A 45,477-nucleotide genomic window follows, 5' to 3' on the forward strand; every position below is an offset into this window, starting at 1 on the left:
CCCGCCGGCGGCCGCTGCCGCCCATGCCCCCGCTGCGCTGACGGGTCACCCGCGCGGCGCGCGGCGGCGGGTCAGCCAGGTCGGCACGAACAGCGCGAGGGCGCCCGCGAGCACCGCCAGCGTGGTCGCGAGCGGTGGCGCGATGGTGGCGGCCGTGGCCTGCCAGAGCAGGCCGCTGCCCAGCCAGCCGAGCGCGCCGCCGAACAACGCCGCCGCCGCGAGCTCCGACCAGCGGTAGGGCTCGGTCCTGGGCACCAGCCGGCTCCACCTGGCCACGAGCAGCGGCAGGCAGCAGGCCGCGGCGGCCAGGGCGCAGATCACCGGGGCCTTCAGCGGCGCGGTGATCGTGGTCGTGTACTGGAACGACTGGATGGCGGCGAGCGCCATCAGCAACGCGCCGATGAAGGAGGTCTGCAACAGGGTCAGGCGGTCGCGCCTGCGGGCGGTCTCCGCGCCGATGACCGCGGTCGCGGTCGCGTGCACGGCCTCGGTGCGCTGTACCAGGCCGTCCAAATAGGACGCTTCGCGGTCGAGCTGGTCGGCCAGCCAGGTCAACGCCGTGTCGTCGTGGTCGAACATCGCGCCGGGGACGGTCGACTCCGGCCGGTGCCGGCGGAGGTTGACCCGCAGTGCGTGCACGCCCGTCGCCATCTCCCGCACCTTGGACAGCCGCCACAGCACGCCGGTGGCGCCGAGGCGGACCCGTTGCAGTCGTTGGTCCGCGGCGATCAGCTCGGTGGCCGGCTGGTCGGCGGTGACCAGGTGGGCGGCCAGCGCGGTGACCGCTGTGTCGGTCTCGGTGACGAGCTCCGAGAGCGGGCGCAGCGACTCGTAGAGCTGTCGCTGGTGGTCGGCCCGGAACACGGTGAGGCAGTACCGGGTCAACGGGGTCAGTCCCTGCCGGCCGTCGACCGCCCAGGCCCATTCGTCCACGGCGGACTCCGCCGATTCCTCGGCGGCGAGCACCAGCACCCGGGCACGGTCGGACTCGTCGAGGTTCCACAGCAGCGCGCCGGCCGGGCCGTGGTCGGCGGTGGGCAGGTCGACGCGCGCGCCGTAGCCGGTCGCCAGGCCGGCGGCGACCTCGGGCAGCGCGGTCGCGGTGGCGGCCAGGCCGAGCAGCACGGTGACCTTGCCGATCAGGGCGCCGCCTGCCGGGTCGACCGAACGCCAGTCGGCGACCAGCTCGGCGAACCCGTCGACGCCGTCGCGATCGGCGGAGATCGCGGCCACCAGCCCTGCGATGCCGTGCTCGGTGAACACGAACATCGAGCGCGTCCGGCCGGGGGTGGCCCGGCTGCCGGAGGCGACGATCCGGAACGGGCCGGTGCCGGCGGGCCGGTCGGGCAGGTACTCGGGCGCGGACACCCCCAGCAGGGGTGCGGTACTCGGCCCGATCGTCCGGCACGCGCGCCACAGGTCGGCCAGCCGCGCCCAGCCCGCGCTCGCGAGCTCGGGTCCGCCGTCGAGCGCGGCGAACGCGTAGACCAGCAGTGCCGGCCTACTGATCGTCGGCGGGGTCATCGGGTGTGTCGGTCAGTCGTCGCGTCACGGCCAGTTCGACCTCGTGGACCAGGTGGGTGACCTCGTCCGGTGGACCGTCGGTGGCCAGCCCACCCGGCTGCGCGCTCACCCGGACGCCGACGAGATCGTCGAAGACACCGGCTGCCCGCACCACCTCGCGGTTCGATCCGGTGCGCAGCGCCGTGGTCAACGCGGCCAGAGCGGCGCTGATCCCGCGCCATTCCGCCGGGGTCAGCCGGGCCGACCGAATGCGGCCCGGCAGCGCGCGCAACTCGTCGGCATCGTCGTGTAACAACCGGTCCCTGGTCACGATTGACCACCGTACAACCGCCCGATCGCATGGCGGACACCACAATTGGGGGAGTTGCGGAAATGGGTCTGTTCAGCCGGGGAAAGACGCTCGACGACCGTTATCTGGAAGTGCTCGCGCTGGCCAAGACCGCGCACGAACGACCGCACCCCAACCCGTGGCCGCAGATCCAGGAACTGTGTTGGCGGCTGCTCAAGGACTGCGAGCCACGGATCATCGACGACCCGCGCGCACCCATCGTCACCCTGGCGACGGGAAAAATCGCCTTTCTGACCGAGCTGTCCGCCAAGAACTGGCACCGAGTGGTCGCCATCGGCTGGATGATGGCCACCGCGATCGCCCAACTGGATGCCCAACACGAGATCACTCCTCAGCCCGGATTACTCGCGGCGTTCGCCAAGGACCTGTTTCGCAAAGCGGAGCTGACCTGTTACGCCGCCCACCGTGCCGGCCTGCCGACCCCGGCGGCCATGATCGCCGAACAGCTCACCTCGATCCGCCTCGGCGACCGCACGTTGAAGCGCTCGGTCGGGTCCTGGGCGACGACCAGCACCGCCGCCGACCACGAGGCGATGCTCGGCACCGTGGCCGGCCGGATCGACAGCGCTCGCCGCCCGGTGGTCTACGACGGCGACCCCGGCGGGCTGGATGCCTTCTACCAGACCAAACTCCGGGAGGACTTCGCCGACGTCGACCGCGCCCGGTCGGGTGCGCGGGTCGCGATGTCCTACGGCCTCAGCCTGCCGCTGGAGGCGATGCGGGTCACCGGCCGTTCCCTGCTGTACGTCGGTGGCGGGCTGACCGACGGGGTCGCGGTGCTGTTCGACGCCGCCGCCATCGACGACCCGGCCCGGTCCATCGCCAGCAGCGTCGAACTGCCCGGCGTGGACATCACCGCGGTGGAACGGAAGATCAGCGAGCTGCACGCCGTGGCCGCCGCCCGCCGGGCAAGGGAGGTGACCGGAACCGCGCTGTCCAGCCATGTCGAGGACCTGCTTGGCTGGCTCGGCGAGTCCCTGTGGCAGCCGGTGCTCGCCCGCTGGCCACACCTGCGCGACCGGCCGCTCGCGGTCGTCCCGCTCGGCGAGCTGGCACAGCTGCCGCTGTACACCGCGCTGATCGACGACGAGCCCGCCTGCGCCGCGCTCGACCTCACGATCGCGCCGTCGGCCCGCTCGCTCGTGCTCGCCGGCGAACACCCGGCCGCCACCGGCGCCGCGTTCGTCGCCGCCGATCCGGCCACCGGCGACGACGAGCTGCCGTTCGTGGTGCCCGAGGCGAACGCGGTGGCGGCCGTGCACGGCGTCACGCCGGTGATCATCGGGCAGCCCGTCGGCCAGCAGGACGAGGACCGGCTGCGCGCCGCCCCGGCCGCCATGCCACCGCACGAGTCCGCCGGCGAGCTGCTGGCGCGGCTGCGGGCGAGCGCGACGATCCACCTGGCCTGCCACGGGGTGATCCGGCCGAGCGAGCCGCTGGACTCCGCGCTGGTGCTCGGCGGGTCGCTGACGCTGTCGACCATGCTCAGCGAGGACCTGCTCCCCGGCACGACCATGGTGCTGTCGGCCTGCGACCTGGCGGGCATCGGGAAGCACACGCCGGGCGAACAGTTGGGCTTCCCGGCCGTGCTGCTCGCCGCCGGCGCGCGGTCGGTCATCGCCGCGCTGTGGCCCGTGCCCGACGCCAACCGGACCGTCCGCCTGATGACCCGCCTGCACGAGGAACTCGCCACCGCGCCGGCCACCCGCGCGCTGGGCAGGGCGGTGGCCGGCGCCCGCGACGCCGGCGCACCGGCCTCACTGTGGGCCTCGTTCACCCACTTCGGCGCGTAGCGTCAGAGATCGTCCACGCCGATCAGCCCGTCCTGGATGGCGCGCGCGGCGAGGGCGACCTTGCTCGACGCCTCCCGGCCGATCTGGGCGTACTTGATCCGGATCCGTTCGAGGTGCGAGTTGACCGTGCTGGGCGAGATCCCGAGCCGGTGGGCGACGAACTCCTTGGACTCGGACTGGAACCACTCGACCAGCACCTCGATCTCGCGTGAGGACAACGTGGGCCGCCGCTCGGAGCGGTCGCCGGCCAGCGCCCCGGCCAGCGCCGGCGGGGTGTATGGCCGGTCGTCGGCCGCGGCCCGCACCGCCTCGACCAGGTGCACCGCGCCCTCGGCCTTCGTCAGGTAGCACAGCGCGCCCAACTCAAGGCACTGCAGGGCGATGCCGTCGTCGGGGCGCATGGAATAGACCACCACCCGCCGGCCGGCCTCAACCAGCCGCCGCAGGTCGCCGAGCGCGGGGGTCGGGCCGCCGAGGTGGAGGTCGAGGATCACCACGTCGGCGTCCGCGCCGTCGGCCAGCCACGCGACCCGCGCGTCCTCGCCCTCGGCCACCACCGTGATCGGTGGCGTGCCCCTGGACAGCCAGTGCGTGACCCCGGCGCGCACCGCCGGGTGATCATCGACGATGACCGCGGTCAGTCCGGCGGGGTCGGTGCCGATCGCCATCTGGCCTCCATCCGCGTGTGTTCCTCGTGTGCATACCAGGCCACGTCGATCTCGGCGGCGTCCGAGGTGATCGCGTCGGTGATGCCGGCGTCGGCGACCACCGCGACGCGGACCTGCTCGCCGGTGCGCAGCAGGCTGACCCTGGCCCTGGACCGCGCCGCCGCCAGCGCGGTGATCACCGGCCCGGTCAGCGCCCGGCGCACGGTCGTTGGCACCGGCAGCGGCGCGCCACTGACGGCCAGCGAGACCGCCAGGCCCCGGCGTTCGGCCACGTCGACGCACGCGGACAGCTCGTGCACGAGCGGGTCCGGCACGTCGTCGTGCTCGGCGAACAGCCTGCGCAGCTGGGTGGCGGCGAGCACGATCCGCCGTTGGGTGTCCGGGGTGCGGGGGTCGACAGTACCGTCGGCCATGCCCGCCAGCAGCGGCAGCGTCGCGCCGAGTTGGCCGGCGAACCGGCGCCGGTGGTCGAGCGCGCCCTGTTCGCCGAGTACCTGGCGGGTGGCGATCCGGTCCCGCTCGACGGCCAGGTCACCGGCCTGGCGCGACCCCCGGTGCAACGCCCGGACGACCAGCACCACGGCGACCTGGAAGCTGGTCACGCTGAGCAGGACGATCGCCGCGGCGCTGATCCCGGCCCGGTCGGGCAGACCGGCGACCGCGAACTGGACGACGTTGTTGGCGGCGAGCACGCACAGCGCGGCGACGAGGATGGCGACCCGTTCGACCAGCAGCAGGAGCAGCAGCCAGCCGACCACGCCGAAGGACCAGTCGAGTTCGGTGAAGTACTTGCCGACCGGCACGGCCGAGGCGGCCACGCCCGAGGCGACCAGCGACACCACCGCCCCCGGCACCACCACGGCCAGCGGCAGCGGCCGGCCGCGCAGCACCCAGGCCGCGCTCAGCACGCTCACCATGGTCAGCGCGACGAACGCGAGATCGGCGGCCAGCGCGGGCCGGTAGCGGTCCTGGTGGCCGAACAGCTGCGGGCCGCCCAACGTGGCCTGCTGCAACAACACCACGGTCAGCAGCACGATCCGCATCACCGGGAACACCCGGTCGGCGAACTGGTACGGCTCGTGGTCGCGCTCAGGCATCTGGCCACGCCAACCGAACTGTGGTGCCGCGGCCGGGGGCCGAGGTGACGACCGCGCTGCCGTCCACCGCGGCCATCCGCGCGATCAGCGAGCCGCGGATGCCGTGCCGCTGGCCGGTCACCGCGTCGGGGTCGAACCCGCATCCGCTGTCGGTCACCGTCACCATCACGCCGGCGCCCGCGCCGGCGACCCGTAACGCCACCACGGCCACCCCGGCGTGCCGCTCCACGTTGAGCAGTGCCTCGCGCACCGCGCGCACCAGCGCCAGCGCGACCGCGACCGGGACGAACGGCGTCGGATCCCAGCGCGCGTCCACGTCGAGGGAACTGCCGTCGACCAGCGGCCGCAGCGAGGACTCGACGGCGACGAGTCCGTCCCGGGCGTCCGAGGCGGCCAGGACGGCGAGGTCGCGCCGGGCGTACTCGGCGACCCTGGCCGGATCGACGTCGACGCCGTGGGAGGCGACCATGAGGAAGGTCGCCGACGCGGTGTCGTGCAACAGCGCGAGGTACTCCCGATCCTGGCGACGGCGCGCCGACGCGACCGCCTCGGCGCGTTCCAGCCCGACCTGCCGCTCGCGCAACCGGTCGACCCGTCTGGCCGACCGGAGCAACAGCAGGAACGCCAGCCGCGCGAGCACGCTCTCGATGACCACCCGCAGCGCCACCGTGACGCTCTGGTCCAGGTCCAGCGCCGGCAGGGTCACCGCCAGCAGACCGGCCAGCACGGGCACGGTCACCGAGGGCGGGCTCTCCCACTGCAGGGTGATCGCGGTGATCGTGAGCGTGTTGAGCACCCACTGGTTCAGCTCGCCGGGCACCGGCGCGGTCCACTGGTAGGCCGCGCAGATGGCCCCGGCGCGGATCACCGCCAACACGAGCGCCGCGCGTCTGCCCCGGCCGGTGTGCCCGGAGTGGATGTCCACCACGCCGCTGACCACGACGAGGACGAGCAGCGCGTACCCGAGCGGCCGCGCCCCGGCCGGCGCCGCCAGCACCCCGAGGGCGCTGATCAGTATCAGGCCGATCCCCCGGGCCGGCCCGACGAACCGGCGCACGACGAGGAGGAGAACGGACTCCGCCTGGGCTGGCATCGCGCGATGTTAACGCCTCACTCCACTTGTCAATAATAGTTTCATCTGAAACAGTTCCACATGAACCTACTTGTCGAAAGGGCGTGGACATGGCGAAGTTGAACGCGATCGGTGGCACGGCGTTGCGGGTGGCCGCACTGCGCGCGGCCGAGACCCGTCGACCGGACCACCTGGTGGCCGACCCGCACGCGGAGCGGTTCCTCGCCGCGGCCGGCGACTCCACCGGCGGCAGCGGCCAGCACGGACTCGGCGACGAGTTCGTCGCCGTCATGAGCCAGCAGGTCGCGGTCCGCACCAGGTTCCTCGACGACGCCCTGCTCGCCGCCACCGCGGCCGGCTGCCGCCAGGTCGTCCTCGTGGCGTCCGGAGTGGACAGTCGGGCGCACCGGCTGGCCTGGCCGGCGGGCGTCGAGCTGTTCGACCTCGACCAGCCGGCCGTGCTCGAGTTCAAGGACCAGGTGCTCGACCCGGCCTCGGCCAGGTGCACCAGGCACCCGGTCGGCGTCGACCTGCGCACCGACTGGCCCGTTCCGTTGCGGGCAGCGGGTTTCCGGCCGGAGCGACCCACCGCGTGGCTGACCGAGGGCCTGCTCTACGCACTGGACCCGGCCGCCGCCGACGGGCTGCTGACCACCATCGGCGGGCTGAGCGCGGCCGGCAGCATCATCGCCTTCGACCACATCCAGACCAGCCAGCGCCTGCGGGAGATGTTGCGGGCGACCGATCCCGCGCTGGTCCAGCTGTGGCGGGGCGGCCCGGCCGACCCGGCGGAGTGGCTCACCCGCCACGGGTGGACCGCCGAGATCACCGAGCTGGCCGACCTGGCGCGCCACCACGGCCGCACCGTGCACCCGGCCTACGACCCGGCCGCCGGCGGCGCGCACAGCTGGCTCGCCACCGGGACCTGGCAGGTACCGTCACCGACATGACCAGCGGCCGTGCGACGAACCAGCCGGGCGACCCGTCGCCGTTCGCCGTCGGCCTGCTGCTCAGACGAGCCCATGACCGGGCGGCCTCGGCACTGGCCGAGGCCGTCCGGCCGCTGGGCATCGAACTCCGGCACTTCGCGGTGCTCATCGAACTCGCCACGCACGGCCCGAAGAACCAGCGCGACCTGACCTCGGCCGTCGGCACCGACAAGGCCTCCATGGTCCGGCTCATCGACGACCTGGAGGCCGCCGGCTACGCCGTCCGCCAGGCCAGCCCGACCGACCGCCGGGTGCGCACCGTCGCCCTGACCGAGCAGGGCCTGCGGGCCTTCGACGCCGCGCACGTCCCCGCCAGGGACATCGCGACCGCACTACACGCCCACCTCGCCCCCGGCGAGGACAAGCAACTCCTGGACCTACTGACCCGCTTCACCCACCCAACGCCCTGAATGCCTCATTCGGGACGCTCAACGTCCACAATGAGGCATTCAGGGCGTTCGGCTAGCCGGTGGTGAAGTCGTACTGGCCGGAGCCGACTTCCAGGGTCAGCACGCCGTCGGCGTAGGACGACGCGCGTACGCCGGCCGCCGTGCTCGCCGGGCCTCGGGACTCGGTGACCGCGTCGGCCGAGGTCGCCGGGACCGCCACCCGCGCGGTGGTGTTGACCGGGACGTCGACCGTGAGGCGCAGCCGGGAACCGGTCAGCGTCCAGGACGAGCTGATCGTGCCGTAGGCGGACTCCAAGCTCCCGGAGCCGCTGGTGAGCCCGCCACCAGGGCGCGGCGCGACCAGGAAGGAGCCGTACCCGGCCGACAACGGGGTGATGCCGGCGATGTTCTCGTACATCCACTTGCCGACCGCGCCGTAGGCGTAGTGGTTGAACGAGTTCATGCCGGGATCGTTGAAGCTGCCGTCCGGGTTGATCGAGTTCCACCGCTCCCACATGGTGGTGGCGCCCATGGCGACCTCGTAACCCCACGACGGATACTCCTGGCGCAGCAACAGCTCGTAGGCCTTGTCCAGGTGCCCGCTGCCGCTCAGCGCCGGCAACAGCCATGGGGTGCCGAGGAACCCGGTGGTCAACGCGTTCCCGCTGGCGGCGATCTTCGCCACGAACCGGTCGGCCACCGCGGCCCGCTGCCCGGCCGGCACCAGGTCCATGCCCAGCGCCAGCGCGTAGCCGGTCTGGCTGTTGCCCGACACCGTGCCGTCCGCGGCGACGTAGGCCGAGGCGAACGCCGAACGGACCTCAGTGGACAGTGCGGCGTAGGTCCGCGCGTCGGTGGTCTCGCCGATCGCGGCCGCCATCTCCGCGAGCATCCTGGTGTCCTGCGCGAAGTACGCGGTGCCCAGGACGCCGGACGGGGTCGGGTCCTCCAGGTTGAGCCAGTCCTCGAACCGGCCCCGGCCGTCGTCGAGCAGGTCGGCACCCGCGCCGGCACGGACGAACTCGACGAACCGGCGCATCGACGCGTAGTGCTCGCGGACGATCGTGGTGTCCCCGTAGGCCTGCCACACCGCGTGGGGCACGGTCACACCCGCGTCGGCCCAGCCGACACCGCCCGGGCCGTTGTCGGTCGGCTCGGGCGCGATCGGCGGGTAGTCGCCGTTGGCCCGCTGGGTGGCGCGCAGGTCGGCCAGCCACTTGCCGAGGAACGCGCGGGTGTCCTGGTTGTAGGACGCGGTCGGCGCGAACACGTTGATGTCGCCGGTCCAGCCGAGCCGTTCGTCCCGCGCGGGCGTATCCGTTGGGATGGACAGGAAGTTGCCCCGCTGACCCCAGACGATGTTGCTCTGCAACTGGTTCAGCATCGGGTCCGAGGTGCTGAACGACCCGGTGTTGGGCAGGTCCGAACCCCAGACCACGCCCCGCACGTCGGCCGCGGCCGGCGGGCTGATCCCGGTGATCTCGACGTAGCGGAACCCGTGCTGGGTGAACGTCGGCTCGTAGGTGACGGTCCCGTCGGCGGCGAAGGTGTAGCGGTCGGTCGCCTTGGCTGCCCGCAGGTTCTCGGTGTAGAGCGTGCCGTCCCGGTTGAGCACCTCGCCGTGGCGGATGGTCGCGGTCTGGCCGGCGGTGCCGGTCAGCCGCAGCCGGGTCACGCCGACCATGTTCTGCCCGAGGTCGTAGACGAAGGCGCCGGGGGTCGGCTCGGTGCGCTCCCGCGCGGTCAGCACCTCGAGCGCCCGGACCGGCTCGTCCGGTTGGGGCGCCAGCAGGGTGGTCGCGGACTCGGCGGTCTCGGCTGGCGTCCAGCCGGTGTCGTCGAAGCCGGGCTCGGCCCAGCCCGCATGCGCCAGCCGCGCGTCGTAGGTCTCGCCGGATTGCAGGTCCCCCAGGACGAACGGACCGTTCGCCGAGGTCCACGAACTGTCCGAGCGCACCCACTGGTGGCTGCCGTCGGTGTGGTCGACGCGCACCTGGGCCACCGCGGACGGCGTCCGGCCGTACAGGCCGGGACTCGGGTAGTAGCCGACCCTGCCGGCATACCAGCCGGGTGCCAGTGCGATGCCGAACGCGTTGGCGCCCTGGCGAACCTGGTCGGTCACGTCGTAGGTCTGGTGCTGGATGACGGTGCGGTAGTCGGTCCAGCCGGGGGCGAGCTCGTGGTCGCCGACCTTGTTCCCGTTGAGCGTCAGCTCGTAGATCCCGCGGGCCGCGCCGTAGGCCGTCGCGGCGGCCACCTGCTTGCCGTCCGGGACGGTGAACTCCGTGCGGAACAGGGGAAGGCTGGAGTTGGCGGAGTAGTAGGCCTCCACTGAGGACAGCAGGGCCAGCCCGTCCGGCCCGACGGTGCCGCCGCTGAACGGGTTGTGCCCGTCGGCGAAGTCGACGTCGGCCAGGGTCGCGCCGTCCGCGCCGGTGACCGTCGCGTGGTGCACGACCGCCTGTTCGGGGGCGCCGTTGGAGACGTTGACCCGGTAGCCGAAGGTGCCGGCGGTGAAGTTGGTCATCGCGCGCTGGTCGGCCCGCGCGCCGTCGATCGCCGTGGTGATGGTGTTCCCGGCGACCGAGATCGTCAGGTGGTGGCGGCCGGTGAGCAGGTCCTGCTCGGAGATCACCGCCGAGACGTCGACCTCCTCGACCAGTTCGTAGGCGCCGTCGGTAAGCCGGTGTACCCGCAGTTTCGGCCTGCCGGTGCCGTCGGCGACGTTGAGCTGCCACAGGTAGCCGTCGTTGTCGGCGGCGCGGAGGAACACGCCGAGCGCGAGCGCGGTCAGGGTGAACTCGGTGTCCACGGTGTAGTCGGTCCAGCCGAGTGCCTCGTCGGTGTCGGTGAGCCACTGCGCGCCGGTCCAGTCGTCCTGGGCGAGCAGCCCGGACTCGAACCACGCGGGGGCGCTCCACCTGCTGGCCACGCCCTGGTCGTCCCACACCCGGACCTGCCAGTGGTAGCGGGTCGCCGAGCGCAGGGCCGGACCGGCGTAGGACACGTCGACCTGCTTGGCCGACGCGACCTTGCCCGACGCCCAGACGTCGGCCGTGCCCGGCCGGGAGCCGACCCGTACCTCGTAGGCGGTCTGCGTGACCCCTCGTCTGTCCGAAGTGGACGCCCAGGCCAGCTGTGGCCGGCCGGCGATGCCGAGCGGGTTGACCCGCCCGTCGGTGGTCAGCGCACCGACCCGCAGGCCCCCGGCCGCGAACGCGGACGAGGGCAGCGCGAGCAGTGACGCGGCGAGTACCAGTACGACGGCGAGCGCCATGACTGGCCGGAAACGGTTGACACGAAAGAAGAACAGACCCGGCAGGGGACGGGCGACGACCATGCGAACCTCCGCGCTGACGTTCGCGAACAGGGTTATTGAAACGATTCAATCATCCTTTCAAGGCTAGGTGACCCAGCTCACCCGAGTCAACCCGCCGGCCGGGACGCCAGTGCGGCGAAGGGTCCCTTCGCTGCGCTGGACGCAGTGATGGGACCCTTCGCTGCGGTGGGGAACGGGGTCAGAACGCCTGATTGGCGAAGCCGCGGGTGGCGACCGCCGACATCATCGACATCCACACGCTGCTGGTGGTGTGCGGATCGCCGCTGATGCCGAGCCGGGACTTGGCGGTGTTGAACGCGCTCGTGGTGAGCGGTCCCCAGACGCCGTCGACCGCGAGCCCGGAGCCCATGAAGTTGTTGCACATGGCCTGGACGAACTTGCAGTCACTCGACGACCCCTTGACACACCTCGGCGGCAGGTCGCCGAAGTCGGAGTGGATGTGGTCTCCGTGCGCGGCGTTGTACCACCCGTCGAGCACGTATCGGAACCGCCGCCGGCACACCGCGTCCACCGCGATGTAGCGCCGCCGGATCGACTGGGTGCCCGAGGCGTGCGCCCGGTCCAGCGGCGCGCAGGTCGTGCCGCTGGACCAGCGCACGTGGTCGAGGTCCATCGCGGTGCCCGCGCCGTGCTGGCCCGCCTTGTTGACGTAGAACCCGGCCGACACCAGGTACGACACGCTGCCGTAGCCGGCCGACAGGCTGCGCAGGTCGCGCACCCACAGCACGAGCCGGTCGTAGAAGGCCTGGGTGACGTTCCAGTTGCGCGGGGTGGTGTTGCCGGGATTCGAGCGCCAGTAGTAGACCGGGGTGCCGTCGATGGTGCTGAAGCTGATCATGTTCGTCCTCCCTCAGACCGTCGCCGACACGATGCGTCCGTCGACCAGCCAGTACGACTGGTCGCCAAGGACGCCGAGCGCCTTGGCCTCCTGGGGCACCGCCACCGGCTGGCGACCGGCACCGACCACACCGCTCTGCCCACCGGAGCCGCCGATCACGTTGCCCACCCAGCGCACCCCGGCGCCGGTGACCGCCAGCGAGCGGATGGCGGTATCCACCAACCCCGCGCCGGCCGTCCAGGTGAGCCCGTCGGCCGAGGTGGCCAGCACACTGCCCGAAGAGTCCACTGTGGACAGAAGCCAGCCGTCCGGACCGCCGGCGGCCGCACTGACCGCCAGCTCGTCGGTGTACGCCAGCCCGTCGACCGGCGCGACCTGCCAGCTGTTGTCCTGATACCGCAAGGCGAACCGCTGCCGGGGGGCGCGTTCCACAGTGAGCAGCGCGCCAAGCGCGAGCGCGTCGCCACCGCGCACCGCGACCGCGGTGAGGTGACCGTCGAGTCCGGTGAGGCTGGTCGCGACGTGCCAGTCCAGCCCGTCGGCGGACTCCCAGACCGTCGGGCTCGACCGGTCGCCGTCGGCCAGCGCGCCGACCGCGACCACACCGCCGGCCGGCCCGGCGGCGAGGTCGAGCACGTCGGCGCCGGCCAGTCCGGTCGTCGGCCGGCTGGATCCGTTGGCGGCGACCAACAACCAGCCGTCGGACGCCAGACCGAGCGTGTGCACGGTGGCGCCGAGCCGGGCCACACCGACCGCCCGGTCGAGGGTGGCCGGTGCCGCCGAGGCGGTGCCGGCGGTGGCCACACCGGTCGCCAGGACGGCGCCTGCCGTGGTGACCGCGCCGACGAAGGTGCGTCTGGTCAACCGGGATTCGGGCCGGGATTCGGGGATGTGCGGGGATGACGTCATGCGGTGCTCCTCGCGTGCAGGTGGCCCAGCGGACCGATATGCAGGGGGTGGGCCGGGTGATGTCCGCACTGCCGATCGAACCGCGCGCGGATGGCCTTAGGCAACACACTGGCGCGACGTTTTGTAAGCAAATTTTTAACATCACCACTGAACCGTTCACCGTCCGCACGCGTAAGACCCCGCGCTGTGTCCCCGAAGGAGAAGTAGAGGAGCTGGAATGTCAGGACTCAGACGGGCAGGCCGCGCGCTCGCGGTGGCCGCTCTGCTGCCCGCCATGATCTCCGTAACGGTCTCGGCGACCGCCGCCGAGACCGCCGCCGGCGCTCGGCACGACGTACCTCTCGACCAACTGCGGGTGGCGACCACCCAGGTCGCGTCCGGGCTGGTCCGCCCGGTCGCGATGGCCGGACTCGACGACCACGCCGGCCGGATCCTGATCGCCGAGAAGGCCGGCACGGTCCGGGTGTTCGACCCGAGGACCGGGCTGGCCGCCGAGCCGGCACTCGATCTGCGCGACCGGGTCAACAGCGTCGCCAACGAGCGCGGACTGCTCGGCATCGCGCCCGCCCCCGACTTCCGGCACACCGCGCAGGTGTACGTCGCGTACACCAGCCTGCCGGACGGGGCACTGACCCTGTCCCGGGTGCCGCTCGGCGACCCGAGCGCGGAACAGGTGCTGCTCACCCAGGAGCACGCCCAGTTCGCCAACCACAACGGCGGCCAGCTCGCGTTCGGCCGCGACGGCTACCTGTACTGGAGCCTCGGCGACGGCGGAAGCGGCGGGGATCCCCAGGCCACCGGCCAGAACCTGGGCACGTTGCTCGGCAAGGTGCTGCGGCTGGACGTGAGCCGCGCCTGCGGCGCGCTCCCCTACTGCGTGCCGAGGAGCAACCCGTTCGTCGGCACGCCCGGTGCCCTACCGGAGATCTGGGCCTACGGCCTGCGCAACCCGTGGCGGTTCTCCTTCGACGCGCGCGACGGCGCGCTGTGGCTGGCCGACGTCGGCCAGGGCACGTTCGAGGAGATCAACCACACCGGCAGGGCCGACGGCGGGGTGAACTTCGGCTGGTCGTGCAAGGAGGGCCCGGCGGTGTTCAACGCCGAACGCTGCGCGCCGGAGGCCGATTACACCGACCCGGTCTTCCACTACCAGACCGGGGTGGAGGGCTGCGCGGTGATCGGCGGGCACGTCTACCGCGGCCACCGGTACGACCGGCTCGCCGGCGGCACCTACGTGGCGACCGACTACTGCGCCGGCACCGCGTGGGCGGTGCGCGCGAACCGGGACGGTTCCCATGACAGCGCGGCGATCGGCGCGTTCCCGGCGCAGGTGAGCTCGTTCGCCCAGGACCGGTCCGGTGAGCTGTACGCGGTCACCGACCGCACCGGCGAGCTGTACCGGGTCGGCTTCCAACGCGTGCCGCCGACCGGCTGACCGACGGCGGTCAGTGGGGTGCGCCCGGCCGGCGACACCCCACTGACCAGCGTGAAGGGCACGCGGGTGACGATGGTGTCCGTCCACTCTCGTCACCAGGAAGGGTGCGCACCACCGATGACCATCGACCTCGCTGTCGCCGACGGGATCGCCACGATCACCATCGACTCGCCACCGACCCGCAACGCGCTCAACCCGACCTCGTCCCGCCAACTCGTCGAGGTCTGCGACCAGGTGGCGGCCGACCAGGAGGTCGGGGCGGTGATCGTGCGCGGCGGGGGCGGCACGTTCTGCTCCGGCGCCGAGCGGGAGGTGCTGGCCCGCGCCGGAGAGGACCCGGCCGACCCGGAGCGCTTCGCCGAGCTTGGCGCGGTCTACGACGCGTTCGTGCGGGTCGGGTCGCTGCCGGTGCCCACGATCGCCGCCGTCCAGGGCGCCGCGGTCGGCGCCGGGGTGAACCTGCTGCTGGCCACCGACCTGCGGATCGTGGCCACCGACGCGCGGATCATCGCCGGCTTCACCCGGATCGGCATCCACCCCGGCGGCGGGCACTTCACGCTGCTCGGCCGCCTGGTCGGGCGGGAGGCGGCGGCCGCGATCGGGCTGTTCGGCGCCGAGGTGTCCGGCACCCGCGCGGCCCAGCTCGGGCTGGCGTGGGAGGCCGTGGACGCCGAGGCGGTGGACGCGCGGGCGCGGGAGCTGGCCGCCGCGGCCGCGCGCGACCCCGAGCTGTCCCGGCGGGTGCTCGGCTCGATGCGCGCCGAGTTGGACCCGCCGGGGGTGTCCTGGCCGGCGGCGTTGGAGCTGGAGCGCGGTTCGCAGATGTGGTCGCTGCGCCGCCGCGCCAAGAACGGCTGACTTCGCGCGCCGGGCGCCGCCCCCTCCGGATCGGCGCCCGGCGATCCCCGGTCAGCTCCATCGGTCCGCTCCTCCCCCACCGACTGGCTGACACGACGGTCGGTCAGAAAAAGGCACACCGGGTTCGTGGCGGCCGATTGACCCACAATTTCCACTCACGCTGCGTGTCCATTCGCCACCACGTGTGAGACTTATGATTTTCAAAGTCGAAAGTTGGTCTGATCAGAACAAAAGATGCTGGAGGTTTCGCCGAAATGGCGGAAAGATGTCGAGGCGACGGGGTGCTCACGTTCGGTAAGGGACGTGCGCGCTCGCCGCTCTTCAAGGAGGAAGAATGCAGTCACGGTCGCGTCGCCGACCCAGAAGAGGCCTGATCAGCCTGCTCTGCGTCGCCATCCTCGGCTCGCTGTCGGCCATCACCGCGCCATCGGCCTCGGCCCAACCTCCCGACCTGCCACCTCAGGAACCCGGCGTCACCCTGCGCACGTTCGACGTGCAGGTCCCGCTGCTGGAGCTGTGCACCCTCAAGGCGGGCCAGACCCCCAACGTCGACAAGCTGATGCCGACCATCGACTGGAGCACCGTCGAGGACTTCGGCCTGGAGAGCAACTTCGTCACCCACGCCATCGCCAACATCGACATCCCGGCCGACGGCACCTACACCTTCCGCCTGACCAGCGACGACGGCTCCCGGCTCTACATCGACGACCAACTGGTCATCGACCACGACGGCCGGCACGCCGCCGCGCCAAAGGACGGCGCGGTCACCCTGACCGCCGGCTACCACGCGTTGCGCACCGAGTTCTTCGAGGTCGGCGGCGAGCAGGTGCTCCAGCTGGGCTGGCGGCCACCGGGAGCCGCGGACTTCGAGGTCGTGCCCAACACCGTGCTGAGCACCGACGCCGACGTGGTCCGGGTGACCGCCCCCGGCCGCAAGGAGTGCGAGGGCACGAACGACACCCCCGGCGACGGCCTGCCGCTCCAGGACGTCAACCCCGGCTACACGCTGACCGACCTGCGGCCCGACGGCTTCCAGCCCCAGGTGTCCGGCATGGACTGGACCGACGACGGCCGGCTGGCCATCGCCACCTGGGGCGACAGCCTCACCTCCGTCGGCGAGGTCTACCTGCTGGACAACGTCACCGGCACCACCGACCCGAGCAAGGTCACCTACACCAGGGTGGCCACCGGGCTGCAGGAGCCGATGGGCCTCGCGGTGGTCGACGGGACGATCTACGTCTCCCAGAAACACGAGCTCACCGAACTGAAGGACCTCGACGGCGACGACGTGGCCGACGAGTACAACACCGTGGCCACCTGGCCGTTCAGCGGCAACTTCCACGAGTTCGCCTTCGGCCTGCTCTACCGCGACGGGAACTTCTACCTGAACCTGTCGGTGGCGATCAACTACGGCGGCGCGACCACCGACCCGCAGCCGGCGGAGAACCGGGGCACCAGCATCGTGGTGAACCGGGCGACCGGGAAGGTCAGCTACGTCGCCGGTGGCCTGCGCACCCCGCACGGCCTCGGCTGGGGCCCGCACAACGAGCTGTTCGTGACCGACAACCAGGGCGGCTGGCTGCCGGCCTCGAAGCTGGTGCACGTCAAGCGGGACCGGTTCTTCAACCACTACACCAATCCCGACGGCCCCTTCGACGCCAACCAGGTCACCAAGCCGGTGCTGTGGATGCCGCAGAACGAGATCGCGAACTCGCCAAGCACCCCGATCACCCTGCGGTCCGGGCCGTTCAAGGGCCAGCTGCTGATCGGCGACGTCACCTACGGCGGGCTGCAGCGCGCCGCGCTGGAGAAGGTCAAGGGCGAGTACCAGGGCGCGCTGTTCCGGCACACCCAGGGCCTGGAGTCGGGCATCACCGAGACCACCGTCGGCCCAGACGGCGCGATCTACGTCGCGGGTCTCGGCGCGGACGGCAACTGGGGCCAGGAGGGCAAGCTCAAGTACGGCCTGCAGAAGCTCACCCCCAACGGCGCCACCGCCTTCGACATGAAGTCGATGAACGTCACCGGGGACGGCTTCCGGATCAGCTACACCCAGCCGCTGTCGGCCGAGACGATCGCCACCCTGACCGCCGACCCGGCCAAGGCCTACCAGCTCGAGCAGTGGCGTTACGTGCCGACCGAGGCCTACGGCGGCCCCAAGGTGGACGAGCAGACGCTGACGGTCACCGCCGCCGAGGTGTCCCGCGACCGCAGGTCGGTGACCCTGAAGGTCGACGGGCTCAAGCCCGACCGCGTCGTGCACCTGCGCTCGCCGCGCCCGTTCGCCGCCGAGGGCGGCCAGGAGCTGTGGAGCACCGAGGCCTGGTACACGCTCAACGCGCTGCCGGGACCGACCAGGCGCCAGGTGTTCTACGAGGTCGAGGAGGGCAACCGGGAGGGCGGCGCCGGCCTGGACACCGAACACCCCGGCTACTCGGGCATCGGGTTCGTCGACCAGTTCGGCAACCAGGGCGCGTCCGCCAGGATGCACGTCACCGTGGACGATCCCGGCACCTACAACGTGGCCCTGCGCTACGCCAACGGGCCGAACCCGTTCGCCGGCGACAAGACCGTGAGCGTGTACGTCAACGGCGCCAAGGTGCGCCAGACCGTCCTGCCGACCACGGTGACCTGGCAACAGTGGGCGTCCAAGACCGAGAAACTGCGGCTGCGCAAGGGCGTCAACACGATCGAGTACCGGGTCGACGAAGGCGACACCGGGCACGTCAACCTCGACCTGATCACCGTCCGCGAGCCGGGGGAACGGATCACCCTGTTCCGCGGCACCGACCAGTCCGAGTGGCAGCACACCGACGGACGCGCGGCGAGTTGGCCGACGCTGCCCGGCGGCGTGATGGAGGTCTGCTGCGGCGACCTGCGCACCAAGGAGACCTTCGGCGACTTCCGGCTGCACGCCGAGTTCCGGGTGCCGCTGCTGCCGCCGGAGGTGACCGGCCAGGACCGCGGCAACAGCGGGGTCTACCTGCAGGAGCGCTACGAGGTGCAGATCCTCGACTCCTACGGGGACACGACGCTGGCCGACAACGAGGCGGGCGCCATCTACACCAAGAAGGCGCCGGACGTGAACATGGCGACCGCGCCGGAGACCTGGCAGACCTATGACATCGTGTTCCGGGCCGCCAGGTACGACGCGGCCGGGAACAAGACCGAGGACGCCAGGGTCACGGTGCGGTGGAACGGCACGGTCGTGCACGACGACGTCGCCATCGACGGGGTCACCGGGGGCAGCATCCCCGAGTCCCCGTCGACCGGCGCCATCCGGTTGCAGGATCACGGCAACACCGTGCGGTACCGCGACATCTGGATCCAGCCACTGGGTTGAGCTGGCGGCGGGACCCGGCGTCGCCGGGTCCCGCCCCGCGGTTGATCGCGGCTTGACCGCCTCCGGGTACGATTCGTAACGCATCTGATTTAAAATCGGACATTCCCCCGGAGGCCACCGCCCATGCCCCACGCCCCCACCAGGTCCGTGCCGAAAGCGAACACCGTCGTCGGGGTCCTGGCCTTCGCGGGCATCGTGGTCTCGCTGATGCAGACCCTGGTCATCCCGCTCGCTCCCGAGTTCCCCCGGTTACTCGACACCTCGGCCGCCAACGCCGCCTGGGTGATCACCTCGACCCTGCTGGCCAGCGCGATCGCGACGCCGGTCGTCGGCAGGCTCGGCGACATGTACGGCAAGCGGCGGATGCTGCTGGTCAGCCTGGCCGTGCTGGTGGTCGGCTCGATCGTGTGCGCGATGGCCGACTCGCTCCTCCCGATGATCATCGGCCGGGCGCTGCAGGGCCTGGCCGGCGGGGTGATCGCACTGGGTATCAGCATCATGCGCGACGAGCTGCCCGCCGAACGGCTCGGCGCGTCCACCGCGCTGATGAGCGCCTCCCTCGGGGTCGGCGGCGCGCTTGGCCTGCCGGCGGCCACCTTCATCGCCGAGCGCGCCGACTGGCACGTGCTGTTCTGGGCGGCCGGTGGGATCGGGCTGCTGGTCACCCTGCTGGTGTTCGTGCTCGTGCCGGAGTCCCCGGTGCGCAGCGGCGGCCGCTTCGACGTCGTGGGCGCCGGTGGGCTGTCGGTCGCGCTGCTGTGCCTGCTGCTGGCGATCTCCCAGGGCGCCACCTGGGGCTGGACCAGCGGCCTGACCACCGGGCTGTTCGCCGCCGCGGTCCTGGTGCTGCTGGTGTGGGGCTGGTGGGAGCTGCGCACCAGCCGGCCGCTGGTCGACCTGCGCACCACCGCCCGTCGGCAGGTGCTGCTCACCAACCTCGCGTCCGTGGTGTTCGGGTTCGCGATGTTCGCGATGGCGCTGGTGATCCCGCAGTTGCTGCTGCTGCCGGCGGAGACCGGCTACGGCCTCGGCCAGACCATGCTGGCCGTCGGTCTGGTGATGGCGCCCAACGGGTTGATCATGATGGCGATGGCGCCGCTGTCGGCGTACATCTCGCGGACCAGGGGACCCAAGATCACGCTGATGATCGGCGCCGCGGTGGTCGCCACCGGCTACGCGCTGGGCATCGGGTTGTTGTCGACGGTCTGGCAGCTGGTCCTGGTCTCCTGTGTGATCGGGGCGGGAGTCGGCCTGTCCTACGGCGCGATGCCCGCGCTGATCATGTCGGCCGTGCCGGTGTCCGAGACGGCGGCGGCCAACAGCCTCAACACACTCATGCGCGCCATCGGCACCGCCACCTCCAGCGCGGTCGCCGGGGTGATCCTCGCCCAGCTGACCACCACGTTCGGCACCACCGCGGTGCCGTCCCAGGACGGCTTCCGGCTGATCATGGCCATCGGCGCCACCGCGGCGGTCGGCGCGATCGTGGTGGCCGCGTTCATCCCCGGCCGGGCACGGCCGGCCCCGCTGGATCGCGAGACGGACCCGGCACCTGGTCGAGTCGGCGAGGACACGAAGGGTCTCGCCACCGCCGGATAGCCGGGCAACGGTGCCCCACCGGGTCGAACCTGTCGGCACCGCCGGGTAACTCGCTAAACCGTCAGGCAGAACGGGTGCCCGGCCGGGTCGGCGAAGACGCGAAAGGTCTCGCCCCCGCCGGGGAGCCCGGTGGCGCCCAGCTCGAGCGCGCGGGCCTGGCCGGTGTCCAGGTCGTCGACGAGGATGTCGAGGTGGGCCTGTTGCGGCGCGGTCGGGTCCGGCCAGCGTGGCGGGGTGTACTCGGCGATCTGCTGGAACATCACGTTGCGAGTGCCGTCGGTGATCAGCGCGCCCTCCGGCCCCTCGTAGGTGAGCTCCATGCCCAGCAGCGCGGCGTAGAAGCGGGCCAGGCCGACCGCGTCCGGCGCGTCGATGGTCACCGCGAACAGCACCAGCTCCTCGCCGACGTCCGCGCGCTCGCACAGATCGAACGGGTGGCCGGCCGGGTCGGCGAGGGTCACCCAGGTGTCCCCGTCGGCGAGCCTGGTCGCGCCGAGCTCCACCGCCCGCCGCGCGGCCACTTCTCGCCCACTCACCTGCAGGTCGAGGTGGACCTGCTGGGGCAGGTCCTGGCCGGGCCACTTCGGCGCGACGTGGTCGGGCGCGCGTTGGAACGCGACCTCCTGGCCGTCGCCGGCGCGCAGCGTGATCCAGTCGGGCACCTGGCGCACGGTGCGCCAGCCGGTCAGCTCGGCGTAGAACGTGGCGAGTCGTTCGATGTCCGCCGCGTCGAGCGCGGCGCCTTCCAGACGTCCGGTAACGGTCATGCCCGCATCCTGCACCCGGGCACCGACAGTTCGAAGGTCAGAACTCCACCGGCAAGGACTCCAACCGGTTACCGAATGGCCTGGTGGGCACCACCACCGGCGCCTCGTCGGCAGCCGGGCGCAGGTCGGGATACCGGTCGAACAGCAGCCGGAAGCACTCCTCGGACTCGGCCCTGGCCAGCGCGGCGCCGAGGCAGTAGAACCCGCCCATGCCGAACGCCAGGTGCCGGTTGTTCTTGCGGGTGATGTCGAACCGCATCGGGTCCGCGAACACCGCCGGATCGTGGTTGGCCGAGTACACCGCGAGGTGCATGGTCTCCCCCGCCGGCAGATCGTGGCCGGCGACGGTCACCGGTTCGATCGACTTGCGGATGACCGAGGTGACCGGACCGGCGCAGCGCAGCATCTCCTCGATCGCGTACCTGGTCAGACCAGGGCGGGACTTGAGCAACGCGAACTGGTCCGGGTGGGCCATCAGCATGTTCAGGCCCCGGCCGATCAGGTTCGCGGTCGTCTCGTGCCCGGCGAACAGCAACAGCACGCAGTTGGCCACGATCTCGTCCTCGGTCACCACCCCGCGCCGCTCCGCGTCGACGAACATGCTGATCAGGTCATCGCGCGGGTGGTCGCGGCGGTCAGCCACGATCTCGCGCAGGTAGTCCTGCATCTCCAGCACGCTGTCCTGGCTGACCAGCAACTCGTCGAGGTCCAGGTTCTGGAACACCGCGCCGATGTGTTTTGACCACGCGCGCAGCCGGTGCCGGTCGGCGGCCGGCATGCCGAACATGTCCGCGATGACGTTGGCCGGGAACGGATAGGCCAGGTCGGCCAGCACCTCCATCCGGCCCTGGTCGGCCACCGCGTCGAGCAGCTCACCGGTCAGCGCCCGCATCTGTGGCCGGAGACCGTTGACCGTCGCCGGGGTGAAGTAGCGCTTGAGCAGTTGCTGGAACCGGTGGTGGCCCTCCGGGGTGGTGTGCCCCATCCACATGTCGACCGACAGTCGAAGCGGCGCCAGCGCCTCCCGCGCCGACGGGGGAGCCGGTCGAACACCCGGGTCGCGGTGGTCGCCGCCAGGCCGTCGTCGCGCAGCGCCGCCAACACGTGCTCGTGCCCGGTGACCAGGTACGCGCCGAGCGCGGGGACCCGGCTCAGCGGCGACCGCGCGCTGATCTCGAGCAGCTGGGCCAACGGGTCCGGTGCATCGAGCAGGTCGTAGGACGGCAGGGTGGCGGTTGAGTTACCCATGGCTTCCAGTGTGCCCAACTTCCCGCCCCGCTGGGGGATCATCCCCCGGCTGGCTCAGTGCAGCTGGACGCCAGCCACCCCCGCCTCGATCACGAACGACCGGTCGGTGCGCACCGGCGCGTCCAGCGCGAATCATGTGTAATGAGCACCAGCGCGGTAATAGGTCGCCACGGGGAGTACGATTCATTGCATGCCCTCCTATCTGCAAGTTACGACCGTCGCTGACGCTCAAGAAACTGCGGTGCGCATCGCTCGATCCGCTGTGGAAAAGCGTTTTGCGGCAAGTGCACAGGTGCGCGGGCCTGTTATTTCCGTGTTCTGGCATCTCGGCCGACTCGAAGAGGGAAAAGAATGGGTGGTAATTCTTAAGACTGCTGCCAGCAGGTACGCCGAGTTGCGAGAGCATCTGCTAGATATTCATCCGTGGGATAATCCCGAAGTCACCGCGACAGAAATGATCGGCGGAACGGACGCATACAACTCATGGCTTGACCGCACGGTTGGCACCAAAGAATGATCCGGGACAGTTCAACCTTGGACCCGCTCAAAAATCCCATTAACAAAAGGCAGTGCCCGATGTTCCCTAAGTCGATGGAGCACGCCACTGATGCGATTATTCGGCCGAACGGATGCAACACCTTTTGCCAGGTCAATACATTCCAGTGTTGTCGCAGTCGCGCGCTCGATCTCTTTGTTGTCGATCAGGGCGTGCGCCAACCACGTTGCATAAAGAGCCTTATCACGTGCATGTGTGTCATCGAAGCACATGAGGGCCTTTTCTAGAGTCGGTATGGACTTTGACGGGTGACCCAACTCCGCCCAACAGCGCCCGGTCATGATATCGATTTCGTTCTCGTCGACCCAGAACACCCAATCAGGCTCTTGCCTGCTGGACTTCTCCTGAAGCGCAATTCGCGCCGCATTTAGCGCCCGCTCGGTGGCGCGGCGGTCTTTTGCGACGGCATAGGTCCATGCCTTTCGCTCGAGAAGAAGTGCTCGTACACGCGGAGTCGCATCCTTTTCGGCTGCGGCGAACGAGGCTTCGGCAAGTTCGACATTGGGAGACGCGACACTTACTTCTTGGTAGGCAAGAAATGCCATGGCGTTCCCGGCCAGTGCGGCATCGTTTGCCTGCCTGGCGGCATCCAAGCTATCGCGATAGTGGCTCTTTGCTTCGACGTGCATTCCTGCGTCAAATGCGGCCCAGCCCGTTAGCTGCGCTTGCTCGGCAAGCACACCGACCAGCTTGACCCGAATGCTCGGTTTCGTGCTGACGGTTCGCACATATTCGATCGTGGATGTCAACTCCGAAAGATACGTTTGATATGTATCGCGTCCGCCCAGGTAATTGTCTAGCCGACGAAGGCGAGCCGTTCGGTCAAGTAGGTAGCGAACATCGGATTCGCCTGCATTGAACTGCAGATCGGGGTGGAAGACAGGCGACATACCCAAGAGGCCTCCGGCGGCGGCCCCTATAAATTCGCGCCTACGCAGCAAATCTATCTCCTGTCCGCTTATTTCCTCCGGTCCGGTTTCCTCTTTCACGGGAGCCGTCGTTGGCTCAATACGGGCGCGTGCCGTGATTCCCTTTCGGCGAATGGGGTAGAACCCGATATCCGCATCGGTTGATGCGCCGAGGACTGCACGAAGGGCAGTGCGATACAGGGCGGTCGGCCATTGAATCTCGCCTCGTTCATATCGACCGATGGCCCGCGCGTCGAGAGACGCATACTGTTTGTTTGTCGTGCGCCACAAATGTTCGTTTACCGCTTCGGCCAACTCTGCTCGGCTCATGCTGTAGCCGGGCGTCGTCGTGGAAGGTGTTGCCTCACGTGCGGTTCGGAATTTCACGTTCGGTTTGGCGGGCCGTTTCTCCGTATGCGCCTCGCGTGCCGACTCGCCGCGAGTTGGCACGCGGTCGCTCTCTTGGCCCATGATCACTCCTCGGCAGTCCACCCCACTGCAGCAGCACCAAGCGTAGCCGGTCGACCACCGCGAACCCGCCGCGTCCACCCCACGTCGTGACCAGCGGTTGCCGTCACACGGACCAGGCGATGCCGTCTTGCCTCCGGTCGACCGAGCACGGACGTCAACCTTGATGAGATCACCTCGTTACGGCGACGGCGTCGACCTCGACCAGCTGGCCCCGGTAGCCGAGAACCGTGACGCCCAGCAAGGTGCTCGGCGCGTCGTGGTCGCCGAACCGCTCGCGCACCACGTTCCAGGCGGTGACGAGGTCCGCCTGGTCGGTGCTCGCGACGTAGACGGCCGTCCGCACGACGTCTGTCAGCGCGGCGCCGGCCGCCCGCAGCGCCACCTCAAGGTTGTCCATGACCTGCCCGGCCTGCCCGGCGACGTCACCGAGCGCCACAACCCGGTCGTGCTCGTCGATCGGACACGCGCCGGCGGTGTGCACCAGCCGGGCACCGGCGGGAACCACCGAGGCGTAGGCATACGGGACAGCATCGGTCAGACCGCTGGCCCGGATCAGTTCCACAGACATGACGACGACAATGCCACGCCGCAGCCGGTGACCGGACAGAAAACAGGACAACCGTTGACGACGGCCGGGGTCGGCGGGTCAACTCGTTCGCGGTGATCACGACCGCGAGGAGATCCCATGTCCCATGTCCGAAGGATGACGTTGACCGCTGCCGTCGTGCTGTCGTTGCTGCCCGGCCTGCCGGCCGCCGCCGACCAGCCGGCCGACCAGGCCGCGTCGCCGGCGAGTTGGGTCGGCACCTGGGCCTCGTCGGCATCCGGCACCGTGCCCGACCTGCCGACCGGCTATGTCGACCGGACGGTCCGCAACGTGGTGCACACCAGCGTCGGCGGCACGGCCGTGCGGGTCTCGCTGACCAACGTCCTGGGCACCGCCGCCACCCGGATGGACGCGGTGACTGTCGCGGTCGCGAAGGCGCCCAACTCCCCGGACGCGGTGCCCAACACCATGCGCGCGCTCACCTTCGGCGGCTCGCCGGCGGTCACCATCCCGGCGGGCGGCAAGGCGCTCAGCGACCCGGTCTCGCTCGCCGTCCCCGCCGACGGTGACCTGCTGATCAGTGTGTTCACCCCGGAGCCGGGCGGTCCGGTCACCTTCCACCAGGTCGCCAACCAGACCTCGTACGTGTCCGGCGCCGGCAACCACGCCGCGGCCGAGGCGGGCACGGCGTTCACCGAGCCGATCACCTTCTGGCCCTACGTCGCCGGGGTCGACGTGCTCGGCGGGCCGGCGCGGGGCGCGGTGGTCACCTTCGGCGACTCGATCACCGACGGGAACAACTCCATCCGCAACGCCAACCACCGCTGGCCGGACTTCCTGGCCAACCGGCTGGCCGACCAGCCGGGGCCGACCAGGCTCGGCGTGCTCAACGCCGGCATCAGCTCCAACCGGCTGCTCAACAGCACCTGGAACCCCAACGCACTGTCCAGACTGGACCGGGACGTGCTGACCGCGACCGGCGCGCGTTCGGTGGTGGTCCTGTTGGGCATCAACGACATCGGCGGCCAGCCACAGCACCACGAGCCGGAGCCGATCATCGCCGCGCTCCAGCAGATCGCCACCCAGGTCAAGGCCAAGGGACTGCGCGTCATCGGCGGCACGCTCACCCCGTTCGCCGGGTCGAGCAACTACACCGAGGAACTGGAAGGCGTGCGGCAGGCGGTCAACGACTTCATCCGCCACGGCGGCGCGTTCGACGCGGTGGTCGACTTCGACGCGGCGCTGCGCGATCCCGTGGTGCCCAACCGGCTGCTCGCCGAGTACGACTCCGGCGACCACCTGCACCCCAAGGACGCCGGGTACCAGGCGATGGCCAGGGCCGTCGACCTCAACGAGCTTGACGGCCGCCCGACCGACACCTGGGTCGGCACCTGGCAGACGGCCATGGCACGCACCACGCCCGACACCGACCAGGGCCTGGCCGACCACTCGTTCCGCAACGTCGTGCACACCAGCATCGGTGGTCACGGGGCCCGCGTGCGGCTGTCCAACGCGCTGGGCACCGCGCCGGTGCTGCTGGGCGGGGTGACGCTGGCGGTGGCCGCGAGGCCCGACGCGCCGGACGCGGTCCCCGGCACGATGCGCCGGGCGACCTTCGGCGGCCTGCCGTCGGTGACCATCCCGGTCGGCGGCGAGGTGCTCAGCGACCCGATCGCGCTCACCGTGCCCGCCGACGGGAACCTGCTGGTGAGCGTGCACACGCCGGAGCCGTCCGGCCCGGTGACCGAGCACCCGCGCGCCTACCAGACCTCGTTCCTCACCACCGGCGGCGACCACACCGCGGACGTCCGCGGCAGCGCGTTCACCCAGGAGACCACGGCCTGGCACTACGTCACCGCGGTGGAGGTCAGGGCACCGTCGGCCTACGGCGCGGTGGTGACCTTCGGCGACTCGATCACCGACGGCGACAGGTCCACGACCAGCGCGAACCTGCGGTGGCCGGATGTGCTGGCCGACCGGCTGGCCGCCGCGCCAGGACCGACCAGGCTCAGCGTGGTGAACAGCGGCATCAGCGGCAACCGGCTCCTGAACAGCGGCACCGGCACCGCGATCGGCGGGCCGAACGCGTTCGCCAGGCTGTCCAGGGACATGCTCACCACGTCCGGGGCGCGCACGGTGATCGTGCTGGAGGGCATCAACGACATCAACAACCTGGAGCACCCCGACCCGGAGACGCTCAAGCTCGCCCTGCGCCAGATCGCCGCGCAGGCACACGCGCAGGGGCTGCGGGTGATCGTCGGCACGATCACGCCGTTCAAGGGCCGGAGCTCCTACAACGAGGAGCGGGAGAGCGTGCGGCAGGCCGTGAACGAGTTCATCCGCACGAGCGACGCGTTCGACGGGGTGATCGACTTCGACCGGGTGGTGCGCGACCCGGCCGACCCGCAGCGGATCAACCCGCCCTACGACTCCGGTGACAACCTGCACCCATCGGACGCCGGCTACCGCGCGATGGGCGAGGCGGTCGACCTGCACGCGTTGCTGCGCACCACGCATGAGGGGCAGCGCGGCAGCGCCGAACCGATGCCGTCGGTGCGGTGAGGTCACGTGCGGTGCGCGGCTTGCCTTGCCTGGTCGAGGTAGTGGTCGATCAGGTCGGTACCCGGCTGGCCGGTGCGCAACGCCTTCGCGCGTTCCAGCAGGGGTAGCACGACCGCCGCGGCGTCGCGTGTGGACAGTGGGGTCGGCCTGCCGAACCGCAGCAGGCCGGCCAGCCGCACGTCGTTCAGTGCCGCGGCGGCGAGGTTCACCAGGCACCGAGCCTCGCCGGCGTTCTCCCCGATGCGACCGAAGATCGTCCGCGCGCGCTGCCAGCAGCGGACGGCGGCGACCAGCTGGCCGTCCCGCATCGCGAGCGCGGTGCCCTGCAGCTCGACGCTGTGCGCCTCGCTGCCGGTGTCGCGCGCGTCGCGGGCGACCTTCTCCGCCTCCCGCAGGCATTCCAGCGCCTCGCCCGGCCGCTCGCCGAGAATGGCCAGCACGCCGAGGTTGACCAGCCGCACGGCGTGTCCCGGCAGCCGCCGGCCGGCGGCGCGCAGGGTCGCCAACCCGGCCATCGCCTCGCCGATCGCCTCGGTGTCCGGCTCGGGACCGGACGCGGCCAGCAGCGCGCGCTCGACCCGCTCGCGGGCCTCAAGCTCGGCCCTGGTCCGGTCGTCAGTGGACTTGGCGTGTGACTGCGCGATGTCCAGCCATGCGGTGGTGTCCCCGAACCGCCGGGCCAGGCGGTGCGCGGCGGCGATCCGGTTCGCCGCGAGCGCGGCGACATCCTCGCGCCGCACCCGCAGCGCCAGCTCGTACAGTCCCCGGTTGACCCCCAGCTGACTGTGGGACCGCTGCTCGCGCACATACCAGTTGTCCAGCCCGTCGGCGATCACGCACAGATCGGCGAACACCAGGTCGAGCAGCACGGCGTCACCGTAGAAGTCCTGGTCGAACAGCGGCCGCAGCGACGGCTCGGAGTTGCGGAACCACGTTCGCGCGGTGTTCGTGTCGACGTCCAGCCGGCCGGCCCATTCCTCGACGTAGCCGGCGAAGTAGCCCACCAGTGCCGGCACCGCGCGCAACGCCGCCGCGCGCCGGTCCTCCTGGTCGCCGGTGCGCACCAGCGGCCTGCGGATCTCCTGTGGCAGCCGGTAGCGCCCGCCCTGCTCCTGCACCAGGTTGCGCAGTCGCAGCTCCGTCAGCGGCGCCAGCGCGTCGCCCGCCGCCGGGACCTGGTCACCGGCCTCGACGATCACCGCCACCGCACCCCGGGTGATGCCGGTGACCGGCAGCTCGGCCAGCGCGCGCAGCAGCCACACCGCCTGGCTGGACATCCCGTCGTGGATGTTGTCCAGGATCGCGGTCCACACCCGTTCGAGCGGCCCGATGACCGGACCGGCTGCCCGCAGATCGTCGTGCATCCGGCGCACGACCTCCTCGGCCGTTGACCCGCTGCTGAGCCGGCGGATCTCCTGGGCGAGCGCCTTCACCGCGCGCGGCCGCCCGGCGCAGGCGGCGAGCAGCGCGGCGACCGGGTCGTCGGTCACCCGGCCACCCAGCCTGCGCAGCAGTTCGGCGACTCGTTGGCGCACGACGGATTCCGGCAGGTCGAGCTCCGCGTCCCAGATCTCGCGCAGGTGGACCAGCGCCAGCTCGGCGACCCGCACCGTGCGGTGCTCGGCGGCGTCGCCGACCGAGATGTCGCCGGCGATTACCAGCCTCGGCCAGCCACCGGCCGGCCACTCCCGCACCAGCCACGCCACCTGCTCGGGCGTGGACACGTTGTCCAGCAACAGGACCACCGGCTCCGCCGGCAGTACCTCGAGCAGCCGCCGCGCCGCGCGGCGCAGCACCTCGTCGGTGTCGTCGGCCGGCTCGCCGATGCCGAACGCGGCCACGATGCGCGCCGCGGCCGCGGCCGGGCCGTCCGGCTCGCTGGTCGAGCGGCTGCGCAGGTCGAACCGGTAGACCCGGCGGGCGTGCTGGTCGGTGACCAGCCACTGGGTCAGGTGCTCGGCGACCGCGGTGGTGCCCATGTCCCGCACACCGGCCAGCACGGCCACGCCGGTGCCCAGCACCCGCTCCCGCGCCTGCGCCAGTTCGTCCCGACGGCCGAACAGCTCGTAGGCCGGCGGATACCAGGCCAGCGGGGCGATCGGCGGCGGCCGGCGCTCCTCGATCTCCTCCGGCCTGCGGCGGCGGTGTTCCCACAACCAGTGGATCGCCAGGACCGCACCGGCGACCACCACGACCACCGATCCCACCGGCAGCAGCAGTGGTCCGATCACCCGGCCGAACCAGGACTGGCTGGCCTGCTCGCCGAGCTGGCCGGACGTCACGCTGGCGAGGATCCAGGTGACCGTGAGCGTCAGTGAGACCTTGACGCGGTTGACCATCCTGCGGTCGCGGCCCATGGCGACTACCTGACCGTCTCGCCGGTCAGCCCGGTGACCACGGTCCGCCAGGTGACCAACAGGATGGCGACCGGGATCAGCGCGGACACCACCGCACCGGCGGCGACCGTGCCCGACGAGGTGGCGAACTGGCGTGCCTCGCCCCACAACAACCGGGCCAACGGGCTGCCGGCCGGCCCGGAGATCAGGAAGCTGACGATGAAGTCGTTCCACACCAACACGAACTCCAGCACGGTCACCGCGACCAGCGCCGGCCGGTAGCGACCGCGCCGCCACACCGCGTCCAGCGCGGGGCGGACGTCGGTGCCCGTTCTCGGCGCGGCGGCGAACGCGGCACGCAGCACCAGCGTCGCGAACGGCAGGCCGGCGGCGGCGTGCACGAGCGCGAGCGCGGCGCGGGAGCCGGCGAACAGCTCGCTCAGCGGGCCGGCGTAGAGCTGCACCGGCGCCACCGCGAGCACGCCGAGCAACACGGTCAGCGCGCGTGCGGTGCGCATGGGCAACCGCCAGGTCAGCAGGTAGGCCGCCGGCACCGCACAGGCCACCACGAGCAGGGTGGCCGGCACCGCGATGGACAGGCTGCCGGCCAGTGCCGGCCACAACCACGTCCCCGCGACCGCGACGAACGAGTCGAGCCCGAGGCCCTCCAGTCGCCACCAGCCCGCGCTGCCGGCGGCTGCCGGGTCGTGCAGTGCGGTGGCCACCAGCACCACCAGCGGCAACACCCACACCACCCCGACGACCAGGCCGATGACCCAGCTCCACCACCGGGTCCGCTCCGAGGCCGGCCCGGTCATCGGCACCGGGTCCGGCGGGTTGCCCCGGCCGATGCCCCGCGTGCCGAACAGGCTCAGCACGGCGACGACGGCGAACAGCAGCACCGCGAGGGCGGCCGGGGCGCCGGTGGCGGTCGAGTCGGTCGTCATCCGCCACCACAGCACGCCGATGACGTTGACGTCCTTGGCGATGGAGTCCGGTGCCGCGATCAGCACCAGGTCGAACACCCGGATCGCGGCCACCAGCACGGTCAGCACGACGATCGAGGTGATCGGACCGGCGCGGGGCAGGCGCAGCCTGCCGACCCGGTGGCCGAGACCGGCGTTGGCGTCCAGCCCCGCGCGGAACAGTACGACGACGAACCCCAGCCAGGACCAGGCGAACGCGAGCCCGAGCACCCACCAGATCATGTCCGGGCCGAGCCAGACGACCCCGCCGAACAGCGCGCTCGCCACGCCGCGTTCCCGGCTCGGGTCGAAGATCATCCGAAAGACCGCGCCGGAGACCATCGCCGACACCCCGAACGGCAGGATCATCAGGTAGAGCAGGACCCGCCACAGCCGGTTGACCAGCCTGCTCAGCACCGCGATCACGTAACCGGTGGCGATCAGCACCAGTCCGATGCCGACCCACAGGACGCTGTGCCAGGCGGCGGCGCGCGCGTCCGGATCCCGCAGGAGGTCGACGAAGTTGCCGACCCCCCACGGCGCGGACAGCGCCCAGACCAGCGTCCACACCATCGGCACCATGAGCAGGACCAGCAGCGCGAGCGCCGGCAGCCCGAGCACGTAGCTCCACCCGCCACGGCCGCTCGGCGGCCGCAGCCCACCGGTGATCTCCCGCCCCGCGACCTCCAGCCGCAGCCCACCCTGTCCCCGAACCTCCATGCTCACCTCCCCCACCGCCGCTCACCGCGGCCCGGCGGGGTCATGACGCGGACTTCTCGGCGTCGGACATGGCGGCCGCGGCGGTGATGGCCGCGGCGGTCGGGTCGGTGTCGGCGGCCAGCGCGCGCAGCAGGTCCTGCAGGACCTCCTCGAGCACACCGCCCAGTGCCACCCGGTCGGACAGTCCGAACTCGAGCTGGTGGTCGCGCAGGTCCCCCGCCAGCGCGCGCGTGACCGGGCTGTAGTGGCTCGGGTCGGTCCCCGGGTTGGCCGCGATGAACCCGCCGGTGTCCCTGATCCACGGCACCGGGGCGTCCGAAGTGGACAGATAACGCAGCAGGCTCCGCGCCTGCTCGCTGGCCGGCGCGGTCAGCACGAGCAGATCGCCGCTGACCACCAGCCGCCGCTCCAGGCCGGGCATGGCCGGGAAGGTGAACGTGCCGACGTCGTCGTCGAACACGTCGAACGCGCGGATCACCGACTCGGCGAAGTCCGGCGCGAGCACCATCGCCGCCTGGTGGTCACCGAACACCTTCAGCACCGCGTCCGGGAACTGCGCGACCAGCGCCCGCTCCGCGCCCCCGGCGAGCGCTCCCGGCGCACCCCACATCGTGGCCACCATGGCGAACGCGGACAGCACGTCCCGCGCGCTCCACGCACCGCGCTCCCCCGCGACGATCGCGTGGTAGGCGCCGTCGAAGTTACGCAACAGCACGTTCTCGAAGAACCGGGCCAACAGCCAGCCGTCGGCCCCGCCGAGCGCGAGCGGCGCGACGTCGGTCAGCTCGGTGATCCGCTCGTTCAGGCCGAGCCAGTCGACCCAGGTCCGTGGCGGCGACAGGCCGTGTTCGGCGAACAGGCCGCGCCGGTACCAGACGACCGAGGAGTGTCCGACCTTGAACGGGACGGCGTGGCGTTCGCCGCCCTCCGGGGGCAGTTGCCGCGCCCAGAAGTCGTCGTAGCCCTGGTTCCACACATCGTCGGGCACCGGCGCCAGCCGGTCGAGGTTGCCGCGCACCAGCTTGGGTTGCGGCAACGCGACCAGGTCCGGCCGCCCGGTCGGGTTGGCCCCGAGCGCGGCGTCGATGTCGTCGCCGAGCGGGATCAGCTCGCAGTCCTCGGCGCGTTGGCCGAGAACCCGTTGGAACGCCGCGAGTTCGGTCGCACTCCAGCTGACCGCGACCCGGACGACGTCGCCGAAACCGACCGCACGGGACAGCCCGGTACAACCGGCGGCCACCCCGGCCACCGGGCCGAGAAGCGCCGCGCGCAGCAGCGCGCGCCGAGTGACCGCTGGCGATGCCATGACTCCCCCGAGTGAACAGCAGACGGAGCTAACACCCTACGCCTCTGGCCAGCTCATTGGGGTGCAACGGCGTGCGGCCGGACGTGAACCCGGCCGCCGGTCGTCATGGCGGTCAGGGCCGGTAGGGCTCCACCGCTTCCGAGGCGGCGCCGGTGACCCCGTCGACCGCACCGGTCACGGTGTCCGAGGCGGCACCGGTGAAGCCCTCGGCGGCACCGGTCACGCCGTCGGCAACGCCGGTCACGCCCTCGGCGGCTCCGGTCACGGTGTCGGTCGCGCCGTCGATCCCGCCCTGCGCCGACTCGACGGCGGTGTCGGCGGTCTGCGACACCTGGTCGGTCACCGCCTCCGCGTTCGGCAACTCGGCGCCGGTCAGCTCGCTGACCTTCTCACTGGCACCGCCCAGCAACTCGGCAGCTTTCTCCCGGACAGCGTCGAACAGACCCATGAAGTTGACCTTTCGGACATTAAGCTACGAACAGTTAACAATCGGACACTACGCGCGGTCGCCGCCCCCGGTCAAACTCATCGCGCCCCGGTCGGGTGATCCACAACGTAATCTGTGCGCATGCATTTACCGGCCAGGCTTGGCGCTGTCCTTGTTGCGATTGGGGTGGTGGCCGCGCTGACGGCCGCACCCGCGAGCGCCGCCGACACCATCGGCGCACCCGGTGTCGGCGATCCGTACTTCCCGTTGGACGGCAACGGCGGCTACGACGTCGGACACTACGACCTGCGGCTGAGCTACGACCCGTCGTCCGGCGAGTTGTGGGGCACCACCACGATCCTGGCCACGGCCACCCAGGACCTGACGCGGTTCAACCTCGACTTCCTGCTGGCGCCATCGGCCGTGCTGGTGAACAACGCGCCCGCCGAGTTCACCTCGCAGGACAACGGCGAACTGGTGGTGCGCCCGGCATCGCCGGTGGCCGACGGCAGCCGGTTGCTGGTCGTGGTGAAGTACCGCGACAACCCCGCCAAGTACACCCGCTACGACAAACAGGCCTGGCGCCCGGACGCCAACGGCGTGCTGATCGCCGGCGAGCCGCACATCGCGACCTGGTGGTTCCCCAGCAACGACCACCCGTCGGACAAGGCGACCTACGACGTGTCGATGGCGGTGCCGCCCGGTCTGCAGTTCATCTCCGGCGGCCTGTTCCTGCGCACCGAACAACTGCCGGACGGCTGGACGCGCTGGAACTGGCGCAGCACCAGCCAGCGGGCCACCTATCTCGCCTCCAGCGTGATCGGCGACTTCGACATCCACCACCAGACCGCGCCCAACGGCCAGCAGTTCATCACCGCCTACGAGAAGAACACCGTCAACCGCGCGGCCGCCGAGGCGAGCTTCGAGCGCACCCCGGAACTGGTCGACTTTCTGGCGTCGAAGTTCGGGCCCTACCCGTTCGAGGCACAGGGCGGCGTGCTCACCGCCAGGGCCGGCGGGCTGGAGACCCAGGCAAGGCCGTTCGTCGGGGACAACTACTTCGGCAACGGCACCGCCGTGCCGGTGGTGCTGCACGAGCTGGCCCACCAGTGGTTCGGCAACTCGGTCTCGGTCCACCAGTGGCGCGACGCCTGGCTCAACGAGGGCTTCTCCACCTACGCCGAGTACCTCTGGTCGGAGGACAACGGTGAGGCCAGCGCCGCGGCCATGGCCAAGGCGCGGTACGACCAGTACCCGGCCGAGGACGGGATCTGGTCGGTCGCGGTCGCCGAGCCGCCGCCCTACGGTGCCCCGCACCCGGCCGCGTCGGCCATCTACCACCGTGGCGCGATGGCGTTGCAGAACCTGCGGGTCACCGTCGGCGACGAGACGTTCCTGGCGATCCTGCGCGGCTGGACGCTGGCGAACAAGGACGGCGACGCGAGCACCGAGGACTTCGTCGCCCACGCCGAGCGGGTGGCCGGCCGGTCGCTGGCCGCCGTGTTCGACACCTGGGTCTACTCGGTCGGCAAACCGGCGACCGAGCCGAGCGTGGTGCTCAGAACTGGTGATACATGACGTGCAGGCCGACCCGGCCGAGCGTGGGGTGCTCGAACGCGCCGGGCACGGTGCCGATCACGCTGAAGCCGAGCCGTTTGTACAGCTCGACGGCGGCGTGGTTGCTCTCGGCCACCGCGTTGAACTGCATGCCGGCGTAGCCGAGGGCCCGCGCCCAGTCCAGCGCGTACTCGACCATCGCCCGGCCGACACCCCGGCCGCGCGCGTCGGCGGCGACCATGAAGCTCGCCGTCGACACGTGTGCGCCAGGGCCGGGCCGATTGGTGGCCAGGTGCGCGGTGCCCACCACCCGGTCGCCGTCGACCGTGACGATCGTGGCGCCCGGTGGCGTGACGACCCAGATCTGGCGCGCCTGGTCGGCAGTCAGCTCCGGGTCGTAGGTGAAGGTCTCCCGCGCCCGGACCACCTCGCGCACGATCTCCCACACCTGCGGCCAGTCGTCGTCGCCGAACTCCCGAATTCGCATACCGCAGGCTAAGTCCGAACGCCCTGAATGCCTCATTCGGGACGGTGAGCGTCCCAAATGGCCCATTCAGGGCGTTGGCCCGTCAGGTCCGCAGGACGTGGCCCGCGCGCTGGCCGGTGTGCGCGCCGCGCTCGACTGTGACCGTCCCGTTCACCAGCACCAGGTCGATGCCGGCCGCGAACTGGTGCGGTTGGGCGAAGGTGGCGCGGTCGGTGAGCCGGGTGGGGTCGAAGACCACGATGTCGGCCGGCGCCCCCGCGCGCAGCACGCCGCGGTCGGTGAGCCCGATCCTGGCGGCGGGCGCGGCGGTGCACCGGCGGATCGCGTCCGGCAGGTTCTCGGCGTACCGGGCGAGGTAGCGCGGGAAACAGCCGTAGCCGCGCGGGTGGGCCAGGCCCGCGCCGGTGACGCCGGCCGGGTCGATGGCCAGCCCGTCGGAGGCGACGACCGCGCTCGGGTGGCCGAGCACGGTACGCAGGTCCTCCTCGCTGCGCCCGCCGACGGTCATCAGCACGCCGGTGCCGAACTCGGCGAGCAGGTCGAGCACCGCCTCCGCGCCCGCGAGGTCGGCGACGGTGTGCCCGACGGCGGCCGACGGACGGGCCGTCCAGCTGATCGTGACGTCGGCCCAGGTCGTCGGCCGGTCCTGCCAGGCGTCGCTGATCCGCGCCCGGACCCGGGGGTCACGCATCGTGGGCACCCAGGTGCCGGGGCCGCCCTCCTGTGCCCAGGCCGGCAGCAGTTGGGCCAGGGGCGCGTTGCCGTGCAGGTAGGGGTAGCTGTCGACGCCGACCGAACAGCCGTCGGCGTTGGCCGCGTCGACCAGGTCCAGTGCCCGGCGCACCGCGCCCCAGTTGCGCCGCCCGACCGCCGCCAGGTGCGAGATCTGGGTGCGGCAACCGGTTTCCCTGGCCACCGCGATCGCCTGGGCGACGGAGTCGACCAGCGCGTCCTCGTAGCTGCGCACGTGCCACGTGAAGATCTTGCCGGCCGCCGAGGTGACCTCGGCCAGCGCCAGCAGTTCCTCGGCACGCACGAACGGCAGCGGCGCGTAGATCAACCCGGTGGACAGGCCGACCGCGCCCCCGGCCAGCGCGTCGGCCAGCAGCCCGCACAGGGTGTCCAGCTCGGCCGGGGTGGCCGGCCGGTCGGTGAACCCGCAGACACCGGCGTGCAGCACCAGATGCCCGACGAGCGTGGCGACGTTCAGCCCTGGCCCGGCGGCGGTGAGCGCGTCGAGGTAGCCGGGCAGGTCCCGCCAGGTCCAGCGCACGGCCGGGTCCAGGTCGAGGTAGCTGACCGCGGCGCGCAGGTCGGCGGTCCGCGGCCCGGTGACCCCGAGACCGCAGTTGCCGACCACCTCGGTGGTGACGCCCTGGTGCACCTTGCTCAGCGCGCGCGGGTCCGACAGCAGCGTCAGGTCGGAGTGGGTGTGCAGGTCGACGAAGCCGGGGCAGACGACCCGGCCGGTCACGTCGACCCGGCGCGCGTCGGCCGGCGGATCGCCGTCGATGGCGGCGATCCGGCCGTCGGCGACGAGCACGGTGGCGATCCGGCCGGGCGCGCCGGTGCCGTCGACGACCAGTCCCCCGGTCAGTGCCAGCGATGACGTCATGGCCGACACGATCCCAGACCTTGACGCGGCTGGGTGTGAACGGATTGGTTGAGATCACGGATCCGCGAACCCGGGAGGCCGTTGTGCCGATCGCGCGCAGGCTGTTGTGCACCGTGCTCGCCGTGGCGGCGGCCGTCGGCTGGACCGCGGTCCCCGGCCAGGCCGCCGCGCCACCGGTGGGCAGTGGGTACCTCGGCGCGGTCACGCTGGTCACCGGCGACCACGTCTCGGTGCGGCGGGTCGGCGACCACCTGGTGCCGCGGGTGAGTCCGGCGCCGGGCCGCGAGCACGTGCACTTCGCCACCACCTCGGTGGCCGACTCGCTGCTGGTGGTGCCGGCCGACGCGTGGGCATCGGTGCGCACCGGGGTGCTCGACCGGCGGCTGTTCGACGTGCTGTCGTTGCTGCGGGACGGTTTCGGCGATGCCAGCCGTGCCGACCTGCCGCTGATCGTGCAGGGCACGCCGGCCGAGGTGACCACCGATGGCGCGACCGTCAGCCACACGCTGTCCACTGTGGACGCGGTGGCGGTGCGCCAGCCGAAGGGGACCACCGCCGGCTTCTGGGCGGCGCGCGAGCCGACCAGGCGGATCTGGCTGGACGGGTTGCGCAGGCCGAGCCTGGACGTGAGCGTACCGCGGATCGGCGCACCGGCCGCGTGGCGAGCGGGCTACACCGGCGCGCGGGTGCCGGTCGCCGTGCTGGACACCGGGATCGACGACACCCACCGCGACCTGCGCGGGCGGGTGGCCGCGAAGAAGAACTTCACCGCCGACCGGAACACCCGCGACACCGACGGGCACGGCACACACGTCGCGTCCACCATCGCGGGCACCGGCGCGGCGTCCCGGGGACGCAACACCGGCGTCGCGCCCGGCGCGAACCTGCTCGTCGGCAAGGTGTGCCAGGGTTCCGGCTGCGCCGAGTCGGCGATCCTGGCCGGGATGGAGTGGGCGGCGGGCGCCGGGGCGAAGGTGGTGAACCTGAGCATCGGCGGCCAGGACACCGCCGGCGACGATCCACTCGAGCTGGCGATCGAACGGCTCTCCGCCAGGCACGGCACGCTGTTCGTGGTCGCCGCCGGCAACGACGGCGGTCTCGGCGCGGAGACGGTGTCCTCGCCGGCCAGCGCCGACGCCGCGCTGGCCGTCGGCGCGGTGGACGACCAGGACGCGCTGGCGAGCTTCTCCGGCCGCGGCCCGAGGGTGGCTGACGGCGCGCTCAAACCGGAGATCGTCGCGCCGGGCGTGGACATCGTCGCGGCCCGATCCCGGTTCTCCGAGCGCGGTGAGCGCGGCGAGGACTACGTCTCGCTCAGCGGCACCTCGATGGCCACCCCGCACGTCACCGGGGCCGCGGCCATCCTGGCCCAGCGCCACCCGGACTGGACCGGCGCGCGAATCAAGGCCGCGCTGGTCGGCTCGGCCGAACCACTGGCCGACGCCGGCACCTACGAGCAGGGCGGCGGACGGGTGGACGTGGCGCGCGGTGTCGGCCAACTGGTGTACACCGAGCCGTCCACTGTCTCCTTAGGACGGATGAGCTGGCCGCACGCGGACGATCCGGCGGAGTCCAGGACGGTCACGTATCACAACACCGGCGAGCGCCAGACGGTGTTGCGGCTGACGTTGCCGGCACGCGGGCCGGGCGGCGAGCCCGTGCCGGCCGGCATGTTCTCGTTGTCCACCACCAGTCTGACCGTCCCCGCCGGCGGCGCGGCGAGCGTGACGCTGACGGTGAACACCGCGGTGCCGGCGGCCGAGGGCGCGTTCGGCGCGCACCTCCTGGCCACCGCCGAGGACGGCACCCGGGTGGCCACCCCGGTCGCGGTGGACCGGGAGCCGGAGAGCTACGACCTGACCCTGCGCACGCTGGACGCCACCGGCGCGCCGACCGACGACCACTTCTCCTTCGTGTTCGGCATCGACCAGCAGCGGTACCGGCCGGTGCCGGGGATCGACGGCACCGGCACGCTGCGGGTGCGCGCCGGGCGGTACCACGTGGACGCCGCGATCGGCACGCCCCACCCGGGCGGCACGCTGTCCGACTCCGCCAAGGTCGTCCGCCCGACGGTCGACGTGCGGGCGGACACCACGGTGGTGCTCGACGCGCGCGCGGCGCGGCCGGTGTCGGTGACCTTCGACCGCGAGGACGTGGTGCCCGCGGCGGTAGCCGTCGCCTACAGCCGAAACCTGCCGCACGGGCTGCTGAACACCGGCGTGCTCGGTGACACCTTCGACCGTATCGGCATCGGGCAGGTCGGTGCCCCGGCACCCGAGGAGGAGCTGGTCGCGAGCATCGGTGGGGTGTGGGCGGTGCCGGACCGGCGGGGTGAGTTACTGGAGAGCACGCTCGCGTACCACCTGTCCTGGTTCGAATACGACTCGGTGCCGACCGGGTTCGCCAGACACGTGGTGGACGCCGACCTCGCCGAGGTGCCGACCACCTACCGCGCGCAGGCCAATCGCAAGCTGGGCACCAAGATGTGGCTCGCCAGGGAGCCGAGAACGGGCGTGGCCAACGGTTTCGGCTTCGGTTTCCGGCTTCCGTTGGCGCGTACCGAGTTCCACAACGTCGACGGCCTGGAATGGTCCGGTGAGCTCCAGCAGTGGTCGATGGTCCGCGGGCAGGTGCACACCGAGACCGTGCTGACCGGTGGCCCGGTCGACCACCAGCCGGGAAAGCACCCCACCGACGCGTGGAACGCCGCGGTGTTCGGCCCCGGCTACACCGCCGCCGACCCGGTCGCCATCCGGTCGGGCGACGTGCTCTCGTTCACCCTGCCGATGTTCGCCGACGCCGGCCTCGACCGGTCCGGGGTGTCCGAAGTGGAGTCCGCGGCGACCGCGCTGTACCGGGACGGCGTGCTCGTCGGCAGGACCGAGCAGCCCGGCGCCGGCAGCTTCGAGGTGCCGGCCGAACCGGCCGACTACCGGCTGGTCGCCACCGCCACCCGCGACGACGTGTCCACACTGTCCACATCGGTCAGTAGCGAGTGGACGTTCACCTCGGTCCGCCCGCCGGAGGACCGGAAGGGCAAGGGCGGCACCGGCTTGCCGCTGCTGGCCGTGCGCTACGCCCCGCCCGGCCTCGACCTGGACAACGCGGTCGACGCCAGGTCGATCCGGATCCCGGTCACCGTGGAGTGGCCGGCCGAGGCACCGGCGGCCACCCTGGCCGCACTGACCGTCGAGGCGTCCTTCGACGACGGCCGCAGCTGGCGGCCGCTCGCGGTCACCATCGACGGCCCGGCCGCCGCCACCGCGGAGATCACCCATCCGGCCGGTCGGCGGCACGTCTCGTTGCGCGCCAACGCCACCGACTCCGGCGGCAACACCGTCACCCAGACCATCCTCCGCGCCTACCGCAGCCGGTAGGAACTCAGGTGCGCAGGCGCACCGGCAGGCGTTCGTAGCCGCGCAGGATCCTGGTGTCGCGGTGGCTCGCGCCGGAAGTGAGCCGCAGGTCGGGGAACCGGTCGAACAGCGTGCGCAGCCCGACCTCGCCCTCCATCCTGGCCAGCGCCGCCCCGAGACAGTAGTGCCGGCCGGCGGAGAAGGAGATGTGGTCCCGCGCGTTGTCCCGGCCGACGTCGAAGCGCGCCGGGTCGGCGAAGACCGCCGGGTCGCGGTTGGCGCCGGCCAGGACCAGCGTCACCAGCGAGTCCTTCGGCACGGGCACACCCGCGACCTCGGTGTCCCGCAGGGAGGTCCGCCCGGTCAGCAGGACCGGCGGGTCGACCCGGAGGACCTCGTCGACCGCGTTCGGCCACCGCGTCGGGTCCGCGCGCAGGGCCACGAGCTGGTCCGGGTTGTCGTGCAGCAGCGCGACCCCGTTGCCGAGCAGGTTCACCGTCGTCTCGAAACCGGCCGCGAGCACCAGGCCCGCGGTGGCCCGCAGCTCGAGATCGGTGAGCCCGACGCCGTCCTCACGCGCGGCGACGAGTTGGCTGAGCAGGTTGTCGCCCGGGTTGGCCCGGAGGTGGTCGAGGTGCTCGGTCAACCAGCTGTCGAAGGCGGCCAACGCGCCGTCCACCGCGCGGAACTGCCGCCACGGCAGCCCCATGTCCAGGCTCGGCGCGGCGGCCGCGCCCAGCGTCAGCACCCGGTGGCGCTGTTCGGCCGGCACGCCGAGGATCTCCGCGATCACGGTGACCGGCAGCAGGCTGCAGTACGCCTCGACGAGGTCGACCCGGCCGCGCGGATCGAGGTCGTCGAGCAGTTCGTCGGCGATCTGCTCGGTGCGCTTGCGCAGGTTCTCCACCGCGCGCACGGTGAACACACGGGTGACCAGCTTGCGATAGCGGGTGTGCGCCGGCGGCTCGGTGACCAGCAGCGACGGCGGCGCCATGGGATGCAGGAACTCGACCGCCGACCAGTCGGCCAGCCGGCCGAACCACCCGCTGTCCGGATTGATGCCGGTGCGGAAGTCGTTGCTGGTCAACACCTCCCGCACGACCGCGTGGCGCGCGGTGAGGTAGCCGAAGCCACCCCTGGACAACGGCCCGTGCTCACGGATCTCGTCGAACAGGCCACCGAGGGCGAGGTTGGGGGCGGCACTGGGCTCGGTGAACAGCCTGGCCTGCAGGTCGCCGCGTCTGGCCCCGGCGCGTAACGCGACCCGGGGAAGGCCGTGCATCAGCCCCCAGCGAACCGCTGGCTTGGCCAGTTCGCCGACACGGGCCACCACGCCCCTTGTGCCGGTCTGCTTCGTGATCGTCACCGGAAGCCCCTCCCCGTGCGGCGGTACACGCGAGTACCACTACCGTACCCGGGTCGGCACGATCGTGAGTGTGACGCCCGCGTCACGCAGCCGCCGCTGCTCGGCGACCGGCAGCCCGTCGTCGGCAAGCACCAGGTCGAAGTCGGTCAGCGGGGCGAGCGCGTAGAGGCCGTGGCGGACGAACTTCGTGTGGTCCACCAGCAGGATCCGCCGGGAGGCCGCGCTCATCATCGCCCGCTTCACCTGGATGGTCGCCTGCGACTGGTGGTAGCAGCGACCGAGCGAGATCGCCGTGGTGGACAGGAACAGCGTGTCCGCGCGCACCTTGGCCACGCCTTCGGCGGTGTACAGGCCGAGAAAGGCGTCGTAGGCCGGGAAGTACTCGCCGCCAAGGCCGATCAGCGTGATGCCCGGCGCGCCGGCCAGCAGCCCGATCACCGGTTGGAAGTGGGTGATCACGGTCAACGGGACCCGCTCGACCAGCCGCTGCGCGAGGTGCAGGCAGGTGGTGGACTCGTCCACCATGATCGTCTCGCCGGGGGCGACCAGGTCGAGCGCGGCCGTGGCGAGCGCGTGTTTCGCGGCCGGCATGGTCGCCATGCGCTGGGCGACGTCGCCGTGGAACACCGCCGACGGCACGCTGGTGGCACCGCCGCGCACCTTGCGCAACCAGCCCTCGGCCTGCAACGCGTCCAGGTCGCGGTGGATGGTCATCAGGCTGACGCCGAACTCGTCGGCCAGCGCGTCCGCGCGCAGGAACCCGGCCGTGCCGACCCGCTCCCGCACCCGGTGACGCCGCTGCGCCTGGATACCTACCCGCTCGCTGACCATGCGACTCTCCCGTGTTAAGAAATGTGAAATTATCACAGGATCGGAGTCCTGATCAGGCCCCATGAGTGCGGCCTTAACGTGACGAGTGCGCGAAGTCGTGACGGGTTCGACACCACGGTTGCGCGGCCAGGGCCGACACGTTCTGCTGAGCCCGTCCGCAGGGTGCCGAGAGGAGCGACCATGGCCACGGTGGCGATCGACGCCGGCACGTCGATGATCAAGGCGGTGGTGTTCGACGACACCGGCGCCGAGCTCGCCGTCGCCCGACAGGCCACCGCGGTACGCCGCCCCCATCCCGGCTGGGCCGAACAGGACATGGACTCGGTGTGGTCGGCGGTGGCCGCCGCCGTCCGCTCCGTACTGTCCACTGTGGACGTGGAGGTCGCGTTCGTCGCGATCACCGCGCAGGGCGACGGATGCTGGCTCGTCGATGGGGATGGCGAGCCGACCGGTCCGGCGATTCTGTGGTCGGACGGCCGGGCCGCGGGCATCGTGGAGTCCTGGCGGCGGGCCGGGATCACCGAGGAGGCGTTCCGGATCAACGGCTCGCTCGGGTTCTCCGGCCTGCCGCACGCCATCCTGACCTGGCTGGCCGAGCACGACCCCGCGCGCGTCGAGGCCTCGGCGACCGCGCTGTACTGCGGTGGCTGGCTGTTCTCCCGCTGCACCGGGCTGCTCGGCGTCGACCTGTCCGACGCGTCGGTGCCCTTCCTCGACCCGCGCACCCGCGCCTACTCCCCCGAGTTGCTCTCCCTCTACGGCCTGGACTGGGCGAGCCGGCTGCTGCCGGAGATCCGCCCGCCGGCCGCGCGGGCCGCCGCGCTGACCGACCGCGCGGCCACCGAACTCGGCCTGCCGGCCGGGGTCCCGGTGGTGCTCGCGCCCTACGACGTGGCGTCGACCGCGATCGGCGTCGGCGCGACCGACCCCGGTCAGGCCTGCACGATCCTGGGCACCACGCTGTGCACCGAGGTGGTCCGCGACCGGGTCGACACCGCAGGCGAGCCGGGCGGGCTGACCGTCGCGCTGGACACCGGGAGCGACGTGCTGCGCGCGTTCCCGACGCTGGCCGGCACCGAGGTGCTCGACTGGGCCGCCGCACTGCTCGGGCTGGACCACGCCCGCGACCTCACCGCGCTCGCCGACCAGGCGAGCCCGGGCGCGAACGGGCTGGTGTTCCTGCCCTACCTCTCGCCGGCCGGGGAGCGCGCGCCGTTCCTCGATCCGCACGCGCGCGGCACGTTCTGGGGCATGTCGCTCGAACACGGGCGCGCCGAGTTCGCCCGCGCGGTGTTCGAGGGGCTGACGATGGTGATCCGCGACTGCGTGGTGGCCACCGGCGCGGACGCGACCGAGCTGCGGGTGTGCGGCGGCGGGGCGGGCAGCGCGGTGTGGCGCCAGCTGATCGCCGACGTGGTCGGCGTGCCGGTGGTGACCTCGGCCGACACCGAGGTCGGCGCGAAGGGCGCGATGCTCACCGGCCTGGTGGCCACCGGCGCCGCGCCGAGCGTGTCCGCCGCGGCCAGCGACCAGGTGCGGGTGGCCAGTTCCCACGAGCCCGACCGGGAGCGCGGCGAGCGTTACACCGAGCGGTTCGCGCTGTTCCAGGAACTGCGCGCGCTGTCGACCCCGGGCTGGGCGCGGCAGGCGGACCGAGAATGACCGCCGGCACCGAGGTCTGGCTCGGCATCGACGTCGGCACCCAGAGCGTGCGCTGTGTCGCGACCGACCACAGTGGACTTCCGGTGGCCACCGGAAGTCAGCGGCTGCACGGCCGGCGCGATGGCGTGCGGCACGAGCAGGACCCCCGGGACTGGTGGGCCGCGCTGGTCGGCGCGTGCCGTCAGGTGACCGCCGAGCTCGGCGACCGGCGCGTGCTGGGGGTCGCGCTGTGCGCCACGTCCGGCACGATCCTGCTCACCGACGCGACCGGTGAGCCGCGCACCCCCGGCCTGATGTACGACGACGGGCGCGCGGTGGCCGAGGCGGAGCGCGCGCTGACCGAGGGCGCCGCGCTGTGGCGGGCACTCGGCTACCGGCCGCAGGCGTCGTGGGCGTTGCCGAAGTTGTTGTGGCTGCTGGCGAACACCGACCGTCCACAGGGGATGGTGCTGGCCCACCAGGCCGACTACCTGACCGGTCGGCTCACCGGCGCGCCGACCGCGGCGGACTCCAGCCACGCGCTCAAGACCGGCTACGACCTCGACCACGAGCGCTGGCCGGGCGAGGTGTTCGACGCCCTCGGCGTAGACCACGACGTCCTGCCACCGGTGGTCCGACCGGGAAGTCCACTGGGGACGGTCCAGGTGGACAGTCCGACCGGGATCCCGTCCGGCACCCCGGTGATCGCCGGCATGACCGACGGCTGCGCCGCCCTGCTCGGTGCGGGCACTCTCGAGGTCGGCTCCTGGAACACCGTGCTCGGCACGACGTTGGTGGTCAAGGGCGTCACCGCCAACCGGCTGCACGACCCGCTCGGCGTGGTCTACTCCCACCGCGACCCGGACGGCGCCTGGCTGCCCGGCGGCGCGTCCAGCGTCGGCGCCGGGGCGCTGACCGCCGAGTTCGGCGGCCGGGACCTCGCCGCGCTCGACGCCGCCAGCGCGCGCAGGCCACACACCCTGCGGTCGACCTATCCGCTGGTCTCCCCCGGCGAACGGTTCCCGTTCGCCGCCAGGGACGCGCACGCGATCACCGTCGGCGAGCCCCGCGACGACCTCGACCGCTACGCCGCGATCCTGCGCGGGGTCGCGTTCACCGAGCGGCTGTGCCTGGACTACCTCGACCTGCTCGGCGCGGACACCTCCGGCACGCTCAGCCTCACCGGCGGCGGCGCGCGCAGCCGCTACTGGAGCCAGCTGCGCGCCGACACCCTCGGCCGGCCGGTGCGGGTGCACGCCGAAGCCGACCCGGCCGCCGGCACCGCCCTGCTGGCCCGCGCCGGCGGCGCGCGCCTGGCCGCCACGGCCGGGGAGCTGGTGCGCGCACAGGAGTTCTTCGACCCGGACCCGGCCAACGCCGACGTGCTGACCGAGGGCTACCTGGCGCTCGTCGACGCGCTGCGCGACCACGGCTGGCTGCCGGGCGAACTGGCCGACCACGCGATCACAAGGAGCGCCCGGTGACCGAGATCGTCCTTGTCCGGCACGGGGAAACCCCCTGGCACAGCGACAACCGCTACGCCGGCCGGACCGACGTGCCGCTGACCGATCACGGCCGCCGCCAAGCCGAGGCGCTCGCGCGCTGGGC

The 45,477-nt window shown here is 71.8% G+C and carries 35 protein-coding genes; 14 read left to right on the forward strand and 21 right to left on the reverse strand.

The window, feature by feature from the left end:
• Positions 1-45 precede the first annotated feature (45 nt).
• Together ACYVIP_RS45330 and ACYVIP_RS45335 are read right to left on the reverse strand one after the other, a co-directional pair.
• Entirely contained in the window at positions 46-1,524 is a 1,479-nt protein-coding gene (locus ACYVIP_RS45330) for a CATRA conflict system CASPASE/TPR repeat-associated protein (RefSeq protein ID WP_460407520.1), read from the reverse strand.
• A complete protein-coding gene (locus tag ACYVIP_RS45335) occupies positions 1,502-1,834 on the reverse strand; it encodes a hypothetical protein (protein WP_460407522.1) in 333 nt (110 codons plus the stop codon). Before ACYVIP_RS45335 ends, ACYVIP_RS45330 begins: the two co-directional genes overlap by 23 nt.
• A 62-nt stretch (positions 1,835-1,896) precedes the next feature.
• Between ACYVIP_RS45335 and ACYVIP_RS45340 the strand changes: the two genes are divergently transcribed.
• Complete coding sequence (locus tag ACYVIP_RS45340) at positions 1,897-3,666, forward strand: CHAT domain-containing protein (RefSeq protein ID WP_460407524.1); 1,770 nt, start codon at positions 1,897-1,899, stop codon at positions 3,664-3,666.
• A gap of 2 nt (positions 3,667-3,668) precedes the next feature.
• On the opposite strand, the gene ACYVIP_RS45345 is transcribed toward ACYVIP_RS45340, so the two are convergent.
• Genes ACYVIP_RS45345 through ACYVIP_RS45355 form a run of 3 tightly spaced genes read right to left on the reverse strand, consistent with a single transcriptional unit; the run spans position 3,669 to position 6,524 of the window.
• On the reverse strand, positions 3,669-4,334 hold the full coding sequence (locus tag ACYVIP_RS45345; RefSeq protein ID WP_460407525.1) for a response regulator: 666 nt from the start codon (positions 4,332-4,334) through the stop codon (positions 3,669-3,671).
• The gene (locus ACYVIP_RS45350; RefSeq protein ID WP_460407527.1) at positions 4,304-5,431 is read right to left on the reverse strand and encodes a hypothetical protein; all 1,128 of its coding nucleotides are present in this window, start codon (positions 5,429-5,431) and stop codon (positions 4,304-4,306) included. The genes ACYVIP_RS45345 and ACYVIP_RS45350 overlap by 31 nt, the downstream gene beginning before the upstream one ends.
• Entirely contained in the window at positions 5,424-6,524 is a 1,101-nt protein-coding gene (locus tag ACYVIP_RS45355; RefSeq protein ID WP_460407528.1) for a sensor histidine kinase, read from the reverse strand. Before ACYVIP_RS45355 ends, ACYVIP_RS45350 begins: the two co-directional genes overlap by 8 nt.
• An 89-nt stretch (positions 6,525-6,613) precedes the next feature.
• On the opposite strand from ACYVIP_RS45355, the gene ACYVIP_RS45360 reads away from it, so the two are divergent.
• Both ACYVIP_RS45360 and ACYVIP_RS45365 read left to right on the forward strand, forming a co-directional pair.
• Positions 6,614-7,453 (forward strand): SAM-dependent methyltransferase, encoded by an 840-nt coding sequence (locus ACYVIP_RS45360; RefSeq protein WP_460407530.1) that lies wholly within the window; start codon positions 6,614-6,616, stop codon positions 7,451-7,453.
• Positions 7,450-7,902 (forward strand): MarR family winged helix-turn-helix transcriptional regulator, encoded by a 453-nt coding sequence (locus ACYVIP_RS45365; RefSeq protein ID WP_460407532.1) that lies wholly within the window; start codon positions 7,450-7,452, stop codon positions 7,900-7,902. The genes ACYVIP_RS45360 and ACYVIP_RS45365 overlap by 4 nt, the downstream gene beginning before the upstream one ends.
• A 52-nt stretch (positions 7,903-7,954) precedes the next feature.
• Here the strand turns inward: ACYVIP_RS45365 and ACYVIP_RS45370 are convergent, their stop codons facing one another.
• From ACYVIP_RS45370 to ACYVIP_RS45380, 3 genes are all read right to left on the reverse strand, one after another.
• Positions 7,955-11,221, reverse strand: a complete 3,267-nt coding sequence (locus ACYVIP_RS45370) for a family 78 glycoside hydrolase catalytic domain (RefSeq protein WP_460407533.1) — start codon at positions 11,219-11,221, stop codon at positions 7,955-7,957.
• A 178-nt stretch (positions 11,222-11,399) separates the two neighbouring features.
• Positions 11,400-12,059, reverse strand: a complete 660-nt coding sequence (locus ACYVIP_RS45375; protein ID WP_460407535.1) for an extensin family protein — start codon at positions 12,057-12,059, stop codon at positions 11,400-11,402.
• A 12-nt stretch (positions 12,060-12,071) separates the two neighbouring features.
• Positions 12,072-12,968: a hypothetical protein gene (locus ACYVIP_RS45380; RefSeq protein ID WP_460407537.1), complete on the reverse strand. Its 897-nt coding sequence runs from the start codon at positions 12,966-12,968 to the stop codon at positions 12,072-12,074.
• 217 nt (positions 12,969-13,185) lie between these two features.
• Between ACYVIP_RS45380 and ACYVIP_RS45385 the strand changes: the two genes are divergently transcribed.
• From ACYVIP_RS45385 to ACYVIP_RS45400, 4 genes are all read left to right on the forward strand, one after another.
• The gene (locus ACYVIP_RS45385; RefSeq protein ID WP_460407539.1) at positions 13,186-14,403 is read left to right on the forward strand and encodes a PQQ-dependent sugar dehydrogenase; all 1,218 of its coding nucleotides are present in this window, start codon (positions 13,186-13,188) and stop codon (positions 14,401-14,403) included.
• Between the two features lie 117 nt (positions 14,404-14,520).
• Positions 14,521-15,261 (forward strand): enoyl-CoA hydratase-related protein, encoded by a 741-nt coding sequence (locus ACYVIP_RS45390; RefSeq protein ID WP_460407540.1) that lies wholly within the window; start codon positions 14,521-14,523, stop codon positions 15,259-15,261.
• 334 nt (positions 15,262-15,595) lie between these two features.
• A complete protein-coding gene (locus ACYVIP_RS45395; protein WP_460407542.1) occupies positions 15,596-18,604 on the forward strand; it encodes a family 16 glycoside hydrolase in 3,009 nt (1,002 codons plus the stop codon).
• Between the two features lie 123 nt (positions 18,605-18,727).
• Positions 18,728-20,203 carry an MFS transporter gene (locus tag ACYVIP_RS45400; protein WP_460407543.1) on the forward strand — a complete coding sequence of 492 codons (1,476 nt, stop codon included), beginning with the start codon at positions 18,728-18,730 and terminating at the stop codon, positions 20,201-20,203.
• Between the two features lie 53 nt (positions 20,204-20,256).
• Here ACYVIP_RS45400 and ACYVIP_RS45405 read toward each other — a convergent pair whose 3' ends face one another.
• Genes ACYVIP_RS45405 through ACYVIP_RS45415 form a run of 3 tightly spaced genes read right to left on the reverse strand, consistent with a single transcriptional unit; the run spans position 20,257 to position 22,218 of the window.
• Positions 20,257-20,970: a VOC family protein gene (locus ACYVIP_RS45405; protein ID WP_460407545.1), complete on the reverse strand. Its 714-nt coding sequence runs from the start codon at positions 20,968-20,970 to the stop codon at positions 20,257-20,259.
• A 37-nt stretch (positions 20,971-21,007) separates the two neighbouring features.
• Complete coding sequence (locus ACYVIP_RS45410) at positions 21,008-21,961, reverse strand: cytochrome P450 (RefSeq protein WP_460407547.1); 954 nt, start codon at positions 21,959-21,961, stop codon at positions 21,008-21,010.
• Positions 21,850-22,218: a hypothetical protein gene (locus tag ACYVIP_RS45415; protein WP_460407548.1), complete on the reverse strand. Its 369-nt coding sequence runs from the start codon at positions 22,216-22,218 to the stop codon at positions 21,850-21,852. Before ACYVIP_RS45415 ends, ACYVIP_RS45410 begins: the two co-directional genes overlap by 112 nt.
• Positions 22,219-22,408: 190 nt before the next feature.
• Between ACYVIP_RS45415 and cutA the strand changes: the two genes are divergently transcribed.
• Positions 22,409-22,735: a divalent-cation tolerance protein CutA gene (gene cutA, locus ACYVIP_RS45420; protein WP_460407550.1), complete on the forward strand. Its 327-nt coding sequence runs from the start codon at positions 22,409-22,411 to the stop codon at positions 22,733-22,735.
• A gap of 11 nt (positions 22,736-22,746) precedes the next feature.
• Here cutA and ACYVIP_RS45425 read toward each other — a convergent pair whose 3' ends face one another.
• Both ACYVIP_RS45425 and ACYVIP_RS45430 read right to left on the reverse strand, forming a co-directional pair.
• On the reverse strand, positions 22,747-24,153 hold the full coding sequence (locus ACYVIP_RS45425; RefSeq protein WP_460407552.1) for a hypothetical protein: 1,407 nt from the start codon (positions 24,151-24,153) through the stop codon (positions 22,747-22,749).
• A 169-nt stretch (positions 24,154-24,322) separates the two neighbouring features.
• Complete coding sequence (locus ACYVIP_RS45430; protein WP_460407554.1) at positions 24,323-24,721, reverse strand: RidA family protein; 399 nt, start codon at positions 24,719-24,721, stop codon at positions 24,323-24,325.
• A gap of 117 nt (positions 24,722-24,838) precedes the next feature.
• Between ACYVIP_RS45430 and ACYVIP_RS45435 the strand changes: the two genes are divergently transcribed.
• Positions 24,839-27,262, forward strand: a complete 2,424-nt coding sequence (locus ACYVIP_RS45435) for an SGNH/GDSL hydrolase family protein (RefSeq protein WP_460407555.1) — start codon at positions 24,839-24,841, stop codon at positions 27,260-27,262.
• A 2-nt stretch (positions 27,263-27,264) separates the two neighbouring features.
• Here the strand turns inward: ACYVIP_RS45435 and ACYVIP_RS45440 are convergent, their stop codons facing one another.
• From ACYVIP_RS45440 to ACYVIP_RS45455, 4 genes are all read right to left on the reverse strand, one after another.
• Positions 27,265-29,619, reverse strand: coding sequence for a hypothetical protein (locus ACYVIP_RS45440; RefSeq protein ID WP_460407557.1), 2,355 nt, complete (start codon positions 29,617-29,619; stop codon positions 27,265-27,267).
• 5 nt (positions 29,620-29,624) lie between these two features.
• Entirely contained in the window at positions 29,625-31,283 is a 1,659-nt protein-coding gene (locus tag ACYVIP_RS45445) for a hypothetical protein (RefSeq protein ID WP_460407559.1), read from the reverse strand.
• A gap of 40 nt (positions 31,284-31,323) precedes the next feature.
• Positions 31,324-32,589 (reverse strand): ABC transporter substrate-binding protein, encoded by a 1,266-nt coding sequence (locus ACYVIP_RS45450; RefSeq protein WP_460407561.1) that lies wholly within the window; start codon positions 32,587-32,589, stop codon positions 31,324-31,326.
• Between the two features lie 112 nt (positions 32,590-32,701).
• Positions 32,702-33,037, reverse strand: a complete 336-nt coding sequence (locus tag ACYVIP_RS45455) for a hypothetical protein (RefSeq protein WP_460407563.1) — start codon at positions 33,035-33,037, stop codon at positions 32,702-32,704.
• Positions 33,038-33,205: 168 nt separating this feature from the next.
• Between ACYVIP_RS45455 and ACYVIP_RS45460 the strand changes: the two genes are divergently transcribed.
• The gene (locus ACYVIP_RS45460) at positions 33,206-34,594 is read left to right on the forward strand and encodes a M1 family metallopeptidase (RefSeq protein WP_460407565.1); all 1,389 of its coding nucleotides are present in this window, start codon (positions 33,206-33,208) and stop codon (positions 34,592-34,594) included.
• On the opposite strand, the gene ACYVIP_RS45465 is transcribed toward ACYVIP_RS45460, so the two are convergent.
• Positions 34,575-35,060, reverse strand: coding sequence for a GNAT family N-acetyltransferase (locus tag ACYVIP_RS45465; protein WP_460407567.1), 486 nt, complete (start codon positions 35,058-35,060; stop codon positions 34,575-34,577). The genes ACYVIP_RS45460 and ACYVIP_RS45465 overlap by 20 nt on opposite strands.
• An 82-nt stretch (positions 35,061-35,142) precedes the next feature.
• Positions 35,143-36,675: an N-acyl-D-amino-acid deacylase family protein gene (locus ACYVIP_RS45470; RefSeq protein WP_460407569.1), complete on the reverse strand. Its 1,533-nt coding sequence runs from the start codon at positions 36,673-36,675 to the stop codon at positions 35,143-35,145.
• 83 nt (positions 36,676-36,758) lie between these two features.
• On the opposite strand from ACYVIP_RS45470, the gene ACYVIP_RS45475 reads away from it, so the two are divergent.
• Positions 36,759-40,052 (forward strand): S8 family peptidase, encoded by a 3,294-nt coding sequence (locus tag ACYVIP_RS45475; RefSeq protein WP_460407571.1) that lies wholly within the window; start codon positions 36,759-36,761, stop codon positions 40,050-40,052.
• Positions 40,053-40,056: 4 nt separating this feature from the next.
• Here ACYVIP_RS45475 and ACYVIP_RS45480 read toward each other — a convergent pair whose 3' ends face one another.
• Together ACYVIP_RS45480 and ACYVIP_RS45485 are read right to left on the reverse strand one after the other, a co-directional pair.
• A complete protein-coding gene (locus tag ACYVIP_RS45480; RefSeq protein WP_460407581.1) occupies positions 40,057-41,313 on the reverse strand; it encodes a cytochrome P450 in 1,257 nt (418 codons plus the stop codon).
• Positions 41,314-41,436: 123 nt separating this feature from the next.
• Entirely contained in the window at positions 41,437-42,228 is a 792-nt protein-coding gene (locus ACYVIP_RS45485; RefSeq protein WP_460407573.1) for a DeoR/GlpR family DNA-binding transcription regulator, read from the reverse strand.
• A gap of 180 nt (positions 42,229-42,408) precedes the next feature.
• Here ACYVIP_RS45485 and ACYVIP_RS45490 point away from each other — a divergent pair, with 180 nt between their 5' ends.
• The 3 genes from ACYVIP_RS45490 to ACYVIP_RS45500 all read left to right on the forward strand — a co-directional run.
• Positions 42,409-43,890, forward strand: coding sequence for an FGGY family carbohydrate kinase (locus tag ACYVIP_RS45490; RefSeq protein ID WP_460407576.1), 1,482 nt, complete (start codon positions 42,409-42,411; stop codon positions 43,888-43,890).
• Positions 43,887-45,353 carry an FGGY-family carbohydrate kinase gene (locus tag ACYVIP_RS45495; protein WP_460407579.1) on the forward strand — a complete coding sequence of 489 codons (1,467 nt, stop codon included), beginning with the start codon at positions 43,887-43,889 and terminating at the stop codon, positions 45,351-45,353. Before ACYVIP_RS45490 ends, ACYVIP_RS45495 begins: the two co-directional genes overlap by 4 nt.
• A partial coding sequence (locus ACYVIP_RS45500; protein ID WP_460407583.1) for a histidine phosphatase family protein occupies positions 45,350-45,477 on the forward strand: 128 nt, incomplete at its 3' end. The genes ACYVIP_RS45495 and ACYVIP_RS45500, both read left to right, overlap by 4 nt.

Source organism: Actinophytocola sediminis (assembly GCF_054779715.1).

Bases quoted from the DNA above. Each gene is read 5' to 3' on its own strand.
- ACYVIP_RS45330 (WP_460407520.1), bottom strand. From the start codon at position 1,524: ATGACCCCGCCGACGATCAGTAGGCCGGCACTGCTGGTCTACGCGTTC.
- ACYVIP_RS45340 (WP_460407524.1), top strand. From the start codon at position 1,897: ATGGGTCTGTTCAGCCGGGGAAAGACGCTCGACGACCGTTATCTGGAA.
- ACYVIP_RS45345 (WP_460407525.1), bottom strand. From the start codon at position 4,334: ATGGCGATCGGCACCGACCCCGCCGGACTGACCGCGGTCATCGTCGAT.
- ACYVIP_RS45350 (WP_460407527.1), bottom strand. From the start codon at position 5,431: ATGCCTGAGCGCGACCACGAGCCGTACCAGTTCGCCGACCGGGTGTTC.
- ACYVIP_RS45355 (WP_460407528.1), bottom strand. From the start codon at position 6,524: ATGCCAGCCCAGGCGGAGTCCGTTCTCCTCCTCGTCGTGCGCCGGTTC.
- ACYVIP_RS45360 (WP_460407530.1), top strand. From the start codon at position 6,614: ATGGCGAAGTTGAACGCGATCGGTGGCACGGCGTTGCGGGTGGCCGCA.
- ACYVIP_RS45365 (WP_460407532.1), top strand. From the start codon at position 7,450: ATGACCAGCGGCCGTGCGACGAACCAGCCGGGCGACCCGTCGCCGTTC.
- ACYVIP_RS45370 (WP_460407533.1), bottom strand. From the start codon at position 11,221: ATGGTCGTCGCCCGTCCCCTGCCGGGTCTGTTCTTCTTTCGTGTCAAC.
- ACYVIP_RS45375 (WP_460407535.1), bottom strand. From the start codon at position 12,059: ATGATCAGCTTCAGCACCATCGACGGCACCCCGGTCTACTACTGGCGC.
- ACYVIP_RS45380 (WP_460407537.1), bottom strand. From the start codon at position 12,968: ATGACGTCATCCCCGCACATCCCCGAATCCCGGCCCGAATCCCGGTTG.
- ACYVIP_RS45385 (WP_460407539.1), top strand. From the start codon at position 13,186: ATGTCAGGACTCAGACGGGCAGGCCGCGCGCTCGCGGTGGCCGCTCTG.
- ACYVIP_RS45390 (WP_460407540.1), top strand. From the start codon at position 14,521: ATGACCATCGACCTCGCTGTCGCCGACGGGATCGCCACGATCACCATC.
- ACYVIP_RS45395 (WP_460407542.1), top strand. From the start codon at position 15,596: ATGCAGTCACGGTCGCGTCGCCGACCCAGAAGAGGCCTGATCAGCCTG.
- ACYVIP_RS45400 (WP_460407543.1), top strand. From the start codon at position 18,728: ATGCCCCACGCCCCCACCAGGTCCGTGCCGAAAGCGAACACCGTCGTC.
- ACYVIP_RS45405 (WP_460407545.1), bottom strand. From the start codon at position 20,970: ATGACCGTTACCGGACGTCTGGAAGGCGCCGCGCTCGACGCGGCGGAC.
- ACYVIP_RS45410 (WP_460407547.1), bottom strand. From the start codon at position 21,961: ATGTGGATGGGGCACACCACCCCGGAGGGCCACCACCGGTTCCAGCAA.
- ACYVIP_RS45415 (WP_460407548.1), bottom strand. From the start codon at position 22,218: ATGGGTAACTCAACCGCCACCCTGCCGTCCTACGACCTGCTCGATGCA.
- cutA (WP_460407550.1), top strand. From the start codon at position 22,409: ATGCCCTCCTATCTGCAAGTTACGACCGTCGCTGACGCTCAAGAAACT.
- ACYVIP_RS45425 (WP_460407552.1), bottom strand. From the start codon at position 24,153: ATGGGCCAAGAGAGCGACCGCGTGCCAACTCGCGGCGAGTCGGCACGC.
- ACYVIP_RS45430 (WP_460407554.1), bottom strand. From the start codon at position 24,721: ATGTCTGTGGAACTGATCCGGGCCAGCGGTCTGACCGATGCTGTCCCG.
- ACYVIP_RS45435 (WP_460407555.1), top strand. From the start codon at position 24,839: ATGTCCCATGTCCGAAGGATGACGTTGACCGCTGCCGTCGTGCTGTCG.
- ACYVIP_RS45440 (WP_460407557.1), bottom strand. From the start codon at position 29,619: ATGGGCCGCGACCGCAGGATGGTCAACCGCGTCAAGGTCTCACTGACG.
- ACYVIP_RS45445 (WP_460407559.1), bottom strand. From the start codon at position 31,283: ATGGAGGTTCGGGGACAGGGTGGGCTGCGGCTGGAGGTCGCGGGGCGG.
- ACYVIP_RS45450 (WP_460407561.1), bottom strand. From the start codon at position 32,589: ATGGCATCGCCAGCGGTCACTCGGCGCGCGCTGCTGCGCGCGGCGCTT.
- ACYVIP_RS45455 (WP_460407563.1), bottom strand. From the start codon at position 33,037: ATGGGTCTGTTCGACGCTGTCCGGGAGAAAGCTGCCGAGTTGCTGGGC.
- ACYVIP_RS45465 (WP_460407567.1), bottom strand. From the start codon at position 35,060: ATGCGAATTCGGGAGTTCGGCGACGACGACTGGCCGCAGGTGTGGGAG.
- ACYVIP_RS45470 (WP_460407569.1), bottom strand. From the start codon at position 36,675: ATGACGTCATCGCTGGCACTGACCGGGGGACTGGTCGTCGACGGCACC.
- ACYVIP_RS45480 (WP_460407581.1), bottom strand. From the start codon at position 41,313: ATGCACGGCCTTCCCCGGGTCGCGTTACGCGCCGGGGCCAGACGCGGC.
- ACYVIP_RS45485 (WP_460407573.1), bottom strand. From the start codon at position 42,228: ATGGTCAGCGAGCGGGTAGGTATCCAGGCGCAGCGGCGTCACCGGGTG.
- ACYVIP_RS45490 (WP_460407576.1), top strand. From the start codon at position 42,409: ATGGCCACGGTGGCGATCGACGCCGGCACGTCGATGATCAAGGCGGTG.
- ACYVIP_RS45495 (WP_460407579.1), top strand. From the start codon at position 43,887: ATGACCGCCGGCACCGAGGTCTGGCTCGGCATCGACGTCGGCACCCAG.